Raw genomic sequence first — 57,671 nt, 5'->3', positions numbered from 1 at the left:
GAATCGAGATCAAGTAGGCTCGCCCCGCGCGCCAGTCTGTACGGATTTTCCAGATCCGTGGCGCCGGGGCCAGATCTCAACAACACCCGCCCGGAACGAGGGCCCGAACCCCAAGCGCGTATCGGCTACGGCGGCGACGACAAAACCCTCAATCGAGGCCGGCTCGGCGGCGGCGAGCGCTGGCGCTACAGCATTCCAGGCCGGCGGCCCTGGACACGGACTGATTCCGCAGCGTCGACCATGCGACCGAGGATCAACGGTTATGACAACGCCCATTGCGGCACTCGGACGGGATGGGGAACGGCGAGCCCGGACTGGATCTGGGTTCACCTGGACCCATCGCCCAGGCACCAATGAATTCGACCCCAGCACACGTGCAGAATCGAATTACAGGAAACCAGGCCGCCAGCCTGAAGCTGGACATGGCCACCAGCGCCGTATGGAGCCAGGCCTCACACGCGGCTATTCGCTGGATAAACCGATTCCCGTTCCTCCGCCAGCCCGACCTCTCCCGGCCTGATCCAGACCAAACGCAACGCGCCGAAGCGCGAGCTGAGCAGAACGAGCTGACGATATTCAAACGGCCTGTTCACTGCCGAGGATCGACTAACTAGGGTTACAGGCGCATCAAGACCCTCAACGTGCATCATCTAATGAAAACATCCACAACAGCGCGCCTGGTTCGTTCATCACCCGAGTTACAGCGCGCCTGATCAGCGACTTAACCTGGTCGCGCGTACGACCATCACGAAAGCGATTCGGAAACGAACCACTCATATCGCCTTGGGACATGAAACTGCCGAACGCGGCACCCGCCGATCGCCTCCCTGCACCGCCTTCAAGCCCCCAGCGTCAACGGTCTGTTCTGGTCCCCGCAGCTTGTACAGCTTCTTCGGCCCGACTACTCAAGCCAGCACCGAACCGTGGCAGCCGGATTAATCGAAAACCGCCTAGAATCGGCCTGCGGCAATGCCTTCGGAACGTCCCATACCGAGTAACCTGTTGCATTATACCTGATCGAAGAACTGATCGAGTGGGAGCAACGACCAGACCTCGCCCAACACCTTTCACCTCCAGTCCGGACAATGTTACTTGACGCAAATATCCGCGGCCTTGAACTGATCGCTTCCACGAACTGGGCAGGATGGCATCTCGACGCCGGCTTCACTTACCTCGATGCAACCAATGAACAGTACCTATGAAGCGTTGGATCGCTCCGCCGAACCTTCGCTGGAGGATCACGCGCAGCGCGAGTTAGGCCGGCACGGCATCGGCGTCGAGGCGCTTGCCCCTATCCGCGCGCAACGAACAGAGTGCAACACCCGGCTCGCCGGGCTATTGCCTGGGAACCTTAACCTACCGTACCATCCCACCCTACCGCCCTCGGCCGCACAGTGGCGCTTGAGGCCCCGTGAGACCCTGCGGGGACAAGGACTAATGTCCTGGCCTACAGTGTTGCCGGGGACTGGAACAACCACTGGACCGGACCCCTGTTCGGCGCTGTGAAGCTTTACCGGACTGTTGTTGATCCTTTCAAGCTTCCAGCTGGTCCCCGTCAAACGATGCTGGTCCTCTGGAATCACTGGTGCATGCAGCGAGGCATGCCGGTGACGGCACGAGCCGTTCCGAGCTCCCCGGACTGGCCAGCCGTAGCGGACCCTGTCTGTGCAGCTCACCGCCGGGCAGGCTGCCGCCGAACAACCCGAGGTGACCCAAACGGCCGCTGCAGCAACCGCAGGCAGGCCGCACGCAGCCGCCGGGCCGGCCGCAACCGACCAGCACTATGAAGCTGGGCCCCCAGGACAATCCTCATCCTCCGCGGCGTCATTCCCGCAGCCATCCTGCCGATGCGGCGGTCGCGCAGTAGGTCCACGAACAGAAGGACCGACGCTGAAGGCGTAACGGAATCCGTGGAACTGTGGCCGACATACCGCACCGCGCCCCGAGGGAAAACATCCCGCCAGAGGGCTGGCCGAATCGATCCCGGCCCGCACGGAAAACCGCGGCATGAATGTGATCAACGAGATCGCGAGCCCTGCGCAGGACTTCTTCTTCTCCGCGCGTGGCGCTGGTGCTCCACTGGGACGGCGATGTCCTGCTCGGTTTCCAGGTCTCAAGCGACGGCCGGATACATGAAGCGAGGTGCTGGAGGAGTTCAGGGCCGTGCTGTGCTCGACAGGACGCACTGACGCACTTGCGTTCGGTTCAGCAGGTGGCATACAATTCCCGACCGATGGAATTGCAGTTGCCGGTCGCCTACCGGCTGCACTGAAAGGAGGATCACACCATGGGTCACCGTCTATCGAAGATCTACACCCGCACCGGCGACAAGGCGGCACCGGCGCTGGGCGAAGGTTTTTTAGGGTGGGACAGGACACCTGTCCGGGTCGAGGTCCTCGGCACGGTCGACGAACTCAACTCTGCTGGGCGTGCTGGCCGCGCAGGACCTGCCGGACGAGGTCCGGGAGGGCGTCAACGCCATCCAGCACGACCTGTTCGACCTGGGCTGGCGAACTCTGTGTCCGGGACTGGAGGGCGATCGGAAGGCACCATCAGCGGCCTGGAGACCTGGCTCGACGGGCTGAATGCCGAGGCTGTGGATACCTGGAGGAATTCATTTGCCGGGCGGGCACCCCGCCGCGGGGCCCTGCCCTCTGGCCCGCCCCGTCGGCCGCCGCCGCCTGCGCGCCGGGCTGGTCACCCTGGCCCGCGACTCGGCGACATTCACCCCTTCCCGCCTGGCGCTACTCTGAACCGATGTCGACCTGTGTTCGTGCTCGCCGCCATCTCCAAAACCGGGCCCGCGCGAACGGAGTGCTGTGGCAAGCGGGCCCGGAATCAGGTAGCAATCACCCGTCGGCAGGTTTGGGCTGAACCGGTGACGCCAACATACCTCATCCCCGACCGTAAAATCTCATTCGGCCTCTGCGGCACCCCGCCTGACGTATTGAATCTAAAACTGCACTTATCAGCCAACCCAAACCAGGAACCGGGTCTCCATGCAGCGCAGCCGCCAAGGCATATATTATTATCAGCCTGCCGCACTGTTCAGCTGCCTGCACAGCGCTGTCGGCGCCATCGGAGAATGGGGCGCGGGCTGTGGCGCTGGATCAGATCGGGGTGGATGCGGATAAAGGTGATCCATTTGAGAACAGCTGCAGCCGCGGCAGCCTGCCAGTGACCACAGCCCACCCGGGCGCTCGCCTCCTCCACGTCGCTGGCGATGATTGCCTTCGGATCGGCGGGCCAGTATCGCTTCCAGTTCCGACTTAGCGGCCAGCGACCGGCAGCCGGAAAAACATGCGCCCGCCACACAGGCGGAGCACCGCACTGATCACATGCTCGCCGTTGACGGTCATCAGCGGCCGGTGCCAGATCTGGTAGAAGACGCTGACCGGCTCGCGCCCGCTGTAGCGCGCACGCAGAACCGGACAGCCGGCCGCGGAAGCCGTTCGCCTCCCGGGGCGCCGTGTCTGTTCGCCGTGCCTGCCAGTTCACGACCTGTCCCAGGCATGTCGGGCGATATCCTCGAGCGCGTTGCGGTTCGGCACGACACGGGAACATACCGAATTCGCGCAGCCGCACCAGTGCGCACGCGGATTTGCCGCGTCACAGGCCACGCACCAGGTCGGGTTCCAGCAGCCAGCAGCCGCGCCTCCCATGTTCGAGCGTTTGAAATCGCCCAACCCGCTGGCAAAACGGCTCGCCGCTTCCGGGAAAATCACTGAAGGCCACCGCGCCCACCAGCCGGTCGCCGGCACCCGCGGCATAGGCAAGTTCGGTCAGAAAGGGGGCCAGGGTTACAATGCGCTGCGCCGGCGCGGGCAGTTCGAGCCGATATCCGGTGTCATCCTCCAGCACGACTCTGGGCTCCGAACGGCAATGCAGCAGAACAAAGGCAGTAGAAACAGGACAGGCGGCACTTAATTGAGACGCCACTGCCCGTCATCCCGGCGCAGGCGGGACTTTCCAGTAACCGCCGCGGTCTCTGGATCCCGGCCCTGCGCCGGGATGACTGAATTTGCTGTTTGTTGATTCCACCATTTATGCATGATCAGTTGGCCCCCGTTACCCTATCACGCACCGTCACGATCACCGAACGGGTATGGCCGTGGGTGCGATGCTCCACCAGATACACGCCCTGCCAGGTGCCGAGCCGGCAACTGCCGGCGTCCACCGGCAGGGTCAGATCGGCGCCAGTGAGCACGGTGCGCCTGCGCCGGCATGTCGTCCGGGCCCTCATCGTCGTGCTGGAACAGGGGGTCGCCGTCCGGCGCTAGCCGGGCCATGAAGCGTTCCAGATCGCCCCGAACCGCGGGATCGGCGTTTTCGCACAGCATCAGCGAGGCACTGGTGTGCTGAACAAACACATGGCACAGGCCGGTGCGGATACCGCTGTCGCGCACGACATCCTGGACCGCGCGGGTCAGATCATGGGTGCCGCGGCCGCGGGTGGACAGGCTGAGGGTGTGCTGAAATACCATGGATTCTGATCGTCATCGCCGCCATGCACCAAATCGGTGCGTCCGTATTGACCCCCCATTATACCAATGTATACAGGCCCGCCGGCCCGCATTCATGTATAATCCGCCCTCCCTTATTCAGAGTACCGGCACCGTGATCCAGAACCTGCGCAACATCGCTATCATCGCCCACGTCGACCATGGCAAGACCACCCTTGTCGATCAACTACTTAGTCAGTCCGGGACCTTCGGTGACCGGGGTGTGGCCCCGGAGCGGGTGATGGATTCGAACGACCTGGAAAAGGAACGCGGGATCACCATCCTGTCCAAGAATACCGCCATCCAGTGGCACGACTACCGCATCAACATCGTCGACACCCCCGGCCATGCCGACTTCGGCGGCGAAGTGGAGCGGGTGCTGTCGATGGTCGATTCGGTGCTGTTGCTGGTTGACGCGGTCGAGGGCCCGATGCCGCAGACCCGCTTCGTCACCCAGAAGGCGCTGGAGCGGGGCCTCAAGCCCATCGTGGTCATCAACAAGATCGACCGCCCCGGGGCACGCCCCGACTGGGTGCTGGACCAGACCTTCGATCTGTTCGACCGCCTGGGCGCGACCGACGAGCAGCTCGACTTCCCGGTGGTCTACGCCTCCGGCCTGAACGGCTATGCCAGCCTCGACCAGGAGGCGCGCGCGGGCGACATGACGCCCCTGTTCGAGACCATCGTGGAGAAGGTCTCCTGCCCCGAGGTCGATGCCGACGGCCCGTTCCAGATGCAGGTCAGCTCGCTGGATTACAACAGCTACGTGGGTGTCATCGGCATCGGCCGCATCAGCCGCGGCAGGGTCAGGACCAACACCGGTGTCGCGATACTCGACCGTGAGGGGAAAAAAGGCGCAACGGCCGCATCCTGCAGATCTTCGGCTTCATGGGCCTGGAACGGGTGGAAGTCAACGAGGCCTCCGCCGGCGACATCATCGCCTTCACCGGTATCGAGAACCTGAACATCTCCGACACCCTGTGCGACCCGGCCCAGCCCGAGGTGCTACCGCCACTGACCGTGGATCAGCCGACGGTGAGCATGACCTTTCAGGTCAACAACTCGCCGTTTGCCGGCAAGGACGGCAAGTACATCACCTCGCGTCAGATCCGCGAGCGGCTGGACAAGGAGCTGGTGCACAATGTCGCCCTGCGGGTGGAGGATACCGAGGACCCGGACCGGTTCCGCGTCTCCGGCCGCGGCGAGCTGCACCTGTCGATCCTGATCGAGAACATGCGCCGCGAGGGCTACGAGCTGGGCGTGTCCCGCCCCGAGGTCATCATTCGCGAAGTCGACGGCGTGCGGCAGGAAGCCTACGAGCAGCTCACCGTCGATGTCGAGGAACAGCACCAGGGCGGCGTGATGGAAAAGCTGGGCACCCGCGGCGGCGATCTGCGGGACATGGCCCCCGACGGCAAGGGCCGCGTGCGGCTGGACTACATCATCCCCTCACGCGGCCTGATCGGCTTTCGCACCGAGTTCCTGACCATCACCCAGGGCACCGGTCTGCTGTATTCGGTGTTCGACCACTATGGCCCGCTCAAGACCGGCAACTTCGGCCAGCGCATCAACGGTGTGCTGATCGCCAACGGCGCCGGCAAGGCCCTGGGCTATGCCCTGTTCAACCTGCAGGAACGCGGCCGGCTGTTCATCGGTCCGGGTGAGGAGGTCTACGAGGGGCGGATCATCGGCATCCATTCCCGCGACAACGACCTGGTGGTCAACCCGCTCAAGGCCAAGCAGCTGACCAATGTCCGCGCCGCCGGCACGGACGAGAACATCCTGCTCACGCCGCCGGTGAAACTGTCGCTGGAGCAGGCCCTGAGTTCATCGACGACGACGAGCTGGTGGAGGTCACACCGAAGGCCATACGCCTGCGCAAGAAGCTGCTGCTGGAACACGAGCGCAAGAAGGCGGCGCGGTCGGCGTAAATAAAGGTTCCAGGCTCCAGGTGCCAGGTTCCAGGAAGTTTACTTCCCCACCTCGTCCCTGGCACCTGGAGCCTGGAACCTAGGAATCATACACCGCCATGATGGCCCGCAGCTCGACCAGCAGCAGGCGGCGCTGATACTCGTCCAAGTGGGCATAGGCCGGATGCTCGGTACCCAGCTCCAGGGCCAGTATGTTATTCCTGCACCACCGTGCAGCCCTCCGCGCACAGACGATCGATCAGCACATTGACCTCGGGGCTGTCCGTGAGCGCCATCCCGCCTCACTCCCACCCGGCCAGCCACAGGCGCAGCCGCAGGCCGACACCGGTGGTATAACCAACGCTGGTGAAACGGATATCGCCCTGCGGGCCGATGACAAAGGAAGCCGGCACCCCCTGCACCCCATAACGGGCGGCAATGGCCCCGTCGCGGTCGTTGATCACGGTAAACTCCAGCCCCTGTTCCGTCATATACTGCTTCAGCTCCCCATCGCTGCCCGAATCCAGTGCCACCGTCAGGACCGGGCGGTCGCGGGCCAGGGCATCGATGCTGTCCTCCTCCAGCCGGCACACCGGGCACCAATGGCCCAGAAGTGCACCAGCATCGGCTGGCCCGCGTAATCGGACAGGGCGACCGGCCGGCCATGGAGATCCCGTGCCTGGAATGCCGGGGCCTGACCACTGGCGGTATCCCAGGTCCGGTACAGGTGTACAGCGCCGAGTACCAGCAGCACCAGCGCCACCTGCCAGGCCGCCCGCCCCAGACGTGTGAGATGCCTATGCCGGGTCATGGCGCCCGGAAAACAGTCGACCGTGGCTCATTGCAGCCGCCAACTCCATCACATTTTCGCGCGCCGAGGGTCAATAAACGTCAAAGCTGTGACGCTGATTCAGTCAGGGTTCAGGCTTGTCCGGCTAGAGTGGGCCTAAGTACTCTTCAAGGTGATATTCATGATTTCAGTTGGTCTGTCAGCGTTGAATATCGACTGAAAGAGTACCAGTGAACAGGAATCCCGCCATGACCGCAACCTGCGCCACAGTCCGTTTCCAGTCCGCCGCCGCGCTTGGCGCGGTGCTGCTGCTCGCCGGCTGCGCCGGTGGCGGTGCGGACCAGCTCGCCCGGCAGGCCGCGGAGGCGACCGTCGGTCAGGGTCACAATCAGGTCATTGCCTGGCTGCCGCGCGAAGCCGCGCAGAACCCGACCGTGGCCCGCGCCCGGACCCTGATCGCCCTGGGTGAGGCCAAGCGCAAAACCGAGGCCGCGCTGTGTCAGGGCAACTGGGTGTTCAGCGGCGACATCGACGAGGCCGGCATGCCCGCCACGGCAACGGCGCCGGACTCGCTCGGCCGTTATGCCGCCTGGCATTACCGCATCGCCTGGAATCCCGGCCTGCCCGACTGCGGCAATGTCCGTCAGCAGGAATACTATCAGACCCTGAGCGCCTACCTGCCGGAATGGATGCTGGTGCAGAGCGGCACTCCGGTAGCGGTATATCATCAGGGCGAGGCGATCTTCCGGCAGGGTGACGCCCCGATGATGGTGGCGTTGCAGGATTGAAGCAGTGCCCCCGCGCCCTGGACGCCGGCGCAATCATCGCCGTGCCCCCGCGGCCGGAGTCCCGTGAGGGCTTAGCGTGCACACCTCGCACATGCGCCCTCACGGGACTCCGACCGCGGACACTGGTTCGGTGGGTTGAAGCTGCCAGAACCGAAAGAAACCCCGCGATCCCATACAACAACCTGCTTCCCGCCGCACGCAAAGTCAGCGCCGGGCGGGCGGGGGTTTAGGGCGCATGTGCGCAGTCTGCACGCTAAGCCCGGAAGCCTCGCCCGCCCGGCGCTGATCCGCCCACCCCCGACGGCCGCACCGGTCAACCGGCAGGCTGCCTCTGCACCACCAGATCACGCAGGGTCATGCCGTCCAGATGCGCGGCCGTCGCGCCCTGCAGTTCCTCCATCAGGCCGTCCACCGTCTGCAACGCGGGCACCTGTCCCGGGCGCACGAAGTGGCTTTCACCCGCCTCCCGCACCCGGTTGAGCAGCTCATCCAGGCGGATGGTTTCGATATCCCGGGCCGGCACATAGCCCACCGCTTCCGTTGCCGTGGGGATGAGAAAGGCCCTGATCGACCAGTATCTCCAGGAGCTGATTCACCGGCTCGGCCGGCAGATTGAGGTGATCGCACAGCTGCGTCAGGGTCCAGGGCGGGCGGTTGTGAAAGTGATTCTCGCCCGCCAGGTACATCACTGTCAGGGCCAGCCGCTCCTTCAGCCGGTTGCTCAGTATCAACCGCACCCGGTAGCGGGTCAGATACTGGGGATTCTGGATATAGAACGCCAGCTGCGCACCCAGCAGCAGCACCAGCCAGTTGATGTAGAGCCAGATCAGCAGCATCACCAGGATGGCGAAGCTGGAATAGATGGCGGCGTACTTGGTCGATGAGGCGATGAAGGAGGCAAAGACCCAGCCGGTGGTCTGCCACAGGAAGCCTGCCAGCAGGGCTGCGATCGCCGCCGCGCTGAAACGCACCCGCACATTGGGGATGAATATATAAATGAAGGTGAAGGCGACCCAGATAAGCAGATAGGGCACCAGCCTGGTGGCCAGAACGATCAGGGTACCGAAGGGCTCGATCACCATCAGCTGCTGCATCAGGCCGGTGGTCATGACCGAGGCGGTCATGCCCAGGGCACTGATGATCAGCAGCGGGCCGATCAGAACCACACTGAGGTAGCTGCTGAAGCGCTGGGCGAACGGCCGCAGCTGCTCCACCCGCCATACGAAATTGAAGGCCCCCTCGATTTTTTTCAGCAAAGACAACACAGTATAGACCAGCAACAACAGGCCCACACCGCCCAGCACCCCGCCCTTGACGTTGTCCACGAAGGTCATGATCTGGGCCGCGACCTCGCTGCCCTTGGGGCCCAGCGGCTCCAGGAAACCGTACAGGAAGGGCTCGACCTGCTTGTGCACACCGAAGCCCTTGAGTACCGAAAAGCTCACCGCCAGCAACGGCACCAGTGACAACAGAGTGGTGTAGACCAGGCTCATGGCGCGCAGCGTCAGCTCGCCGGAGAGGAAATCGCGCACCATGACATACAGCAGACGCAGAACGCGGATCAGCATGCGCCTGGGTTGCGGCAACGCACGCAGATCGTCATCCCAGACGAGTCCGCTGAACCGCGTTATCACCTCGTTCAATTGATACATGACAACCTCATTCTCAGGTCAGTCGACGCCCGATGTATACTCTAGCGCATCCGCATGCGACGGGTCGCATTTCTGCCGCTCATTCCATGAGCCCCCCAAAATTCCGGCAATTTTTGCCGCCGCTCAACGGCCTGCGGAAAGCGTGCGCGCAAGCCCGGAACAGGCTGTTCGCAAGACACTGACAGGGTCTGTGCCGACACCGGCACGTGCTGAATGATAGTGCGCGCCCACCTCGGGCGGTTTTTCCCCTGAATCGATTTCACACTGTATATATAGTGTTTCGTGCATTCAGACAAAAACCTGAAGCGCCTGCGACAGATGTATTCACCAGACTGAACCGGCCATTTCCGCCCTGCTGATTTCTTGCAACAGGCCGGTTAGAAGTTATCACACACTAGTGCAGTCCAATATCATTTTACGCCGCTAATCTTTTATTTTTCGTTAAAGTTTTTATAATCAATAGCCGTTATGTTGCGCGAACCATCAAACAGGAGGGTTTCCTCATGGCAGTGAGAAAGAAAACCACGAAACGTAAGACGACCGCCAGGAAGAAGGCAGCCGTCAAGCGCAAGACAACGGCACGCAAGACCACGGCACGCAGGAAGACGACAGCCCGCAAGACCACGGCTCGCAAGAAGGTCGCCAAGAAGAAGGCGAAGAAGAAGGTAGCGAAGAAACGGCCGACCAAGAAGAAGGTCGCCAAGAAGAAGGCGAAGAAGAAAGTCGCCAAGAAACGGCCGACCAAGAAGAAGGTCGCCAAGAAGAAGGCGAAGAAGAAAGTCGCCAAGAAGCGACCGACCAAGAAGAAAGTCGCCAAGAAGAAGGCGAAGAAGAAAGTCGCCAAGAAACGGCCGACCAAGAAGAAGGTCGCCAAACGCCGCACCACCAAGCGGCGGCGGTAATATACCCGTCGTCTCAACGCGAAAAAAGGCTCCCATAGCTTGCTTTCCTTTTATAAAAATCAGCATTATTGCTCGCATCGAGAGTGATCACAGCCCAGTAGCTTTTCAGTTCACCGAGACTGAGATAGATCATCGGCGCGTGCCATACTGCCAAGATCTCCGCATTCCCAGCTGCCTGCACGTGCGGACTGACTCGAAACGATCAGGAGTGGATTTGATCACACCCCCCTCCCACAAGCCGATGCGGCTTCGCGTTGGCACATCCGCACATCAGCTCGGATACCAACCACCCCGCCGTGACCGGCGGCAGAATTTTCCCGGGATTCGCTCCACCACGAGCAGTTATGTTCCGGGACACTTGTTATCGCGCGCACCGCCCGCTTCCGCCTGCGTAATTAGAAGCCGACCTGACGTCGGCAGCAGTGCATGTCCTCCTGTCCACACGCAGACCGTTGCGCCGGGCGCGACCGCGGTGGCGCAGGCGTGGAGCAGCCAGCCCCGCAGCCGGCGATCAGGATACGCAGGCAGTTGCGTGAATCGCTGCATCATATTTTCCTCCTTCAGCAGGGCGGCAATAGAAAACCTTTACATTGCGCTGCAGGCGCCGCCGCACCGTGCGCCAGGGATCCTGCCAGGGCAGCCGGCTGCGCATCAGGGCCTGGCACAGGCGGCGCATGCCTTCCACGTCCTGGAGATTGACGAACTCCGCGCCGGCCACGGGCATGCGGACAGTCCACCGCCATCGAATCCCGCGGGTGAAGAGTTACCCAACGGAGTCTGTGAGCCCCACCTTGGCATGCCGAAGGCCGTTTGCCCGCCGTCCGCTCGCATTATACCGTCCATGATTGCGGCGACTGCTAATTCCTGCTGCGCGAGCGCGCCGCCAGCTCACTCCAGCAAACTTGCATGGCGTTGCTCGAACACCGTGCGCCGGTCACCCAGACGTACCACCGGCCCGCGGCCGATGCGCGCGCCGGGCAGGGTGCGCGAGGCCTCCAGGCTGACACAGACCAGCGGCCGGTGGCGCGCTTCCAGCCACCCGAGTTCCAGATGCGCCACCGCGCCGACAAAACCGACCTCCTCGGCCCGCGTCAACAGGCCGAGGAAGGGCCTGTCGCCACGGCTGCGCTGCAAACGCACCGCCGTTTCCAGGATGCAGTGCACACCGACCAGGTCGTCCGCCGCCTTGGTATAGACCCGTTCACCGCTGCGCCACACCGGTCTGCGGAAGGCAAAGCCGCCAAACAAGCCGCGTGCGGGCCCGCGGCGGGCGAGCTCGCCTTCCAGGCGCAGCCGGGCACGCGTGATGCAATACCCCTTCTCGTGCAGCTCCACGTTGTGCAGCCGGCCGGTGCCGACATAACCCTGCGCATCGGCCAGCCACATCCGCGCATTGCGCAGATGCCGGACCGGCGAGCCGCCGTGCCAGTCGATCTCCAGCGTGTGTGCATCCCGCCAGCGCCGGCCGTGAAAACCGGGATGATCCATGTGGGCGACGAACAGCCGCACCGGCTCCTGTGAACGCTGCCGCACCAAGCGGCGATAATCGGCGGCAGATTCCACCCCGATCACCAGATTGCCGTGCGGGTCGCTGAAGTGCGCCACGCCGGCACGCTGCAGGCGCGCCACCGCATGGGCATGTATGGCCTGCTCACGAAACGGTGCCGTCGGAATGCTTAACAAATCGAACAGACGTTGGCGTTCCTGCTGCTGCATGAGTCTCCCCGGTGGTTGACGCAAGGCGGGTCGGGTCCGGTTCCGGTATCATTGCCGGCTGAACCTGCACCCGCGTGCTTTCTGACCGCATTATGCCCTGTATCAGCATCCTTCTGCCCGTTCGCAACGGCGCGGCCACCCTGGCCGAGGCGCTGGACTCGATCGCCCGGCAGAGCTTCACCGATTACGAGCTGATCGCGGTCAATGACGCCTCGGATGATGCCACAGTCGCGTTACTGCAACAGTACCGGGCACAGGATCAGCGACTGCGCATTCTGGACAATCCGCGCCCGGGCCTGGTCAACGCCCTGAACCTGGGGCTGGGTGAGGCGGGCGGCGAGCTGGTTGCACGCATGGATGCCGACGACCGCATGCATCCGCAGCGGCTACAGCGCCAACGGGACTGGCTGCAGGCGCACCCGGGCTACGACGTGGTCGGCTGCCGGGTGGCGCTGTTTCCGGTCGAGGCGGTACGCAGCGGCATGCGCCATTATGTCGATTGGCTCAACCGCTGCCTCAGCCCGGAACAGATCCACCAGGACATCTACCTGGAATCGCCCCTGGCCCATCCCTCGGTGATGTTCCGCCGCCGTACCGTGCTGGCACACGGCGGTTACCGTGACGGCGACTTCCCGGAGGACTATGAACTCTGGCTGCGCCTGCATCAACAGGGACTGCGCTTCGGCAAGGTGGACGAGATACTGCTGGACTGGCGCGAACACCCCGAGCGGGTCTCTCGCCGTGATCCGCGCTGCACGCGCGCGGCCTTCGACCGGATTCGTGCGCAGTATCTGAGCCGCGACCCCCTGCTCCGGCAGCAACGTCCACTCGCCATCTGGGGGGCCGGGCGCAAGACCCGCCGCCGGGTCCGGCCGCTGCTGGAGCTGGGTCACCGGCCGGATGCCTGGATCGACATCGATCCGCGCAAGCTGGGCCAGCGCCTGGATGGCGTGCCGGTGCAGCCGCCGGCCTGGATCCTGGAGCAGCCGGTACGTCCGCTGGTATTCATCTATGTCGCCAGCCACGGCGCGCGCGAGGACATTGCCGCCTGGCTGCAGACCCATGGTCTGCAGCCAGGACAGGACTACTATCAGGTGGGTTGACCCACCACCCTGCCGGCAGGTCGCTAAAGCTTGGCGCGACTGCGGCCGATTCCTGCTTTGAAACCCGGTTATAACCAGGGAAGACCTATGTCCGAGGAAAACAACGCGGCCGGAACCCAGGTGCTGGTCGTGGATGACTCGCGCGTCATCCGCGTCGCCGCCAGGAAGATCCTGAAGGAGGAATTCGAGGTCCTGGAGGCCGGCGACGGCGAGGCCGCCTGGGATGCACTGCAGCAGAATCCGGGCATCGCCCTGATCATCTCCGACCTGTCCATGCCCTATCTCAACGGCATGGGTCTGCTCAAGCGCATCCGCGAGGCCGAGGACAAGCGCCTGGCCAATATCCCGGTGATCATCGTCACCGGCGCCGAGGACGACGAGGATGCCAAGTCATCGGCCTTTGCCGCCGGTGCCAGTGATTTCCTCAGCAAGCCCTTCGATTCGGTCCAGTTGCTGGCGCATACCCGCTCCCACATCAAGCTGGCCACCACCGAGACCCGGCTGGAGCAGACCGCCACGGCCATCGAAACCGAACCGACCGTGGACCTGCTCACCGGACTGCTCAACCAGCGCAGCTTCACCGACCGCGGCCACCAGGAACTGGCCTACGCCATCCGCCACCGGAGCGAACTGGGACTGGTGTTCATCGATGTGGACGCCTTCGACGAGGCCTTCATCAAGTACGGCAAGCCGGCCGGTGAGGCCATCCTCAAGATCTTCACCAGGATCATCAGGGACAGCATCCGCACCGAGGACACTGCCGGGCGGGTCGGCCTGGCCCGTTTCGGACTGGTGCTGCCCTCGGCCAACGCCATCGGCGCACGCAAACTGGCCGTGCGCATCTGCACCCAGATCGCCTCGCGCACCTTCAAGATCGGCAACGACACCCTCAAGCTCACCGCCAGCGCCGGTGTGATCACACCGCTGATCCGGCGCGACACCCGGTTCGAGGAACTGCTGGAACAGGCCCAGCGCCTGCTCGGGCGCGCCCAGCACAGCGGCGGCAACCGGGTACTGTTCGACCAGGGCACGGGCACGGCGGAAGAACGCACCGAACCTGTGACGGAAGCGCCGCCCGAGACCGACGCCACCGGGGCCGCCCCGGAAACGGAAAACACGCCGGCGACAACCGCCGGCACCGAACCGGCTGCCACCACGGCCGAATCGCAGGAATCCGAGCCGATGCCGAGCCTGGCGCAGGCCCTGCAGCGGCTGCATGACAACGACGGCGATTCGCTCAGCCCTCACCTGCCCGCTCTGGTGCGGGAAGTTCTGCCGCTGCTGGAGGCCTGGCAACGCCAGCAGTCCGGCAGCCTCGATGCGGCCGTCGGGCAGATCCGCGCCAGCCTCGATATCCCTGAACAGTAGCCGCAGTCGCAGGCCGGAATAAAGGCCTGATGGCCCGGTGACTGTCCTGATCCCGGCAACGTGAGTCCGCCCGCCGGCTGGGGTACAATACTGCGCTTTGTGGATAACCCTCACGAGCGCTCCGATGAGTACAAGCGAAACTCCCCGCCAGGACGGCTTCGATTACGATGATCTGATCCGCTGCGGCCACGGCGAACTGTTCGGTCCCGGCAACGCCCAGCTGCCCCTGCCGCCCATGCTGATGTTCGACCGCATCACCCGGATCAGCGACTCCGGCGGGGCCCACGACCGCGGCGAGATCCGCGCCGAACTCGACATCCGGCCGGACCTGTGGTTCTTCGCCTGCCACTTCGAGGGCGATCCGGTGATGCCCGGCTGCCTGGGCCTGGATGCCATGTGGCAGCTGATCGGATTCTTCCTCGGCTGGAGCGGCGGCCCCGGCCGCGGCCGGGCGCTGGGCAGCGGCGAGGTCAAGTTCAGCGGTCAGGTCACCCCGGCCAATTCGCTGGTCCGCTACCAGATCGACATCAAGCGCGTCATCAAGCGGCGCTTGTTCATGGGCATCGCCGATGCGACCATGTATGTCGACGACCGCGCGATCTACCAGGCCAATGATCTGCGGGTCGGCTTGTTCACATCAACGGAAGGGTTTTAAGGTCGGATATGGCTATGCGCAGGGTCGTCGTCACCGGAATCGGCATCGTTTCCTCCATCGGCAATAACACGCGGGAAGTGCTCGACAGCCTGCGTGCGGGCCGCTCGGGCATCGAGTTCTCGGAGGAATACAAGGAGCTCGGCTTTCGCAGCCAGGTACACGGCCCGATGCACGTGGACACCGAGGCCCTGATCGACCGCAAGCTGCGCCGCTTCATGGGCGACAGCGCGGCCTTCAACTACATCGCCATGCAGGAGGCCATCGACGACGCCGAGCTGGCCGGCGACCTGGTCTCCGACCCGCGCACCGGCCTGATCGTTGGCTCCGGCGGCGCCTCCACCGAAAACGTGGTGCTCGCCGCGGACACCCTGCGCGAGAAGGGCGTGAAGCGCATCGGCCCCTACGGCGTGACCCGCACCATGTCCAGCACCAACTCGGCCTGCCTGGGCACAGCGTACAAGATCAAGGGCGTGGGCTATTCCATCAGCTCGGCCTGCTCGACCAGCGCCCACTGCATCGGCCACGGCGCCGAGCTGATCCAGCTGGGCAAGCAGGACATCGTCTTCGCCGGTGGCGGCGAGGAGGTGCACTGGTCCATGACCATGCTGTTCGACGCCATGGGCGCGCTGTCCTCCAAATACAATGACCGTCCCGCACAGGCCTCGCGTCCCTACGACGCGGCCCGCGACGGCTTCGTCATCTCCGGCGGCGGCGGCCTGGTGGTACTGGAGGAACTCGAACACGCCCGCGCCCGCGGGGCGAAGATCTATGCCGAGCTGATCGGCTATGGCGCGACCTCCGACGGTTACGACATGGTTGCCCCCTCCGGCGAGGGCGCGGCGCGTTGCATGCGCCAGGCGCTGGAAGACGTGGACGGCCCGATCGACTACATCAACGCCCACGGCACCAGCACCCCGGTGGGCGACACCAAGGAGCTGGAGGCCGTACGCGAGGTCTTCGGCGATCAGGTGCCGAAGATCAGTTCCACCAAGTCGCTGACCGGCCACGCCCTGGGTGCGGCCGGGGTGCACGAGACCATCTACAGCCTGCTGATGCAGCAGGCGGGCTTCATCTCCGCCACCGCCAACGTCGAGCAACTGGACGAGAAGGCCGAGGGCCTGCCCATCGTGCGTGAGCTCGAGGAAGGCGCGGAACTGAACACCGTCATGTCCAACAGCTTCGGCTTCGGCGGCGCCAACGCCACCCTGGTCTTCCGCAAATGGACCGACTGATTTCCAGGTTCGCGGTATTCAGCCACGGATCAACACGGATTTTCATGATCCCGCCCCACCCCTGACGCCATTATCTGGATACAGGCGGGCATACCCCGCAATGCGTTTTTCCAAACCGGGATACACTTCACATTATCCGTGTCAATCCGTGTTCATCCGTGGCCAATATTCCCTGAATACAAACACATAACCACCGCCCCCATTCAGCCCGCATTCAGTTTACCCGCCCTACACTGATCCCGCAGTCTCAGAACAGACCCGTCTGTTCGACAACTTCTACAGAAGGAGCGAGATCATGAACCGAATCAAGCAGGGCTTCATTGCACTGACGCTGGGTGCCGCCGCCCTGGCTGCCGCACCCCTGGCGCATGCCGACCGTTATGTCGAGCACAACCACTATTACGACCGGGACTACGGCCGGGACTACGCACGCCATGACCGCGGGCGCGGCCATGCCTACGGGCACTACAAGTCCCGCAAGGAGGTCCATAACCACTATCATCAGCGTTCACGGTATGAACACCGCAAGCCGAAGCGGGTGATTCATAAGCACTACCATTATGACCGCCCCTCACGCGTGGTCGTAGCCCCGCCGCGCCATCACCGCTCCTCGGGCTATGGCCATGCCGGTGACTACCGTTCGGCCACGCCCATGATCGTCGGCGGCATCATCGGCGGCGTGATCGGCAACGAGATGGGCAAGGGCCGCGGGCGCGATGCGGCCACCGTGGCTGGCGTGCTGCTGGGCGGTTCGATCGGGCGGGATATCGGTTATCGCTACTGATACCCGCACGGGCCTGATGAGACCTCCCGGCGGCGGAGCCGGCAAAGCAAAAGGGGTGGCAGTTGCCACCCCTTTTTCGTCCCCATCAGGGATAAGGGGAACAGGGACTCAGTTGAAGTCGTGCGTCGTCATCTCGCCGGCCGTGATCGTCACGTTCGCTTCACCGTAGAACGACATGTCGTCAGCGTCGCCGGTCTCGCCGTAATTGTCATCGTCGGTGGCGGGGTCACCGTCCTCGGCGGTATCCTGATCCGAGTTACAGGCGAGGGCTACCGTATAGGTCCCCGGATCCAGGGGCGACACCGTGTAGTCATTGACGCCATCCATGGCCAGGTTCACCGTGGCAATCGGATCGCCGTCATCACCGTCCATGTCGTCCACGCTGTCGCCTTCCTCGAACACATAGACCGCCATGGGCGTGGAACAGGAGGGATCGCTGCTGGTTACAGTGGCAACATCCACCGACCCCTTCAGGGTGCCGGCCTCATCATCCTTCACCATGCGCAGCGTCGGCCGCATGATGTAATCGCCGGCACCGGTCAGGTGCACCGACTGGCGCAGGTTGAAATCGATGGTGTAGGCCAGCATCTCGTCGGCGGCCAGGGCGAAGCTGTTGTTCAGCTTCAGCCCGGTCTGCGCGCTGCTCGGAATGGTCAGGTCATGTTGCCCAGTTCCGTCAACGATGTAGGTATTGTCCTGATCCAGTTCCAGCCGGATCCACGCATAGTCGCCGGCAGTGACAGTCTCGTCCTCGACCAGGGTCAGGCTGGCGCCGTTCTGGTAATCCAGCAGGTTGATGCTCTGCGGCGTATCCAGCGTGATGGTGATGGCGTCGCCGTCGGCCGGCTTGAGGGTCACAGCGGTGAAGGTGACCACCACCTCAGTGACGTTGTCGACCGGGGCGTCGGTGATCGACAGGCTGAAGCTGCCGGTACCGCCGGAGTCGGAACCGCCTCCGCCGCAGGCACTCAGGCCGGCGGCAACCAGGCCTGCCAACAGGGTCCGCTGAAAATGCGTCGTGGTGGGATTCATGGTGCGTCCTCCGTTATTCGAATTGGTGACTCGCAGCCTAGAGGATGACACGCCCTGTCGCTGCGAAACGACGCACACTTCCTGTGTATCTGGAGCCTGGGGAGCACCGGCGAAACTGTCAAGCCACACGCCAGACCATTGATTCAATGATTTACTATAGGGTTCTATGACAGCACCTGTCGCGCTTTCTGCAACCGCTTGTCGGAAACCTTCTCCCGGGTACCCAGTTCCTGGGCGAACAGCGAGACCCTGAACTCCTCGACCAGCCAGCGTAACTGCTGCAGGGCCTCGCTGTTCCCGTTCGTTCCCTGCAGGCCCTGCTTGCAGGCCTCCCAGTGCGGCGCAACCTGCGCGGCCAGCTGGCGGTCACGCCCGGGATTGCTCTCCAAGCGGTCCAGCCGCCGCTCGATGGCGTGCAGGTAGCGCGGCAGCTCGCCCAGGCGCGCGCGCGGCGTGGCGACGACGAAGCCCGGATAGATGAGGTGATCCAACTGATCGCGGATGTCGTTGAGCGCGGCCAGCCACTGCGGCGGGATCCTCCCCTTCAGCCGGCGGGCGATGGCGTGATAGTGCGCCAGGGCCGCGCCGACCTGCCCGGCCAGGGCATTGGCGGTTTCCACCAGCCGCGCTTCGGCCGCCTGCCGCGTCTGCTCATAGGCCTGTGCCGTGCGCAGTTCGTCCTGCTCGGCGAACAGACAGGCGGCGGCCGCGGTGCGGATAATATCCCGCTTGAGCGCGTCGCAGCTGCCGACCGGCGCATAGTGCAGGCACAGCTGCTTCGCCTCCGGCAGATTCTTTTCCAGGTAGCGCAGGGTCTTGTCCGCCTGGCGGCAGAACAGGGTCAGGGTACCGGCACGATGGGCATCACGCGCCTTGTCCGGGCTGTCCAGCAGGCGCAGGGCGATGCCTTGCTCCTCATCCACCAGGGCCGGATAGCCGCGCAGCCGCAGGCCGTCGCGTTCCAGTTCGATGTATTCAGGCAGATCGCCGACGTCCCATTCCGTGATCCCTTCACGTTCATATTCCGCCGTGGGCAGACCGGCAAAGCTGCGCTCGGCGTGGGCACCGACCTCGGCCTTCAGCGTCTCCAGATCACGGCCCCGGGCCAGCATTCCGCCCTGGGTGTCCAGCACCCGGAAGTGCATGAACAGATGCGCCGGCAGCTGCTCCGGCCGCCAGTCATCCGGGCCCACCTCGATGCCGGTCATGCGCCTGAGGCGCGCGGCCAACTGTCCGGTGAGCGAACCTTCTCCAGGGGACAGCGCCTGCAGGCAGGCACGGGCGAAATCCGGTGCCGGGACGAAGTGCCTGCGCAGCGCCTTGGGCAGGGAACGGATCAGGGCGGTCATCTTTTCTTCCAGCAGACCGGGCACCAGCCATTCAAACGGCTCAGGGGTGAGTTGATTCAGGGCCGCCAGCGGTATCTCCACCGTCACACCGTCCTCGGGATGGCCGGGCTCGAAGTGATACTGCAGCGCCAGGTTCAGGCCGCCGAGTTCCAGGCCGGCCGGAAAGGCCTCGCCGGTGATATGGCCGGCGGCGTGCTGCATCAGGGCCTCGCGGGTGAGGTAAAAGGCCTGCTGCTGCTCTGCGGAGGCGCGCTTGTACCAGGCTTCGAACCGAGGCGCATTGCTGACATCCGCCGGCACCAGACGGTCGAAATAGTCGTACAGCACGGCCTCGTCGATCAGGATATCCTGGCGCCGCGACTTGGCCTCCAGCTCCTCCACCTCCTCGATCAGGGTCCGGTTGTGCTGATGAAACGCCAATCGGGTACGGTACGGTACTCGCCGCGCACCAGCGCGCCGCGGATGAACAGCTCGCGCGCGGCAACCGGGTCGACCTGGCTGTAATCCACCCGCCGCGCCGGCACCAGCACCAAGCCGTAGAGACTGACCTGCTCGTCGGCCACGGCGCGGCCGCGGCGCTGTTCCCAGTGGGCGTCGCGCCAGCTGCGTTTGACCAGGTGCGGGGCCAGGTGCTCGGCCCACTGCGGCTCGACGCGTGCCACGGTGCGGGCATACTGGCGCCCGGTCTCGACCAGCTCGGCGGCCATGATCCACTTGGGCGGTTTCCTGAACAGGCCGGAGCCGGGGAAGATGTGCAGTTTGATCCCGCGGGCACCCGTATACTCCTGCCCTTCCCCCTTGAAGGCCAGGTTGCCCAGCAACCCGGTCAGCAGCGCCCGGTGAATGGCGGCATGGTCGGCAGGCTCGGAATTGAGCTGCAGATCCAGCTCCCGGACCAGCCCCAGCAGCTGGCCGTGAATGTCCTTCCATTCCCGCAGTCGCACCCAGGACAGGTAGTGGCGTTCGCACAGGCGCTGCAGCTTGCGCCGGGTCAGATGCCGTTCCTGTTCGCGGTAGAAGCGCCACAGCCTGAGAAAACCGACGAAGTCCGACTGCTCGTCGCGAAACGGGGCCTGCGCCTCGTCGGCGGCCTGCTGCGCCTCCAGCGGCCGCAGCCGCGGATCGGGCACGGTCAGGGCGCTGACGATCACCAGCACCTCGTCCAGACTGCCTTCCGCGTGTGCGGCCACCAGCATGCGGCCCAGGCGCACGTCCAGCGGCAGGCGCGCCAATTGCCGCCCCGTGTCGGTCAGGCGACTGTCGTCATCGATGGCCTGCAGCTCGTGCAGCAGCCGGAAGCCGTCGCGTACATAGCGCGGGTCGGGTGGATCAATGAAGGGAAAGTCCTCGATATCCCCCAGCCCCAGTTGCAGCATCTGCAGGATGACGCTGGCCAGGCTGGTGCGGCGGATCTCGGGATCGGTGAAGGCCGGTCGCTGGTCGTAATCCTCCTCGCTGTAGAGGCGGATGCAGATGCCGGGCGCGACCCGGCCGCAGCGCCCGGCGCGCTGGTTGGCCGAGGCCTGTGAGACCGGCTCGACCGGCAGGCGCTGCACCTTGGTGCGATAACTGTAACGGCTGATGCGCGCCAGCCCGGTGTCGACCACATAGCGGATGCCGGGCACGGTGAGCGAGGTCTCGGCCACATTGGTGGCCAGCACGATGCGCCGGCCGCTGTGGGGGCGGAACACCTGTTGCTGCTGCTGCACCGACAGCCGGCCATACAGCGGCAGGATCTCGGTGTGCGGCGGATGATGCTTGCGCAGCCGCTCGCTCGTCTCGCGGATGTCGCGCTCACCCGGCAGGAATACCAGAATGTCGCCCGGCCCCGCCCGCTCCAGCTCGTCGACCGCATCCAGGATGGCCTGGCCCCGGTCGCGCTCGCGGGCATCCTCGTCCTCGCCGGCGAGCGGGCGGTAACGCACCTCCACCGGATAGGTGCGGCCGGAGACCTCGATGATGGGGGCGTCGTCGAAGTGCCGGCTGAAGCGTTCCGGATCGATGGTGGCCGAGGTTACGATCACCTTCAGCTCGGGCCGCTGTGCCAGCAGCCGCTTGATGTAGCCGAGCAGGAAATCGACATTGAGCGAGCGCTCATGGGCCTCGTCGATGATCAGGGTATCGTAGGCCAGCAGCTGCGGGTCGCTGCGGGTCTCGGCCAGCAGGATGCCGTCGGTCATCACCTTGATCAGGGAATCCGCGCCGACCCGGTCACTGAAACGCACCTTGAAGCCGACCTGTGATCCGACCTCGGTGTGCAGTTCCTCGGCGATGCGCGCAGCCAGGCTGCGGGCGGCGATGCGCCGCGGCTGGGTATGACCGATCAGGCCGTCCACGCCGCGGCCCAGTTCCAGACAGATCTTGGGCAGCTGGGTGGTCTTACCCGAGCCGGTCTCGCCGCAGACGATCACCACCTGATGCCCGGTCAGGGCCGCGGCGATGGCCTCGCGATGTTCCACCACGGGCAGGTCGAGCGGATACTCCGGCATCGGCAGGGCCTGTTGACGCTGCGCGCGGCGCGCCTCCGAGGCGGCGACTTCGGCCGCGACCGCTGTCAGCCCCCTGTCGATGGGCCGGTTGCCGCGCAGCCGCCGGCGCAGCCCGGCCAGCCGCCGCTGCAGGGGCGCGCGGTCGCACAGCAGGCAATGGGCCAGGCGCTGTTCGAGCTGTTCGAGTTCGGTGGTGGACATGGGTACCAGTGACGCCGCTCGGCGGCGGACATGATATCCTGCCTGCCATGGAACCAACAGGTCGGCGGGGAATCCTACCCAGGGAAACGGGCCGGCCCGCATCCTGCATCAATCAGACGAGCCCCGGCAAATCGGGCGATCGATACAGCCCTGCGTCCTGATGGAGATTCATAATGAAACAGATGTTCCGTTCCCTTGTATTGCAGCTCTGCGCCCTGTGCCTGCTCGGCGCGGCACCCCTGGTCCAGGCCCAGGAGGGCGAGACCCGGACCGACTCCCTGTTCGGCGAGCCCAGCCACAAGCTGGTCTACCAGCTCAACCAGGCCGATCCCGACTATATGGATCACATCCTGTTCTCGGCCGGCGCCATGCTGCGCAAGTTCGGTGACGACATCCGGATCGTCATCACCCTGATCGGTCCCGGCGTGCACCTGGCGGCGAAGAACCCCGGCCGGCCGGTGCCGGAGGAACTGCGCCAGCGGGCCGAGAGCCTGGCTATGTACGACGTTGAATTTCATGTCTGCGGCAATACTCTCAAATCGCTGGAATGGACCATGGACGACATGGAAAGCTATGCCACCTATGTCGAGGTCGGCGCCGCGGACCTGATGCTGCTGCAGGAGCAGGGCTACAGCTATATCAGTTGGTAGGCAGGGATGCAGGGCCGCAGTGGGCCGAGCACCTGTCGGGTTACGCTGCGCTAACCCGACCTATGTTACTGCACCACTTTGACCGGCCGTCGGCGGCGGGTATGATCGGCTGCACACCCTCTCGAACCGGCAGCCGATGGCATCCCATTCCAATCAGCGCGGCATCTACGGCTGGGCCCTGTACGACTGGGCCAACTCCGCCTTCGCCACCACCGTCATGGCCGGTTTCTTCCCGGTCTTCTTCAAGCAGGTGTGGAATGCCGGCGAGCCGGCCGCGCTCAGCACCTTCCGCCTGGGCCTGACCAACTCGCTGGCAAGCCTGATCGTGATGCTGGCCGCGCCCCTGATCGGCGCGGTGGCCGACCAGCTCGGGCGGCGCAAGGGCGCGCTGCTGATCTTCACTGCCCTGGGCGTGCTCATGACCGGCTCGCTGGCCTGGATCCAGGCCGGGCACTGGGAGCTGGCCGCGCTGGCCTACGGCCTGGCCGTCATCGGCTTCTCCGGCAGCAACCTGTTCTACGACGCCCTGCTGATCTACATCGCCCCGCTGCGCGACGTCGACCGCATCTCCTCGCTGGGCTTCGCCCTGGGCTATCTGGGCGGCGGACTGCTGTTCAGCCTCAACCTGCTGATGACCTGGCAGCCGGAATGGTTCGGCCTGGCCGATCGCGGCGAGGCGGTGCGGGTCGCTTTCATCTCGGTTGCCGTGTGGTGGGCGGTGTTCTCCCTGCCGCTGCTGCTGTGGGTGCATGAACCCGGCACCGATACCCGTCCGTCTCTGCGCACGAGTCTGGTAACTGGCTGGCGCCAGCTCCTGACCACCCTGCGCGAGGTCCGCGCACTGCCCGAGGCCTTCATCTTCCTGCTCGCCTACTGGTTCTACATCGACGGCGTGGGCACCATCATCCGCATGGCGGTGGACTATGGCCTGTCACTGGGCTTCCCCGACACCAGTCTGGTCACGGCACTGCTGATCACCCAGTTCGTGGGCTTTCCCGCCACCCTGGTGTTCGGCCGCCTGGGCGGCCTGATGGGTACGCGCAACGCCATCTACCTGGCTCTGGGCCTGTACATGCTGATCACCCTGTGGGGCGCCTTCATGAGCGCGGTGTGGGAGTTCTACCTGCTGGCAGCGGGCGTGGGCCTGGTCCAGGGCGGCGTGCAGGCACTGAGCCGGTCATTGTTCGCGCGCCTGATCCCCCTGCACCAGTCGGCCGAGCTGTTCGGCTTCTACAACATGCTGGGCAAGTTCGCCGCCGTGCTGGGACCGCTGCTGATGGGCACGGTGGTGCTGGCCACCGGTTCGCCACGGGTGGGTATCGTCTCTGTCCTGCTGCTGTTTGTCACCGGCTTCTGGCTGCTCTCGAGGGTGGACATCGAACGCGGCGAGGCGCGTGTTGCCCGGATTGATGTCAGCTAGACGCTGGGTGCCAGCCTGACCTGCAGCCCCGCCGTCATCCCGGCGCATGCCGGGATCCAGAAACCGTTGCGGCCACTGGATTCCGGCATACGCCGGAATGACAGAGACAAAAGCCGGGAACGGGCCATCAGGCCCTTGTTCCGGCCTGCACCCCCCTTAACGGTCCGCCAGCCTGATGACATGGACGTTCTCGTCCACGGCATTGACCAGCACATAGGACTTGCTGGACGCCACGTAGCGGAAGCGGCCGAAGGTACCGGCCGATGGCGCCCTGCCCGGGCCACTGTTGCCGGCCGCGACACCGGCCTCGATGCGTTGCCAGACGAGGCTGTCCAGGTCCAGCACATACAGGTCCGTGCCGCCCATCCAGGCCACCAGGCGATCCAGGTCGGGATCATAGATCACGCCGGGACTCTTGGCGGCGGTGATGGCGATCTCGCCCCGGGTCTGCACCCGGCGCGCGGCGCTCTCACCCTCCTTCAGATCCCACAGCATGATCTCGCCGGGCTCACCTCCGGCATCCTTGCCCACGGCCACGAACAGGCGCCGTTTGGGATCGATGACGCCGGTCATGCGGCTGACCCAGGGATCGCTGCTGCGGTCGCCGTGGCCGTCCCACTGTCGCGTGGCGGTATCGAAGGACAGCAGGTGACCGCGGCCGCCGGCACTGTGCATCCACACCTTTTCGCTGACCGGATCCCAGGCCGTCATCACGCCATAGCTGACCCGTGCCGGCACGTCCGCCAGGCGGAACCACTCGCCGGTCTCCAGCCGCAGGCAGTCCAGATTCTGCAGCGTGGTGCGGGTGGCCTGGTACAGGGCCTTGCCGCCGAAGGCGCACAGAGCGTCCTCGCCCGGGACATACTCCAGCGAGTCATAGGTCGAACGCGCCCAGGGCAGCCCGTCACGGTAATAGCCTGTCTCCGGGTCGCCCTCCAGCCACTCGCTGCGCGCAGACACCTGCTGCCATTCCAGACGACTGGTGTCGAAGGCATAGACGGCGTTGCCACCGAAACGGTTGCCGCCGCCGCCCCAGACCAGCAGCCGTCCGCGCCGGCTGTCGAAGGCGCCGCCGCTGCTGGCCTCGGTCAGGGCCCGCAGATAGGCCTCGGACTCGTTGCCGGCCACCGCGTCGGCCAGGCGGCTGTCGGGGATTTCGGTCCAGACCGCGGCCGGCAGACCGGGCAGATCGAAGCCCTTGTCATTGACGCTGTAGCTGCGTTCCCACTGGTTGTCCCCGGGGGTGAGCTCCATGTCCGCGCTGCTGACCGCTATGCGGGCGACGCCTTCCGGCGTCGTATCACTCATTATCATTACGCGCACCGGCAGGTGCTCACCCGGCGCGAGGTCCGGCACGGGACATTCCAGTTCATCGCCCTGACGGGAGCAGGCCAGGTTGTCAGCCGTCATGCCGAGCTTGAGCGGCGCCTCGGTCACGGCCGTCAGCCGCACGCCGCGCGCGGTATCCCTGCCCCTGTTGGCCAGTTCCAGCGTCCAGCTGACCGGTTCCCCGGGTTGCAGGGCGGCCGGCGCATCCACGGCGGCGAGTTGCAGATCCACCCGGGAGGCTTCGATGGCCAGACGGTCCTGGTACAGATTGTTGGAGAGCATGCCGTCCGGCTCGGTGGCCAGCAGCTCCGCCCGCACCCCGATCTCGCCGGCGCCGCCGGCGGTCAGCTCGAGGGTGATGGTGCGCCGCTCGCCCGCGGCCAGACCGCCGAGGGCACAACGCACCCCGTCGGGCCGGCGTTCGCAGCCGGCGACCGTCCCGGTCAGGGCGAAACCGGCCAGCTCGCCATCGAGACGCAGGTAGGCATCGACGCCGCTGGCGGAAGTCTGCGACAGGTTCATCAGGGTCCATTGCAGCTGCGTTGACTCGCCCGCGGCGAGCACCGGGCTGGCGGTCTCGACCACGGTGGCCACATCCACGTCCGGCTCCGGCACCGGTTCCGCACCGGGCGGGTCGGCGGGTTCATCGACCGGCTCATCGACCACGGGTTCATCGGGCGTGGTGTCCACCGTGCCCGAATCGCTGTCACTCGTACTGCCGTCCGTGTTCGGATCGTCAACGGGTGCGGGCGCAGGCTCGGGCTCAGCATTGGCGTCATCGATCGAGTCCATTACATCGGGCAGGTCGGTGGCGCTCACGTCCACGCCGGCCAGGCGCAGCAGACCACGACCGGTGTAGGTCTTGCGGGTGCGGTTGGCCGCCGGCACGCCCGGCTGGACCAGGCTGAGGCTGCGATCGGGCCGATCCCAGATCTCGAAGCTGATCCGTACCTCATCGGCGTTGGCCTCGCTCACGGCCACCGGCAGGTTGACCGGGATCACGGTCGGCTCGCCGTCGATAGCCGGCGTGATGTCCACGCCATCGGCCAGCACCCGGAAGCGACCATAATCCAGAGGTGAATCGTCCCACAGCCCCACCAGTACCTGGCTGACGTAACCGCCGGACTGCACCGGGGTAACGGTCAGCACCGGCCGGACCAGGTCATCGTGCACATTGGTCAGGGGCGCGCCCATGTCCACCCAGCGCGCCAGCAGCCGCTTCTCACGCTCGGGCATGGCGGCCACATGGTCGGCGTGCTCGGCCACCTTCGGCCAGATCTCGGGGAACTCGCGCCCCTGCGGATCGACCGGCACACCGCTGTTGACGGGCGGCTGTCCGGTGGCCGGATCGCGGCCGTCCAGACGCTCGCCGTACAGGGCCCAGATCAGCATGCTGGAGCGGGCACTGTTCATGGCCAGCCAGCGCGATACGGTGCAGCAGCTGTAGTGACGGGTGATGCGATCGGTGCCGGGCTGGTCCAGATCGGTCAGACCGTCACCGGGTTTGCTGGCATGGTTGATCTTCACGCCGTCCTCGCGCACATAGGCGTTGCGGGTGAGCAGATCGTAGGTGCGCGTGTCGCCGTCCAGCCGCAGCCCGGTCAGCTGCTGCGCCGGTTTGCCTTCGGCGTGACAGGAGGCGCAGCGCTTCTGGATGATCTCGCCGATGCCGTTCTCCCAGTCCACACCCAGGCTGCGCCGGGCGCTGATGCCGGGCAGATCGGGATAGACGGTTTCCGCGGCCGCCACCTGTACCCGGCCCTGCCCGTCCACACCGGCGAACAGCGGTGCGCTGTGGCGGGTGAAATCCCCGAACGGTCCGCCGGCATCCAGCTTGGCGAAGGACTGTTCCGGGTCCATGCCGTCGCGGGTATGCACATGGCAGCCCACACACAGCTGCTGCTCGCCGCGGCCGACGGTGCGCGAGGTGGTTTCGATATCCAGTGCCATGCCGTGTTTGTCGATGGTCTGGAACAGGAAGGGCGTGTCGGCCGGGATACGCACCATGAAGCTGGTATCCGGATTGCCCTGGCCGTCCACCACGCCCGGCTTGCGCACCGGGAACTCACCCAGGATACGCAGATAATGATACTGGGCCTTGCCGGCCCACTGTTCGCGATTGCCGGAGAAGCCGTTGGGCGTGGGCGGAATCGGCAGGCTCACCCGGATACCGGCGATCTCCTCGTTGTCGAAGATCGCCAGCTCCCCGCCCTGCACCAGCAGGTTCTGGTAGGTACGGCCGGAATGGAAGCCGCCACCGTCCTTGGCGTTCCAGGGGGTGCCGTTCAGCGCCCGGGTCTCGCGGTCATACAGGCTGGAGGCGCCGCTCAGGCCCCAGGGCACGCCGGCCGGCAGGCGCGGATCCGTCAGGCCCAGGTTGTCATTGCGGGCAATGTTGTCCGGTTCCGGTGTGCCATGAATGCGGCTGTATGGCACCACGGCGCGCGGCATGATCTCGTGGTAATCCGGATGGTCCACCACGATCATCCCGTCCTCGGCCACATGCCCGATGGGATCGGTGCCGTTGGGCGCGAGCGGGAACAGCCAGATGCCGGCATCCTTGCCGATCTGGGCCAGGGTGTCCTGCAGCGAAGCGTAGTACTTGCCCATGGTCGACGAACTGCCGATGGTGTAGGTCGTGAGCAGGCCGTTGTCCGGTGCCCCGGAAGGATGGGTGAACTTGCCGTTCATCATCACGGTGCGGCCGTCGACCGGATGGCGCCAGTAATCGCCGCTGTCCACGTAGGGGTCGGCGGCCTGGTCGCCGGCCGGCGCCTCGGGGGTGAGCCGGTATTCACCGCGACGGGCGAAGGGATGCAGCTGGTTGCCGCTCTTCCACACGCCGGGGTCATAATTGTGGTGTTCAAAGTCCGGCCCCTCGGGATCGGCCGGGAAGCGCTGCAGCGAGCCCATGCCGCCGTTGTTGTTGTCATAGTACAGGGTCACCACCGCGTCGCCGTCACTCAGCTGGGTGACATAGTGATAGGAGAAATGGGTGGCATCGGTCTTGCCGGCGAAGATGAAGGGGTCCGAGCCGTCGGGATTGATGGTGAACAGCGAATAGTCGTTGTTGTTGGAGCGCTGCAGCATGGTGTCCTGGCTGGTGTAGACCACCTTGCCATTGCTGAGCATGGCCGGATGCAGCTGCTGGCCCATGGCGCGATGGCCCAGCCATTCCAGGTTGTCACCGTTGACGTCCATGGCGAAGAGCTGGAACTGGTAGAAGCCGCTGGCACGGTTGCTGGTGAAACCGATACGCCCGTCGGGCAGGAAGAAGGGGCCGGTGTCCATGACCGGGATGGGGCTCTCCCACTCCGGATCCAGACCGGGATGGGCACGGCCGGCGAACTTGCCGCCGGCCGGGGAGACACGCCGCTCCGTGCCCGTTTTCAGATCATAGATGTACACATGAGCCGGGGCATCGAAGGCTTCCAGCAGGATACCGCGGCGGTGGGCATACTTGCCCTTGGGCCCGTCGCCGTCGGGGTAGAGCTCCATCACGCTCTGCAGGTGATCGGTCTCGCCCCAGCCGCCGTTGCCGTTGAGGCCGCGGTCGGTGATGAAGCTGCGGGTGTCCTCGAATTTGGTGTAGACGATGCGGGTGCCGTCGAAGGACACATTCGGGTCGGCCACGCTGCACACGCGTCCGCTGGCGGCGTTCTCGTCGCAGTTCACCAGCACCTGCTCGGCGGCCGGATCGCCGGCCGGCTTGTCGTGACGGTGCAGTACCAGATCGCAGCCGGGCTGCTGGTAGAGATTGTTGGAGGCCGACAGCCAGATGTCGTTGACACCGTTCCAGTTGCCGTATTCGTTGCCGTCCGGCATATGCACCGGCTCCCGGCCACGCGGACAACGCACATACACGACGTCGTAATCGATCTGCGCGAACCGCGCCTGACGGGGTTCCTGGGTATGGCCTGGGAGGGTGAAAAAGGCGGTCAGCAGACCGGCCGAAAGCGCGGCCGCGAACGGGCCGGGAACAGTCCATTTGATCATATTTCCCCGCAACTCAAAAAATAAAAAGAAAAAAGAAGTGCCAAGTACAACAATGAGCGGCAGGGTAACGGGAAGACTCAGTCGATAAACGGCATGTGATCACAAATTCAGGATTCGCAATCATGATGATGCGCGGACAGAAGCAGCGCGTCACAAACAGCAAAGACAAGGCGGGGAACAGCCTAAAGATTACGCCGGTGCTGCCGAGACAGCGCCGGCACCGGGACAGCCCGGGTCAGAGGGACAGGCGCTCGCGCTCGGCGTCGATCTCGCCGGCAGCGAGGGCGCACAGCAGTTTGCGCATGATCCCGCGCAGCCGCTCACGCGCCGCCCCGGCGCCGTCCAGTCGGTGTGCCTCGACCAGCTGTCGCCAGGAACGATGCTGCAGACATTTCCCGAACAGGAAGTCCCGGTCGGCGGCATCAAGCAGGCCGGACTGCATCCATGCATCCTCGAACCGGTGCAACAGCCTGGTGATCGCCACCAGACTGACCTCGTAACCACGCCGACCGAAGGCGAAGGCGGCCAGCTCAGCCCAGTCCTGCGCGGTCAGAGAGGCTGCCGGCGGCGGTGAGTCCTGGCGTTGCAGCAGCGCCTGCGCCAGTTCCGGCTCCAGTCGTTCCAGGCCGTCGGCGAGCTGCAGCGGCAGCAGCGCCTGGAAGCGCGTGCTCATGCCGTCCACCAGCGCTTGAGCTTCCGGCCCGAGCGCCTTGAGCAGGAGCGCGGCATGCAGTCCGCTGCTGGCCTCGCGTTTCAGGCCCAGGCGCAGCGGGACATAGCCGTTGGCCCGCCAGAAACTCAGCAGCAGCGAATCCAGACCGAAGCTGGCGCCGAGCCAGTCGACACCGCCCCGGTGCCGGGCATCGGCCTCGAGTTCGCGCAGCAGACGGCTGCCCAGCCCCCGGCACTGGCGTCGCGGATGCACGGCGATGCGCATGATGCGCCGCCCCCGCAGCCGGCCGGCGGCCTCGCAGCCGACGTGCGCGACCAGCGACTGGGCGACCAGGTGGCCGCGCAGCCGGCGCCGGCCGCTGAAGATGGCGGGGATGAGATCGGCCGGCAACGGCCCTTCCGGGACCGTCAGGGCGGCGGCCAGCAGGCTGTCGCCCTGGCGCAGGACATGGATCTCCAGTCCCGGCGCATCCAGCAGCTGACGCAGGTCCGAGGGGCGGGTGCGGTAATGCGCCGAGACCAGCAGACCGAACAACTGACGCAGTTCCGGTTCGTTGGCCAGCAGGGCATCGCGGTCGAGGCGGGCATACACTGCCGCCTCCGCCTCCCGGGCCGGCAGCCGCGCCGGCGGCAGGAGATCGGCATCCAGCAGCAGGGCCCGGCCCAGCCAGCGCTCCAGCGGATCGTCCGCGGCCCAGCGCACGGGATCGTGCAGACGCAGCAGCCGCCAGCCCGGGGTGATCCGGTCCAGACGCGGAAAGAATTTCAGCTCGAAGCCGCGGCCCGTGCCTTCATAACCCTGCACGGTGGTGGCCAGCGCCACCCGCGGCCAGCCCTGCACCAGCCGTTCCAGCAGGGGCAGCGGGATGGCGGCGGCCTCGTCGATCAGCAGCAGGTCGGCCGGCGGCTGTCGTCGCAGCAGCTCATCGGGCGGCACGAAACGCGGCGCCGCCGCCCCCTGCGCCCGCGCATGCCGCAGCAGGGCCTCGCAATTGTCGCACCGCGGCGCTGTGACCAGAATCCTGATATCCGGCAGACCGGCTGCCGCCATACCCAGCGCCGCCGACTTGCCCCGCCCGCGCGGGGCGGACAGCACCAGCGGCGGCTGGTGTGCCTGACCCCGGGCCAGCGCCAGGATGGCCGCGACGGCCTCGTCCTGCGTGGACATCCCGCTAACGGGCAAGGCGGCAACGCAGCTGTCCCCGGCCCGCACCGGGGGAGCGCACGCCAGCCCCGGTCCTGTTCCAGCAGGGCCACCGCCGGGTCGGCGAAGCAACCGATCAGGCGCCGGAGAAAACGTCCGGACGGGGGCTGCGCCGTACCGGCAAAACGTGTGAATTCGGCATCCTCCCGCGCCGGCCAGTCCGTCAGCGCCGGGGTGAGCAGGCCCAGCAGGCCGCCGCCGCGCAGGGTACCGGCCATCGCGGCCAGGGCATCCACATCCAGTCCGGCGTGGGCATCGAGCAGTACCAGATCGTATTCGCGCCCCAGATAATGACGGTAATCACGCTGGGGTACCGACCCCGGCGAAGTCGAAGCCATCCCGCCCAGACATAACATTGATTCGGGCTGCCAGGCCTCGATCAGGTCCTGCGCACAGCGCCGTGTCCATGCCGGCTCTCCCGCACAGACCCACAGCCGCCGCTGGCGCGTCCGCCGCAGGTCGGGGCGCAGCCGCAGCAGCGAGGCGATGGGCTGTTTTGCCGCTGCGGTCTTCACTGACACCTCATGCGGCATGGATTTTTGTATCGCGAGGGAATCGGGCATACTGCAGGGAGGTTGAATGCCCGGCAGACAGTATCCAGCCTGCCGGCAAGACATGCACTGCGCGGCTGTTCATAAAACACACAATAGAAATCACCGTCCGATCATTATGAAAACCCGCCACATCCAGCTGCGTGAACACCAGCATCAACTCGCCCGCTGCCACCGTTGCCCGGACATGCAGGGCCCGCCCATCATCGGGACCGCGGTGCTGTCGCCGATCATGCTGATCGGGCAGGCCCCGGGGAGCAAGGAGATCCACCTGCACCGGCCCTTTGCCTGGACCGCCGGCAAGACCCTGTTCAGCTGGTTCGCCGGCATCGGCCTGGAGGAGGAACGCTTCCGCAGCCGCGTCTACATGGCGGCGGTCTGCCGCTGCTATCCCGGCAAGCAGCCCAGGGGCGGCGACCGGGTGCCCGCGCCAGAGGAAATCGCCAACTGCAGCAACTGGCTGGAAACCGAGCTCACCCTGCTGCGCCCGCAGCTGATCATACCCGTCGGCCGGCTCGCCATCAGCCGCTTTCTCGCCTTCCGCAAACTGACCGAGGTGATCGGGGACCTGCACCAGCACCAGGTGCAGGGCCGGTCCACCGACCTGCTGCCGTTACCCCATCCCTCCGGGGCCTCCACCTGGCACCGCACCGAACCGGGACGCAGCCTGCTGGCACAGGCCCTGCAACGGCTGGCAACGCATCCCGCCTGGCGCAAGGTCTGCGCGGAGAAGTTCGAGCCGAAAGCGACAGGCTAGCCCCTGCCATTGCGGGCTCAGGGCGCCGGGCCCGAGTCTCCGCCCATGTCAACGCGGAGTTCGGCCGGTGCCAGGCACTGACCGTCGTCGCTGCAGGCCTGGGCGTGCAGGCTGAGTTCGAGCGCCTCGGGCGCCGGACGCGCCAGCCGCACCGGGATGCGCACGCCGTCGTCATAGACCCGGATGGGCCGTTCGAAACCGGCCGCCAGCGGCCGGCCGGCGGGATAGTCGGCGACCAGTTCCAGCGCCCGGTCTCCGCTCCGGGCCCGGACCCGTGTCGGGATCAGAAAATCCAGCGAGGCCGGTGTGGCGTTGACATGCCAGCCGGGCTTGAGCTGCAGGGTAACGACCAGGCGGCGCGGATCGGTGTCATCCACCCGGGCACGTGCCCGCACCACATCCGCGGTATCCGGGGGCGTGTATTCGACCGGCATCGGCGCGGCCTGCTCATCCAGTCCCGCCGCCCGGTACTCGGCCAGCGCCCACAGCATATGAGGCATGGCCGCCGGGTCGTCTTCGAGTACCGGCGCGTAGGCGCGCAGGGTGGCGGCGGCATGGCCGGCAAAACGGGCATCGATCTGGCGCGCCAGGCCCACGAGGGCGCGCACGGCCAGGCTGTTGGGCGCGGGCATGGCGCCGTCCCGGCTGGCTCTGGGCCGCACGATCAGGTGGTCGACCGAGGCCTCGGCGTAGTGAAAGCCGCCGGCCGGATCCCACAGGGTGTCGATCATGGCATCGCCCAGAGATTCGGCCGCCGCGCGCCAGCGCGGCGCATCGGTCGTCCGGTCCAGCGCCAGCAGTCCCAGAATGACGGCTGCATAGTCGTCCAGGTAGGCGGCGATACGGCCCCGGCCGGCGCGGGCGACATGCAGCAGACGGCCGTCTTCATCCCGCAGGACCTCGAGCAGGGCGGCAGCGGCGCGTTCGGCCCGCTGAATATAGTCCTCGCGTTCGAGCACCTCGCCGGCATGAGCCAGGGCTTCGATCATCATGCCGTTCCAGGCGGTGACGGCCTTGTCGTCAAGCTGCGGCTGCGGCCGGCGCTCGCGCGCCGTGAGCAGTTTCACGCGAATGCGCTCCAGCCGCTCATGCAGTTCGGCAACCGTCAGATCCATGGCCGTCGCGGTCTCGGCAGGGTCGCGAGGCCAGTGCAGGATATAGGCCTCATCGAAATTCGGCGGGCCCGTCAGCCCCCAGACCCGTGTCGCCAGATCATATTCGGTCTCCGTCAACAGCTCGCGCAGCTGCGCCCGGGTCCAGACATAGGAAGCACCCTCTTTACCCGCGACCTCGGCGTCCCGGGCGGAGTAGAACAGGCCGTCGGGCCCGGTCATCTCCCGCTGAACCCAGGCCGCGATGGACTCGGCCACACGCCGGTAGTCGGGGTCGTCGGTATGCTCCCAGGCGCGCGCATAGACATGCAGCAGCTGGGCATTGTCATAGAGCATCTTTTCGAAATGCGGCACCAGCCACTGGGGGTCGGTGGCGTAACGATGAAAGCCGCCGCCGACCTGGTCGAAGATGCCGCCCCGCGCCATGCCGTCCAGGGTGGTGGTAAGCATCTCCCGGCTCCCGGCATCCCCGCTGATCCGGTCATGACTCAACAGCAGCTGCAGGTTCGAGGGCAGGGGAAAGCGTGGCGGCGGACCGAAGCCACCGTCAAAGGGATCGAAGGTCCCGGCCAGTGCGGCCACCGCCCGCGCCCGCACCTCCGTCCCGGGCAAACGCTCGGCGGCCGCATCCGGCAGACCCGTGGCCCGGTGCATCTGCGCCATTACCCGGGCGGCGCGGCGTTCGATCACGCCGCGCTCCTCCTCCCACATTGTCTGCGCCCTGAGGATCAGTTCCCGCAACTGCCCGGGCGGCAGATACACCGCCGCGAAGAAGGGTTCCAGCTCGGGGGTGAGCAGCAGGGTCATCGGCCAGCCGCCGCGGCCGGTCATGAGCTGCTGGGCGGTCATGTAGATGGCATCCACGTCAGGCCGCTCCTCGCGATCGACCTTGACGCTGACCGCGTGCTCATTGAGCAGCGCCGCGATGTCGGGGTCGGAGAAGGACTCACGCTTCATCACGTGACACCAGTGGCAGGTCGAATAGCCCACTGACAGGAAGATGAATTTATCCTCCTCCCGGGCCCGGACAAAGGCGGCCTCGCCCCAGGGATACCAGTCCACCGGATTGTCGGCATGCTGCAGCAGATAGGGGCTGGACTCCGTGGCCAGCCGGTTCTGTCCCTGTGGCTGCGCGGCGCTCACCAGGCCGACGACCAGGGTCAGAGCGACCAGGCCCGGGAGGATACGGCGCAGCAATGGAATCAGCCGGAACATGTCCCGTTGGACCAGATATGGGAAACGGGGTTCGCCGCGGGCGGGCGTTTAATCCCCACAGCCCTGGCGTCAAAATTCTTTACACTACCAAGATTGCCCCATATGTTGGGGATTCCACGTAAAAAACAGGGGGTAGTATCGAACATACAGGGGCGTGCCCCCAATCCCACCCAGAACAGACGGCCCAGGCCCTGCCCCCTCTCCACCATCCCTGCCCTTCCGGCAATCCAATTGATTTATATGTTATTTTTATAAGATCCGGCGTCGGACACCGCGGTAGCAGCCGGCAATCCTTATGGAGATCCTTACACTCCTGCCTGTCGCCCCTGGGAGACACCCTGGCAGACCCCGGCATCACCGACCCAACACATTGTTAATAAAAAATAAAATCACAGCTGGCAGAGGACTTGCATTGACCGGGGAAGCGGATTCGCCGCACCGGCGCCTTCGGGGTGGCGGTATTGTCGCAGAGCGTCCGCCGCCAGCCCGGTTCAGGGGCGGCCACAACGATTATAAACAGGGGAGGCCCAATGAGGATTGCACACCGAAACTGGATGAGTTTCACCGCCGCGCTACTGGCCATGGCCGGGTCATGGTTCCTTGCCGCCCCGGCCGTGTCGGCGCCGCTGAACCTGACGCAGCAGTTCCCGGATATCCAGGTGTCGGACCTGGACATCGCCTATGACGCCGGCACGGGGAGCTTCACCGCGAACCAGGCCGCCTTTGCCTGGTTCGAGTACTCCGCCGATGGCATCAGTTCCACCGGTGCCGGCGACTGGACCTACTCGCTCACCGCCAGCCTGGACAGCGGCACCGGCGCCCTGACCTCCGGCTCCCTGGAGATCCGGGACGGGTCCAGCGCCACCCAGCTCAGCGGCGACCTCACGGCTTTCGGCTTTACCGATGACCCCACAGGCGACAGCGACGTATTTGAAGTCCTGTTCAACGTCACCGGCGGCGCCCTGGCAGGTGACTTCGGCGCCCTGGGCGGCATCATCATCGTGACTGACACCAGCGACTTCGCCGGGGACTTCGGGACCGGCTTCACCGCCGCCAGCACTTCCAACGACACATTTGCCGCCGTCGTGCCGGTACCGGCCGCCGTCTGGCTGTTCGGCAGCGGACTGCTGGGCCTGGCCGCCGCCGCCCGGCGCCGGCACTGAAAATGGACTTTCAGTCAGAGCACATGACAAGGAGCACAACCGTGACGGGACTCAGAAACTGCATCGGACGCATCGCCACAGCCCTGCTGCTGTCGCTGTCATTGGCGCCGGCTCAGGCCACCCTGCTGGACATCGATCCTGACGCCCCGCTGCTGCGCTTCGGCAGTCTGCTCAACCAGGGCGCCGACTATGACGCCGCCAGCGGCCGGATCAGCATCAGCGGCGATCCGCAGGCGGTACAGTTCGTGCTGCCGGGCCCCTTCACCGGCATCACCGGAACCCGCTCCCTGAGCATGGACTTCTTCGTCGACAGCAGCGGCATCGTGACCGGCGGCATCGCCGGCAACGACTTCGAGCTGTTCGGCGAGATCGACAGCGACGGCGACTCCATCCCCGACCACACCGGCCTGTTGCTGGCCGGCGAGATCCGCGAGTTCGGTTTCCAGGACCTGACCGCTACGGTGGATGTCATGGACTTCCTGTTCGAGGTCAGCGGCGGCAGCCTCGCCGGCCAGTTCGCCGGCTTCGGCATCGGCGTGGCCATGACCCTGGAAAACTCCAGCTTCACCGGCAGCTTCGCCCAGGACTTCACCAGTACCCGGGTCAAGGGCCGCATCGGCACCGCCCCGATCCCGCCCAGCCAGATTCCCGAACCGGGCACCACCTGGCTGCTGGGAGTGGCGGCCCTGGCAGGACTGCTGCCGGCATTGCGCCGACGCTGTCGCACCTGATTCCCAGTCCGCGTATCCGGCTTACCCGGTCCCTACCCGGTCCCTACCCGCTCCCCAGTCATCACCCCGTGGCCTGCGCGGCGCGCCGGGGACTGTCACCGAACAGCACCTGGCCGGCGAGCCACAGCGCCAGGCCCAGCGCCAGCAGCAGCAGGCCGCGCCCGAGCAGCTGCTGCTGATCGACCAGGTAGTTGGTGCACACCCGCACCGGGGCCGCACTGTACAGCCAGCCGAGCACCACCAGCATGCTGAGCAGGTTGCTCCACAGAAATCCGCGTCCGACTGCCGGCAGCCGCCGCCAGCTCAGCGCCAGCGGGGCGCCGACGAGCAGGGGCAGACTGACGAACTTGGCCAGCTCCATGGCCGGCTGATTGAGGGCGGCGTCGAGCGAGCGCGGCAGCATCCAGAAGGCGATCGCGAACAGGGCCAGCAGGGTCAATGGCACACCGGCGGCGTTGCAGCGATCCAGACGGTTGCGCAGACGGGCCGGTAGCCGGCGGACAGCGAGCACCCCGAGTCCGGCCAGCAGCGGCAGCTGCACCAGCATGTGCATGACCATGCCCGCCTCCAGCCAGTCGCGCAGCGGCGGCGTGGCCAGCAAGAGGTACACCGCCAGCAACTGCCAGCGCCCCGGTCCCGGCAGCAGATTCACAACCATTCCCGCACCCGTTCGACGAAGGCCAGCGGCCGGTCGAAGTCCTCGATGCGCGCCAGCCGGCCCCGGCGGTCGACCAGGTGCAGGGCGGCGTTGTGTTCGAAACCGCCGAAGCCGTTGGGGATCACCACGATACCGAAGCTGCGCAGCAGCGCCTGCAGCTCGGCCGGGTCCTCGACCCGGGCCACCCGCCAGGACCCGGTATCGGCGCCGTAACGTGCCGCATAGTCGGCCAGCCGCTCCGGACGGTCGCGCTGCGGATCGAAGCTGATGCTGAGCAGCACGACATCCTGCCCCAGGGACTCCGCCGGCAGCGCATCACGCACCCGGGCAAAGGCCTGGCCCAGGGCCCGGCACACGCTCGGGCAGTTCACATAGATGAACTCCACCGCCACCAGCCGGCCGCGCAGGTCATCGAGCCCGAAGCGCCTGCCGGTCTGGTCCTGCAGCGTCACTGCGGGCAACGGCCGGGGATTGGTGTGCACGGCATGGCGCCGCGCGCCCTCGTCGGTGAAGGCGCGGAAGCCGTCCGTGCCCCAGGCCAGAGTGGCGAGGCCGAGCACCGTCACTGCCAGTACTGTCAGCAGGCCGCACCTCATGCCACCCGGCCGCGGGCACTGCCCAGGCGCAGCAGGAACCGGGCAACGAACACCAGGGTGGCCGCCAGCACCAGGGCCGCGAACAGCGCCCCGGCCCGGTCATAGGGCAGCCACTGCGCCAGATGCTCGGCATAGCGGCGCGGTGCCCCGGCCCGGCCGCCGGCGAGAAAGGCCAGCACGAACCCCAGGCCCGCCACGGCGAACACCCAGAAGCCGATGCGGTCGATCCCGCGCTCGGCGCCGGCGGCGTCCGTGGGCCGGCCGCCCCGGGCCAGGAAGTACATGAAGCCCAGCACCATCGGCAGCATCCCCAGCAGCAGATAGGTGTGGAAATGCCCGGGTACCCACAGAGTGTTATGCATCACCTGGTTGATCACCACCGTGGCGTCGATAATGGCCGGGATCACGCCCGCGCCCCAGCCGAACACCGACAGCAGCAGCAGGCCCGAGGCCAGATCCCAGCGCATGCCGGAACGATGGACATTGGTAAGCGCGCCGATCACGGTCACCACCAGCACCGGCAGCCCGCTGGCATAGGAGATCACCTGGCCGGCGACCAGGGCCCACTCCGGCATGGCGAAGTCCATCAGCAGGTGGTGCGGATAGTTGGTCATCACCATGATCACCGAGGCGTTCCAGGCGGCGAGCACCACCTTGCTGGATTTCCACGGCCGCCCGGTATAGCGCGGCAGGATCTCGTAGACGGCGATCACCGCCATGTAGATGGTGGCGTTGATGAACACATGGCCGAAGAAATAGGTCATGTTCTTGGCCAGCAACGGATCGATGCCGAAGGCCGGCACATACAGGTTGACCAGCGTCATGACCAGGATGGCCGCTCCGGTGGTGATGCCGATGGTGTTGATGATCAGTACCATGGTGCTGGCGACCACGGCCACCGGCGGCGCCCGACCGTCGTCATGGCCGAACAGCTGCGGCCAGCCCAGCGCGCGTCCCAGGCTGCCGTACCGGCCCAGGATGGCACGGGCCACGTCCAGGTAGAGCAGCAGGAAGCCGGTGCCGATCACCAGCAGCCCGCCCACGAACAGGGCCGCGGCATGGGCACTCCACACCCCCATCGGCTGGGCCGGCAGCGGGTACAGGAAGGTCCAGGCCCCGGCGAAGCCGCCGAACAGCACGCTGGCCAGGATCATCACCACCCCGACCAGGAACAGCACCAGGTTGGCGACGAAGACGGCGCCCGACAGACGCACATACTGACCGAGGAAGTACCACATCACGGCCACGCTGCCCAGCGCGGCGATACCCACCATGCCGGCCCCGTGCAGGGTCAGCAGTTCGTAGAAGGTGTCCGGCGCGAGATCCAGCATCCCGCCCTGCGCCAGCCGCAGGAGCAGGCCGAAGACCATCATCAGCAGCACCACGGCGCCTGCCGTCGCCAGACAGGCCAGCACCGGGATCGGTGTACGGTCATGGGCGGTCATGTTCGTCGTCACATAGGTGTCAGTCACGGGCGGTCTCCTCTTCACTGGCGGCGCCGACCTTCAGCTCGGCGATCATGTCGTGGTGGATCATGCCGCAGTACTCCAGGCACAGCAGTTTGTAGGTGCCGGGTTCGCTGAAGGTATGGCGCAGGGTGTTGGTGTATTCCGGCATGGCCATGACCTGGGCGACCAGGCGCATGTCCTCGTCATAGATGCCCAGGCCGTGGTTGACCGCCGCACTGGTGACGCGGAACTCCACCGGGGTGCCGACACTGGCCTGATCCGTGCTGAGATCCCAGGCCCACTGTTTGCCGACCACCTCGATGACCTGGGCCTCACGGCGGTCGATCCCCGCGCTGGCATAGGGCAGGTCGATCAGCGTGTAGAGCATCACCGGGGTGAGCACCACCAGGATGGCCCAGAACAGGATCCCGCGGATCCGGTAGGCGCGGCTGATCAGCGGCGCGGCGTCCTCCACCCGGTCGCGCGCGCGCAGCGCCACGAACAGGAAGGCGGCGAGCAGCACCCCCATCAGAATGAGGCTGAGCTGCCAGGCGAGTGTCTGATACATAACTATCCCCGCTGTTTCTATTGAACATGGAAGCAGGGCCCGCCTGCCGGCGGCGCCCGTACGAACGCGGCCGGGATCGACCCGGCCGCGCCTGCCCCATAGCCAGAACCGTGCCAGAAACCAAGTCACTGACTTTACGTGACAATTTAATACATGTATTATTAATACATGTTTACTTGTGTTCACTTCCCACATCCGGTTGACGTTCACTCTGAACGCTCTGACAGCCAGCCATGTTCACGCTGAGCACCCTGAGCCGATTCCTGGACAGCCTGGAGGAAGGCGTCCTGTTCCTGGATCGCGGGCGACGCGTGGTGGCCATCAACGAGGCCGCCGGCGAACTGCTCGGCCGCGACCGGGACGAGGTGCTTAGCCGGCTCTGTCCGAGCATCTTTGCCGACACCGCCTGCGCCCGGGCCTGCGAGGCGCGCGGCCACTGCACCCTGAGCGAGTCGCGCACCAGCACCCGTCAGCTCCAGGACATCAGCCTGGCCCGCCCGGACGGTCTGTCGGTGCATCTGCGCATGTGGTCGCTGCTGCTGCCGCCCAACCAGGCGGACCTGTACTGCGCCATCATCCTGCGCGACCGCTCGCGTGAGGTGGAACTGGAGGGAGAGGTGCGCGAACGGCTGCGGCTGGGCGGCATCGTCGGCCACAGCCCGGCGATGCAGGCCTTGTACGAAAAGATCCTGCGCGCCGCCGTCAGTGAGGCCACCGTGCTGGTGCTGGGCGAAAGCGGCACCGGCAAGGAACTGGTCGCCCGCGCCCTGCACGACAACTCCAGCCGCAGCAGCGGCCCCTACATCGCCGTGCACTGCGCCGCCCTGCCGGAGAACCTGCTGGAGGCGGAACTGTTCGGTCATGCCCGCGGCGCCTTCACCGGCGCAGCCACCGCCCGCGCCGGCCGCTTCGAGGCGGCTCACGGCGGCACCCTGCTGCTGGACGAGATCGGCGAGATCCCGCCCAGCATCCAGGTCAAGCTGCTGCGGGTGCTGCAGGAACGCGAAATCGTGCGGCTGGGGGAGAACCATGCCCGACCGGTGGACGTGCGCGTGCTCGCCGCCACCCACCGCGACCTGGCCGGGATGGTGCGCCGTGGCGAGTTCCGCGAGGATCTCTATTACCGGCTGTGCGTGCTGCCACTGGAGGTGCCGGCGCTGCGTGAACGGCGCGAGGACATCGCCATGCTCGCCACCCGGCTGCTGGAGGAGGCGGCGCGCAATTACAAGCGCAAGCCGCCGCAGCTGGCGCACGAGACCGTGCTGCAGCTGGAACGCAGCGACTGGCCGGGCAATGTGCGTCAGCTGGCCAACGCCATCGAATATGCCCTGGTCCACTGCGACGGCGGCCGCATCCTGCCCCATCACCTGCCGCCGGACATCGCCCACCTGGCGCCGGAAATCCCCGCCCCGCCCCACCCGCCCGGGACCGCGCCGCTGACTGGCTATTACCGCACCCCGGCGAACGACGAGGACGAATGGGCGCTGATCCAGCAGACCCTGCACGAGACCGGCGGCAACAAGGCCGAGGCCGCCCGCCGCCTGGGCATGTCGCGCACCACCCTGTGGAAGCGGCTGCGACAGAATGCGCCGGACAAGCGACTGGCAGACAACTGAGAACAGGGACGCGCGTATGGCCCGGGGATAGGCAGGCTGCCGGCGGCCATGCCGGACGGCTGGATTTGGTTCCCTGCAGCGCTATGCTTTGCCTGTTCCCATGTTGAATTCCACGGGTGAGCGCTGCCGTCATGAATGCCTCACTGCACCACGGCCTGCTGTTCGATCTCGACGGCGTGCTCTATCAGGGCGAGACGCCCGTCACGGGCGCCGTCGAAACCCTCGCCTGGGTACGCGAGCAGGGCATCCCGCACCTGTTTCTCACCAACACCACCTCGCGCCCGCGTTCGGCGCTGGTGGACAAGCTGGGGCGCATGGGCATCGACATCGGCTCCGACAGGCTGCTCACCCCGCCGGTGGCGGCCGTACGCTGGCTGGACACGTATGTTCAGGGACCGGTCGCACTGTTCGTGCCCGAGGCGACCCGGGCGGAATTCGAGTCACTGGACCTCGCCGCGGAGGATGCGGAGAAGGTGGCGGCGGTGGTGGTCGGCGATCTCGGCGAGGGCTGGGACTACGCCACTCTGAATCGCGCCTTCCGGCTGCTGATGCACAAGCCGCAGCCGCGCCTGGTCGCTCTGGGCATGACCCGTTACTGGCAGGCGGCCGACGGCCTGCGGCTGGATGCCGGCGCCTTCGTCGCCGCCCTCAGCCATGCCTCGGGCGTCGCGCCGATCGTGCTGGGCAAACCGGCCACGCCCTTCTTCCACACCGCCTGTGAAATACTCGGTATCGAACCGGCGGCGGGCGTGATGATCGGCGACGACATCCGCGGCGACGTCGAGGGAGCGCAGCAGGCCGGCCTGGCTGCCATCCAGGTGCGCACCGGCAAGTTCCGGCCCGCGGATCTGGAGCAGGGGGTCACGCCGGATACGGTACTGGATTCCGTCGCCGATCTGCCCGCATGGTGGGCACAACGGTGAGCCCGGCCTGGGACCCTTTACTCGGAGGACGGCTGCCGGGCGATGCCCAGATCATCCAGGATGACATACAGCGCCGGCAGCGCTATCAGGATCAGCACGGTGGAGACCAGCAACCCGAACACCACGGCGATCACCAGCGGGATGATGGCGGTGGCCTGGGTGCTGGTCTCGGTCAGCAGCGGCAGCAGACCGGCGATGGTGGTCGAGGAGGTGATGAAGATGGCGCGGGTGCGCTCGCGGCTGGCCTGGCCGGCGGCGGCCCGGACCTCCATGCCCTCGGCGCGGTACTGCTTGATGAACAGCACCAGCAGGATGGCGTTGTTGACCACGATCCCGGCCAGCGAGGCCGCGCCGACCAGCGAGGGCATGGACAGGTTGTAGCCCATCAGCACATGGCCCCAGATCGCGCCCATGAAGGCCAGCGGGATGGATAACATGACAATGAGCGGCTCGATGTAGCTGCGGAACTGAAACGACAGGATCAGAAAGATCCCGAGCAGGCCGAGCAACAGGCCGCGGGCGATGGACTGGCCGGTTTCGCTCGAGCGCGCGGTCTGGCCCTCGATGCCGACTTCCACGCCGGGATGCCGGGCGAGCAGGTCCGGCAGCCAGTGCTCGCTCAGGTCGGTGACGATGGCATCGGCATTGGCCCGGCGGCCGTCCACGTCGGCGCTGACCGTCACCGCGCGCCGGCCGTCGATGCGGGTGATCTGGGCCCAGTCGCGGGCCGTACGGATCTCGACCACCTCCTCCAGCGGCACGGCGTTGCCCTCCCCGTCCAGGATCACCTCGTCACGCAGGAAATCCAGCGTGGTGCGCTCCGCGCCGCTCTGGCGCACCAGGATCTCGATGTGCTGATCGCCGATCTGGACCGTGTCGACGATCTCGCCCAGGATGCCGGTGCGCAGCTGCCCGGCCACGTCGGCCGCGGTCAGCCCCAGCGGCAGCGCCCCTTCGGCCAGCACCAGCCGGCGCTGCGGCTTGCCGGGACGCAGGTCATCGAGCACATTGGACACACCGCTGTAACCGGCCAGCTTCACGGCCAGTTCGTCGGCGGCCTGCTTGAGCCGGTCGAGGTCCTCGCCATAGAGCCGCAGCTCGATGGGAATGCCGGCCGGCCCGAAGCCCGGCTCCTGGATCACCAGGCTGATCAGGCCGGGGATGTCACCGATGGCCTCGCGCCAGCGCCGGTTCAGGGTATCCAGATCGGTGCCGCGCGCCTCGGCGCTCAGCAGATCCAGCATCACGGTGGCGACATGCGGCCCGGTCTCGCCGGCACTGGGGTTGTGACTGAAACGGGTCTGCACGGCCCGGATCAGCGCGGCGCCGTCCGGCTGCTGCGGCGACAGCTCCGCGTTCAGGGCCGCGGTCGCGGCCGTCACCCGCTCGACCACCGCCTCGGTGCGCGCCAGCGGCGTGCCCTGAGGCATGAGGATGCGGGCCTCGAGCACATCGCCGTCGATCTCCGGCATGGCCTCCATCTTCACATACCCCCCGGCGATGAAGCCGGCCGAGCCCAGCAGCACGGCCAGCATGGCGGCCAGCACGGCATAACGATACTTTACACTGCCATCAGCCAGCCGGCCGACCCGCTCGCGAAAGCGCTCGAAGACGGCGGTGAAGCGTGCCCGCAGGCGCGAATCATGCCCCGCGGCCAGGGCGGCCACTCCGGCCTTGAGGTGATGCGGCAGGATCCAGAAGGCCTCGACCAGGCTGGCCACCAGGGCGGCGATCAGCACCACCGGCAGCACCTCCAGCACCGAGCCGAGCTCGCCGGCGAGAAAGGACAGCGGCACAAACACCGCGGCGGTGGTGAGAAAGGAGGACAGCACCCCCGGCAGCACCTCCCGCGCGCCCGCGACCACGGCCTCCAGCGGACTGCTGCCTGCGCCGGCGTGGCGGGCGATGTTGTCGGTAATGACCACGGCGTCATCCATGACGATGCCGATGGCCATCAGCAGCCCGACCAGGGTGATCATGTTCAGCGACAGGCCGGAGAGCGCCATCACCGCGAAGGCGCCGGCGAAGGCCGCCGGCAGTCCGAACAGCGCCCACAGCGCCAGCCGCGGGCGGAAGAACAGGCTCAGCACCAGCCCCACCAGCACCAGGCCGAGGAGGCCGTTCTCCACCAGCATCTGCAGCCGGTCGCGCACGATGGAGGTCATGTCCTGGGTCAGGGTCAGGTGCACGCCTTCCCCCTGCCGGACACGCTCGTCGGCGACGAATGCACGCAGCCGGTCCATGACATCCAGCGCATCGGCATGCCGGGCCTTGTGCACTTCCAGCACCAGGGCGCGCTCGCCATTGAAACGGACCTGTTCCTCGGCCCGCTCGTAGGTCTCGGTGATGGTGGCGATCTCGCCCAGGCGCAGCTCGCCGCCGGCGGGCCCGGCGATCACCACCAGCTCGGCCAGCTCGCGCGGCCGCCGGCGCTGGTCGACGAAGCGCAGCTGGATATCGCGCGCTTCGGTTTCCAGAGTACCCAGTGGCAGATCCACATTCTGCCGGCGCACGACGCGGGCGATGTCCTCCACGCCCAGCCCGTACTGGCGCAGCCGGTCGCGCCCGACCTCGATCTGCCACTGGCGCTGGGACAGGCCGCGGGTAACCACATCCACCACGTCCGGCAGCGCCAGCAGCCGGTCCTCCAGCTGGCCGGCGTAGGTCTCCAGGTCCGGCAGGCGCATGTCGCCGGCCACGGCCAGGGCGGCGACCAGGTCGGTGCGGTAGAGCTCGCGGATGATCGGCGTCTCGACCTCCGCGGGCAGGTCGGTCAGGGCCTCGATCTCGGTGCGGATGTCATCGAGGAAGCGGCCCATATTTCCGCGCGGGTCCATTGTGCCAGGGCCTCGGCCAGGTTGTCGCGGGCGGTGCAGCGGAATTCGTCCATGAACTCCACCCGCGCCAGCGCCTCGCCCAGGCGCTGGCAGATGGCCTCCTCCACATCGGCGGCGGCCGCGCCGCGGTACTCCATCTGGATGCTGACCTCGGGCGGCAGGTAATCGGGGAAGGTCTCGCGGGTCAGGGTGGGGGCGGCCAGTACCCCGACGGCCAGGATCAGGATCAGCAGCAGGTTGGCCGCCGTGGGGTGGCCGGCGAACCAGCGGATCACGGCGCCGCCCCGGCGGCACGTTCGGCCAGCGCCCGCTGCGCCTCGGGATCGGGCACGACCCGCAGCCGCATGCCCTCGATGGCCGGCGCCAGATCATCGAGGATGACACGTTCGCCCGGCTCCAGGCCGGCGGCGATGACCGCCAGGTCACGCTGGCTGAGCAGCAGTTCGACCGGGCGGCGGCGCAACCGGTCATCGGCATCGGCGACATGGACCTCGCCCTGGTGCACCGCCGCCAGCGGCACCAGGATGCGCGGTTCGGCGGCCGGCACGGCCATGACCGCTTCCACGTACATGCCGCGCACCAGCGGCGGCTGTTGCGGCGGCCGGGCGCTGCGCCAGGGATCGGCCACGCTCAGCACCAGCTGCACGGTGCGGGTGCGGGGATCGATGCCGCTGGCGATGCGGCTGACCCGGGCCGGCCAGCGCACCTGCGGGTTGGCGCTCAGGTGCAGGACTGCCTCTATGGACTCCAGATTGAGCCGGCCGGCCAGTTCCAGTCCGACCGGGTCCGCCGGCAGCTCCGCGGCACCCAGCAGCTGGCGCAGCTGCGGAATGGGCACCTGCACCACCACTTCGGCGGTCTCGATGCCGTCGGCGACGAACAGCAGCTCGCCGCTGCGCACCTGCTGATGCAGCTCGACCTCAGTCTGGTGCACGCGGATGTCATAGGGGGCGGTGAAGCGGGTGTCGGCCAGGTCCTCCCGCGCCTGCTCAAGCGCGGTCCGGGCCCCGTCCCGACGGGCGCGCAGGTGGTCGAGCTGACTCGGGATCAGCCGCAGCCGGTTGTCCAGCGACTGTACGGCCTGGCGCTGCTGCAGCGTGGCCCGGACCTGTTCGTCACGCCGGGTCTGCGACAGGGCGCCGGTCCGGGCCAGCCGCTCGACCCGGTCCAGCTCCTGCTCGGCCAGTGTCAGACGCTGGCGTTCCAGCGCCAGCAGGTCCGCGGTGTTTTCCTTTTCCTGCTCCAGCTGGCGGATCTCGGTTTCAATCCCGGCCAGCTCCGCCTCGGCCGCGGCGACGGCCAGTTCAAAGCGGGTGGGATCGATCTCCAGCACCCGGGTGCCGGCCTCGATCAGATTGCCGCTCTCCAGCGCCGGATGGCGGTAGACGATCCGTCCGCCGACACTGGCCACGGCGCGCCAGCTGCGTTCCGGTGTGACGCTGCCGAAGCCGCGCGCCCGGACCCGGTAGGGCAGCGCCTCGGCCTCGATCACCCGCACCGTGCGCAGCGCATCGTCGCGCGGCTGCTGCGCCGGCGGCGGTTTCAGACTCACCATCAGGACGATGAAGGCCAGACCGACGACCAGCGCACCGGTCACCAGCAGTATTCTTTTGAACCGGGCCGGGCGGCTCATGCCTCCCGCTCCACGATGCCGTTGCGGAAGATGCGGAACACGCCCGGGGCGGCATGCACCGCCGCCTGCATGTCGCCCGCGACCAGCGACTGCACCACCAGGCCCTGAACCGCCCCCAGGTACAGCACCGCGGCCGCGGCCGGGTCCAGGTCGGCACGCACCCGGCCCTGTTCCATCCCTGCCCGCAGCAGGCGCTGGACCCGCTCCCGGTACTCGCCCATGGCCCACTCGATGAGCTTGCGGGCACGGGAGCCGGCGGGCTTCTGCAGCTCACCCAGCATCAGGCGTGGCACCCCGGGATGGTGGGCAATGAAGTCGATGTGGGCCAGAAACATGGCCTCCAGGCCGGCCAGGGGGTCGGGCGCCTCATCGGCAACCGCAGCCACCCGCTGCGTCAGCTGCCCGGCCACCCAGCCCGCCACGGCCTCCCACAGGGCATCCTTGTTGGGGAAATGGCGAAACAGCGCACCCTCGCTCAGCCGCATGCGCCGGGCGATGCGGGCAGTGGTCAGGCCGGCGGGATTCTCCGTGGCGGACAACTCCACCACCGCTGCCACCGCCCGGTCGCGGCGCTGCTCCGCCGTTTGATATTGCCGTGTCTCGCTCATGGGGCCATTTGAAAGTGAATACTCACTTTTAGTTTAGACACCAATCCCCCGGGGCGCAAACACCGGGTGTAAACTCCGGCCGGGACGACCCGGGCCCACCTGTCTATCCGTTATCCCGGCGGAGACAAACAGCCAGAAACCCGCCCCAGGGCAGCCCCCCCGGAAGCAATGCCTCGGCCAGCCGCGCCGGCAATCCCCCGCCGGGCAGGAAGATCGCCGTGCGGTGACGCTGATACACTGGTAGCGGCTCAAGCATGGCCAGCCACTGCCGCACCTCCCGCCAGTCGTCCCAGCGGGCGCCGCGGTAACTCCCGCGGCCATGCTTGCCACGGTACAACAGACTGCGGCGGTTGAGCAGACCCAGCACCAGGCCGCGCCGGCTCACCCGCCACAGTTCCTGCAATGCCCGCGCCGGTTCCGGCACGAAGCACAGGCTGGTCACCGCGGCGATGTAGTCGAAGCTGGCATCGGGGAAGGGTAAGGCGCGGGCATCGGCCCGGACATAATCCAGATCAAGGCCGGCGGAATGCGTGCGTGCATAGGCCAGCATGGCCGGATCCGGATCCACGCCGGTCACACTCAGCCCGGCCTGCGCGAAACGGCGGCTGAAATGGCCGGTGCCGCAGCCCGCATCCAGCAGGCTGGCGCCGGGTTGCGGACGCAGCAGCCGCAGCAGCAGCGCGGCCTCGCGTCCGGCAATCCAGCGCCCGCGCGGGGTGTGGTACCAGGCTTCGTACTCAGCCGGGTCGAGTTTCATTCCCGCTCGGACAGGAAACCCTCGACGGCATCGGCGACGTCGTACCAGTAGAGATCGCGGAACATGTGGTCGGCGCCTTCGATCACCGCCAGGCTGACAGCATCCGCCTCGGCCAGCGGCGCCATGGCCTCTTCCACACCCGGCACCACATCATCCTCTGTCCCGGCAATGACCAGCACCGGCGCTTCGATCTTCGGCACCAGGTATGCCGTATCACGACGCGGATCGGGATCGTAGTAGCTGATGAAAGCGCCGGCACTGACCGTGGTGTTCTCGCAGTAGATGAAGTCCACACCTTCCATCAGGGCGTCGCTCTTGTCGGCCTCGACCAGGCCCCGGGCCCGGTCGAGCAGCGGCTGCAGATCGACGCCATAGCGTTCCTTGTATTCCTTGCGGGCATAATCCTCGCTCCACAGCGCCGGCGCGATCAGCACCACGGCATCCACACCGCTCATGTCGCGCTCGGCCGCATACCAGGCCGTCTGGTTGCCGCCGCGCGAATGCCCCAGCAGGGTGACCTCGCCCGCGCCCTGCTCGCGCAGCCAGTCCAGCCAGACCCCGATCTCGTCCAGGGCATCGGTGTGCCTGTGGGTATGTGGCTGCTGGCAGTCGTACATGCCGTGACGGTCGTCCACACCCAGGCCCAGATTGATGGCCAGGGTGTTGTAGCCGTATTCCCTGAACACGTTCTGCAGCCCGCGCATGATGCCCATGCGCGCATGGGCCAGGGTGCCGTGGGTCATCAGGATCACGCCGTCGGCCAGTTCACTGCCGGGTGCGAGTTCCAGCTCGGCATTGAGCGTCAGGCCGTCGTGTTCCAGTTTGACTTCCTCGGCCTGCGCCGGGCTCAATGCCAGCGCGATCAGGCCCAGGATGGCGGTACGCCAGAGGGTGCGGATTCTCATCATCGACTCCTTGTTCGGTCTATCCAGGTGTATAAATTCGTGTCAGGAGCAGGATGGGTGAAGGCCCTTGCACCGTAACCCATCACATACCGGCCGCGATGGGGTGCGCTTCGTCCCACCCATCCTGCGACGCCCCCTTTGTGTGAAAGAGCATCAGAAACGGGCCGTGCGGTACTCATTACAGGGTAGACGCAGCAGCCCGGGAAATCAGTCCCGCGCGGAAAGCCCCGCATGCGCATTCAGCAATACTTCCGCCGCCCGGTCGATATCCCCGTCAGCCGTGAACCGCCCCACGGACAGCCGCACCGCGCCCCGGGCCTGTTCGGCTGTGCATCCCATCGCCGCCAGGACGCCGCTGACCGCGTCGCTGTCCGCGTGGCAGGCCGAGCCGACCGAGGCCGCAATACTGTCCGCCACCGCATCCAGCAGGGCACGACCGGTGACCTCCGGGAAGGACAGGTTGAGGGTGTTGGACAGGCGCTGGTCGGGATGGCCGTTGAGCCGCAGCCCCGGAATGACTGCCTGCAGCCGGGCGTGCAGACGGTCGCGCAGGCCCCGCAGGCGCTGGGCCTCCGCAGTCAGACCCGCCGCGGCCAGGCGCGCCGCCGCGCCCAGGGCGACGATGTGGGGGACATTCTCGGTGCCCGGGCGCAGGCCCTGCTCCTGGCCGCCGCCGACCAGCAGCGGCTCGATGGGCGTGCCGGGCCGCACGTACAGCGCGCCCACACCCTTGGGTGCATAGAACTTGTGCCCGGCGAGGGTCAGCAGGTCCACGCCGAGCTCGTCGACCTTCACCGGGATCTTGCCCACCGCCTGGGCGGCATCCGTATGCAGCAGGATGCCGCGCGGCCGGGTCATTTCTGCCAGTTCGGCGACAGGCTGCAGGGTACCGACCTCGTTGTTGGCCAGCATCACCGACACCAGCACCGTGTCGGGACGCAGGGCCGCCTCCAGCGCCTGCGGATCGACCTGACCGTACTCATCCACCGGCAGGACCGTGACCGCCCAGCCGTCGGCGCGCAGCCGCTCGGCCGGTCCGATCACCGAAGGGTGCTCCACAGCGGAGATGATCAGGTGCCGGCCCCGCCCGCGCAGGGCCCGGGCCACGCCACGCAGGGCCAGGTTGTTGGCCTCGGTGGCGCAGCCGGTGAAATACAGGCTCCCGGGCGGAGCGCCGATCAGGCCAGCGATCTCTTCCCCTGGCCCCGGCCACCGCCTGTGCCGCCCGCCGGCCGTAGGCATGATCGGAGGACGGGTTGCCGAAATGCTCGCGCAGATACGCCAGCATGGCCTCGACCACGGCCGGGTCGATCGGCGTGGTGGCGTTGTAATCCAGATAGATAGGTTCACTCACAGGGCCTGCTCCAGATCGGCGATCAGATCCTGTGTATCCTCCAGCCCCACCGAAAGCCGGATCATGCTGCCGCTGATACCGCGGCGGGTGCGCTCGGCCTCGCTCAGGCCGTGATGGGTGGTGGTGACCGGCTGGGTGACCAGGTTTCCACCCCGCCCAGGCTGGGGGCGATGGCGAACAACCCGAGGCGGTCCACCACCGCCGTGGTGGCGGCGGTATCGGCATCGAGTTCGAGGGTGAGCATGCCGCCGAAGCCGGACATCTGGCGGGCGGCGAGTGCATGCCCGGGAAAGTCGGGCAGCCCGGGATACAGCACGCGGCGGACCCGCGGGTGGCCTGCCATGGCCTCGGCGATGCGCTGGGCGCTTGCGTTCTGCTGACGCACCCGCACCACCAGGGTGCGCAAGCTGCGGGCGAGCAGATTGCAGGTCTCCGGTGCCGGCATGGTGCCGAGGTTCTTGCGCCAGCCCCAGACCGGCTCCAGCAGCGCCTGCGGCCCCATCAGGGCGCCGGCGGTCAGGTCGCTGTGCCCGCCCAGGTACTTGGTCGCGCTGTGCACCACGAAATCCGCCCCCAGGGCCAGCGGCTGCTGATTGACCGGCGAGGCGAAGGTGTTGTCTACCGCCAGCCGGGCACCGTGGGCATGCGCCTTCTCCGCCAGGGCGGCGATGTCGAAGACCTCCAGCACCGGGTTGGTGGGGGTCTCCAGAAACACCATCCCGAAGCCCACGGCGAGAAGATGGTCGAGGCGGTCCAGTTCACCACCCAGCACGAACGCAGTGCGGATGCCGAGCTGGGGCAGCTGTTCGGCCAGCAGCTCCAGGGTGCCGCCATAGGCATCGCCGAGGCAGATCACCCCCTCGCGGCCGTGGGCAAGAAACAGCGCGGCCTCCGCCCCCATGCCGGAACTGAAGGCCAGGGCCGCCTCCGCCCCCTCCAGGCTGGCCAGTTTCGCTTCCAGGCTGCGGATGGTGGGATTGAGCCCGTAACGGGTATACAGGCTGCCTTCCCTGCGCCCTTCCACCACGTCGAGCAGGGCGGCGGTGTCGGGGAATTTGAAGGTGGTCGTGGTATAGACAGGTGTGTGCGGGCTGCCGTTGGGGTCGTCCAGCTCACCGGCATGAACGCAGCGGGTCGACAAGCCGGCATCGTCTTTCTTCATCAACTCCACTCCTGCATGCAGGTTTCCAACGTTGACTCCAGGACCGCTTCCAACCGCGCCGCCTCGGGATGCGTGTCTGCAAGCGTCCTGCCGATGTCCTGTGGCGAGAGCAGCACCCCGTCCTCCGGTATCACCACCTCGCCGTCGATGAGCATGGCCGGCGCCTGCAGCTCCGGCTGCTGCGGCAGACCATCGAACCTTTCGTGGCATTGCGCCTGGGCGTGTTCCGTCAGGGCCTCGGCATAGGCCCGGTACAGCCGGCAGCGGCCGCCGGGCGGGTCCTTCAGTAACAGGGTGATCTCCATCGCCAACCTCCGGTCTGGTGCAGTGCAAGGATAGCACCGGGCGGGTTCCGCCGATGCCGTATCAGAATATCTGGTTGGCCAGGATGTAGCTGGCCACCAGTATCAGGAAGACAGCAAAGCCGCGCTTGAGCGCAGCGCCCGAGAGACGGCTGGCGAAGCGGGTCCCCACCACGCTGCCGGCGATGGCCACCGCGGTAAACACCGCCATCAGCGGGTAATCGATGGGCACGTCCCCCACATAGCCGGCAAAGCCGCCATAGGACTTGATCGCCACGATCGCCAGCGAGGTGCCGATGGCCTGCTTCATGGGCAGACCTGAGAGCAGCACCAGGGCGGGGACGATGAGAAAACCGCCGCCCACGCCGACCATGCCGGTCAGCAGGCCGACCACGATTCCGTGGCCGGCGATATGCACCATGCAGCGCCCCGAACTGCACACCTCGTCCTGCACCGCGACAGCGGCTGCACCGACCGAGCGATGCGGCCGCGCGGGCCTGAGCATGCGCCAGGCCGCGGCGTACATCACCAGGGCGAACAGGGTGAGCTGAATCACGACCGGTGTGATCACGCCCAGCCGGGCACCGGCATAGGTGCCGAAGATCCCGAACAGGCCGAACACGGCAGTCACCTTGAGATTAACATTGCCCTTGTGCCAGTGCTGAAGCGCGGTCAGGGTGGCGGTGATGGCCACGATGCCCAGACTCATGGCGATGGCCGATTTGGGTTCGACATGCAACAGATACAGCAGGGCGGGTGTGGTGACGATGGAGCCGCCGCTGCCGAAGATACCGAGCACGATGCCGGTGGCGAGGCCGGCGAGTATGGCTGCAAGACTCATTGGCGTTTCCTCTTCGATTTAAAAGACCAGCTGCCCGGAGGACGGCCGCCAACCTCGCTACACAATTATTCAATTGATTTATTGAATACTAGATCATGCCTGGCCAGTGATTTCAAGCGGCATCTCCAACCACCCACGATTATTTTAATAACATAATGAAATTATTCGATTAATCATGGCCGCCGCAGGCCAGTGACAGGGCCGCCGCAACCGCCGGCCTTTGGCCAGGAACGGAAAGAGAGCAGGGGAAATCCGAAAGGACAGTTCGGCCACGCAGCCGCGCGAAGCCGGGTGGCTGGTGACATTCAATCGTTCAGCGGGCTGCGAGGCCGGGCTCGGAAAGGGAAGGTGGCAATCAGCCGGCCCGGACAGCCCTGCCCGGCGACGGGCAGGAAACCGTCGCCCAGCGCCGCGCCAGGACCATTGGCCTGAATGTTTCAGAGAAGGGAAATGGTGGCTACGCCCTGATTCGAACAGGGGACCCCATCATTATGAGTGATGTGCTCTAACCAGCTGAGCTACGTAGCCGTATTCGGGAAGAGGCGGAATTCTAGGGGTTCGGGGGGCGGATGTCCACTCCCGGACCGCCCCCGGCAGGTTCAGACATTGAAGCGGAAGTGCATCACGTCACCGTCGTGGACCACGTATTCCTTGCCCTCCAGGCGCAGCTTGCCGGCCTCCTTGGCGCCCTGCTCGCCATTGCAGGCGATGAAGTCGTCGTAGGCAGTGACCTCGGCGCGGATGAAACCCTTCTCGAAGTCAGTGTGAATGGCGGCGGCGGCCCGGGGGGCGGTGTCGCCCACGCGGATGGTCCAGGCACGCACCTCCTTGGGCCCGACGGTGAAATAGGTCTGCAGCCCCAGCAGCCGGTAGGCGGCGCGGATGACCCGGTTCAGGCCCGGCTCGTCCTGGCCCAGTTCCTCCAGGAAGACGGCCCGCTCGTCCTCGTCCAGGGCGACCAGTTCGGCCTCGATGGCGGCGCACACCGGCACCACCTCGGCGCCTTCGTTTGCGGCCAGCTCGCGCACGGCCTCCAGATGCGGGTTATTGTCGAAGCCGTCCTCGGCCACGTTGGCGATGTAGAGGGTGGGCTTGATGGTGAGCAGATGCAGGTCGTGCAGCTGCTTGCGTTCGTCCGCGGACAGCTCCAGCGAGCGCACCGGGTGGCCGGCATCCAGATGGGTCTTGACCTTCTCCAGCACGGCCAGTCTGGCCCGCGCGTCCTTGTCGCCGCTCTTGGCCACCTTGGCGGTGCGCGTGAGCGCCTTGTCCACGCTTTCCATGTCGGCCAGCGCCAGCTCGGTGTTGATGATGTCGATATCATCCAGCGGATGGATGCGCCCGGCCACGTGGATGACGTTCTCGTCCTCAAAGCAGCGCACCACATGGGCGATGGCGTCGGTCTCGCGGATGTTGGCCAGGAACTTGTTGCCCAGCCCCTCGCCCTTCGAGGCGCCGGCCACCAGACCCGCGATGTCGACGAATTCCACCGTGGCCGGCAGCACCTGCTGCGGCTTGACGATCGCGGCCAGCCGGTCGAGCCGGGGGTCGGGCACCGGCACCACGCCCACATTGGGATCGATGGTGCAGAAGGGATAGTTCTCGGCCTGGATCCCGGCCTGGGTAAGGGCATTGAACAGGGTGGACTTGCCGACATTGGGCAGGCCCACGATACCGCATTGGATTCCCATAATTTGCCCTGTTGACTGATCAGCTGTTGATGGCAGTGTCGCCGTTGCGTTCCGGTCGGCGATGCAGTGCGTTCATGGCCGCCTCATGATCGCCGCGCACGATGGCCGGCACCTGCAGCAGGGCGGACTCGATGGCGGCGTCGATGGCGATGCGGTCCTCGGCGCTGGGTCTGTTCAGCACATAGTTGACCACGTCGTCGCGGTGACCGGGGTGGCCGATGCCCACCCGCAGCCGCAGGAACTCCTTGCTGCCCAGCGCACTGGTAATGTCGCGCAGGCCGTTGTGTCCGCCGTGGCCACCGCCGCGCTTGAGCCGTACCGTGCCCGGCTCCAGGTCCAGTTCGTCGTGCACCACCAGGATGGCCTCGGGGGGGATCTTGAAGAACCCGGCCAGGGCGGCCACCGACTGACCGCTGCGGTTCATGTAGGTGGTCGGCCTGAGCAGCCGGCAATCGACGTCATCGATATCGCAGCGCCCGGCCTCGCCGTGGAAGCGATTCTCCGGATTCAGCGTGCAATGGAAGCGCCGGGCCAGCCCGTCCAGAAACCAGAACCCGGCGTTATGCCGGGTCTGGTCGTACTTGGCACCGGGGTTTCCCAGCCCGACGATGAGGGCTACGGCGGACAAGCGCGTCTCTCCGTGGGCTCGGCTTCAGGCCTCGCCCTCACCCTCGCCCTCGGCGGCCTCGCCTTCGGCCGCTTCCTCCTCACCGCCGCCCTTGCGCGGATGGATGCTCACCACCGGCAGGTCGTGCTCCTCGCCCTTGAGCAGCTCGCTGGCCTGGGCACCGGCCGGCAGTTTCAGATCGGAGAGGTGGATGGTCTCGTTCAGGTCCAGGCCGGAGATATCGACCTCGATGTACTCGGGCAGGTCCTTCGCCTTGCAGGTGATGTCCACCTCGGTCAGCTCATGCGACAGCAGGCCGCTGGCCTTCAGCCCCGGCGAGGCCTCCTGGCCGATGATGTGCAGCGGGATCAGCATGTGGATGGTGTCCTCGCCGCTCACGCGCTGCAGGTCCACATGCACCAGGGTGGGCTTGTAGGGATGGCGCTGCAGGTCACGCAGCACGGCCGTGTGGGTCTGGCCGTCGACCTTGACCTTGAGGATGTGCGAATAGAAGGCCTCGTAGTCCAGGCTGTGCAGGACCTTGTCATGGTCCAGGGTCAGCGGCATGGGCGGCTCGCTGCCGCCGTAGAGAATCGCCGGCAGTCTGCCGGCCCGACGCAGGCGGCGGCTCGCACCTTTCCCCTTGTCGGAACGCAGCTCGGCGTCCAGATCGAATGAAATACTCATGTTGTTGCACTCCCGTTGCCGCCACCGGCGGCGTTGCGTTTGCTCCCCCGCGACCAGGGGAGGCCGTAACGGACAGGCCGGGCCTGTCCGGCGTCAGTCCATGAACAGCGAACTGACGGATTCTTCCTGACTGATGCGGCGCAGCGTCTCGCCCAGCATCTCGGCGATGCTGAGCTGACGGATACGCGAACACTTCTGCGCGTCGGGCCGCAGCGGGATGGTGTCGGTCACCACCAGCTCGTCGAGCAGCGAGCTTTCGATGTTCTTGATCGCCGCCCCGGACAGCACCGGATGGGTACAGTAGGCGGTCACCCGCGAGGCCCCGTGCTCCTTGAGCGCCCCGGCCGCCTTGCACAGGGTGCCGGCGGTATCGACCAGGTCGTCGATCAGCACGCAGTCGCGGCCCTCGACGTCACCGATGATATGCATCACCTGCGAGACGTTGGCCCGCGGGCGACGCTTGTCGATGATGGCCAGGTCCGCGTCGTCCAGGCGCTTGGCCAGGGCCCGGGCGCGCACCACGCCGCCGACGTCCGGTGAGACCACCATCAGGTCGGGATGCTTGTTGCGCCAGATGTCGCCGAGCAGGATCGGCGAGGCATATACATTGTCCACCGGGATGTCGAAGAATCCCTGGATCTGATCGGCGTGCAGATCGACCGTCACCACCCGGTCGGCGCCGACCTTGCAGATCATGTCGGCCACCACCTTGGCGGTGATCGGCACCCGCGCCGAGCGCGGCCGCCGGTCCTGGCGGGCGTAGCCGAAATAAGGCATCACCGTCGTGATCCGGCTGGCCGAGGAGCGGCGCAGCGCATCGACCATGACCAGCAGTTCCATCAGGTTGTCATTGGTCGGCTCGCAGGTCGGCTGCACAATGAAGACGTCCTTGCCGCGGACGTTCTCCATGATCTCGACCATCACCTCACCGTCGCTGAACCGGCCCACCACCGCCTTGCCCAGCGGCAGGCGCAGGTGGTTGACGATGTTCTGCGCCAGCTGTGGATTGGCATTGCCGGCGAAGACCATCATGCGACCGTCGACGTCGGGTACCATCCTGCCTCGTCTGTTGTCTGCAGCTACCATCCGGTTCATTGACTGGGCCGGTTAAAAAACGGCCAGCGGGTCGTGCCGCTGACCGGTGATGTGTTTGGCTGGGGCGGCAGGATTCGAACCTGCGCATGCTGATACCAAAAACCAGTGCC

At 66.4% G+C, this 57,671-nt stretch carries 43 protein-coding genes, 2 tRNA genes and 5 pseudogenes (1 of these 50 only partly in view); 16 read left to right on the top strand and 34 right to left on the bottom strand.

Going from position 1 to position 57,671, the window contains the following annotated elements; genetic code table 11:
* Positions 1–2,429: 2,429 nt before the first annotated feature.
* Positions 2,430–2,585, top strand: a complete 156-nt coding sequence (locus D6C00_RS15485) for a hypothetical protein (protein ID WP_158675396.1) — start codon at positions 2,430–2,432, stop codon at positions 2,583–2,585.
* Between the two features lie 1,024 nt (positions 2,586–3,609).
* Here D6C00_RS15485 and D6C00_RS10985 read toward each other — a convergent pair.
* Positions 3,610–3,861 (bottom strand): TroA family protein, encoded by a 252-nt coding sequence (locus tag D6C00_RS10985; protein WP_125181758.1) that lies wholly within the window; start codon positions 3,859–3,861, stop codon positions 3,610–3,612.
* A 193-nt stretch (positions 3,862–4,054) separates the two neighbouring features.
* Positions 4,055–4,484 (bottom strand): annotated as a pseudogene (locus D6C00_RS10980) (secondary thiamine-phosphate synthase enzyme YjbQ).
* Positions 4,485–4,578: 94 nt separating this feature from the next.
* Between D6C00_RS10980 and typA the strand changes: the two are divergent.
* Positions 4,579–6,433 (top strand): annotated as a pseudogene (gene typA / locus D6C00_RS10975) (translational GTPase TypA).
* A 281-nt stretch (positions 6,434–6,714) separates the two neighbouring features.
* Here typA and D6C00_RS16595 read toward each other — a convergent pair.
* Together D6C00_RS16595 and D6C00_RS16590 are read right to left on the bottom strand one after the other, a co-directional pair.
* Entirely contained in the window at positions 6,715–7,005 is a 291-nt protein-coding gene (locus tag D6C00_RS16595) for a redoxin domain-containing protein (RefSeq protein WP_317623011.1), read from the bottom strand.
* A complete protein-coding gene (locus D6C00_RS16590) occupies positions 6,948–7,223 on the bottom strand; it encodes a peroxiredoxin family protein (RefSeq protein ID WP_317623010.1) in 276 nt (91 codons plus the stop codon). The genes D6C00_RS16595 and D6C00_RS16590 overlap by 58 nt, the downstream gene beginning before the upstream one ends.
* Before the next feature lie 227 nt (positions 7,224–7,450).
* Here D6C00_RS16590 and D6C00_RS10965 point away from each other — a divergent pair, with 227 nt between their 5' ends.
* Positions 7,451–7,990, top strand: a complete 540-nt coding sequence (locus D6C00_RS10965; RefSeq protein WP_125181757.1) for a hypothetical protein — start codon at positions 7,451–7,453, stop codon at positions 7,988–7,990.
* Between the two features lie 313 nt (positions 7,991–8,303).
* Here D6C00_RS10965 and D6C00_RS10960 read toward each other — a convergent pair.
* Positions 8,304–9,642: pseudogene (locus tag D6C00_RS10960) on the bottom strand (YhjD/YihY/BrkB family envelope integrity protein).
* A gap of 503 nt (positions 9,643–10,145) precedes the next feature.
* Here D6C00_RS10960 and D6C00_RS10955 point away from each other — a divergent pair.
* Positions 10,146–10,544 carry a histidine biosynthesis protein HisIE gene (locus D6C00_RS10955; protein WP_125181756.1) on the top strand — a complete coding sequence of 133 codons (399 nt, stop codon included), beginning with the start codon at positions 10,146–10,148 and terminating at the stop codon, positions 10,542–10,544.
* A gap of 511 nt (positions 10,545–11,055) precedes the next feature.
* On the opposite strand, the gene D6C00_RS10950 is transcribed toward D6C00_RS10955, so the two are convergent.
* Both D6C00_RS10950 and D6C00_RS10945 read right to left on the bottom strand, forming a co-directional pair.
* Complete coding sequence (locus tag D6C00_RS10950) at positions 11,056–11,268, bottom strand: hypothetical protein (protein WP_125181755.1); 213 nt, start codon at positions 11,266–11,268, stop codon at positions 11,056–11,058.
* 164 nt (positions 11,269–11,432) lie between these two features.
* On the bottom strand, positions 11,433–12,260 hold the full coding sequence (locus tag D6C00_RS10945) for a hypothetical protein (RefSeq protein WP_125181754.1): 828 nt from the start codon (positions 12,258–12,260) through the stop codon (positions 11,433–11,435).
* Positions 12,261–12,352: 92 nt separating this feature from the next.
* Between D6C00_RS10945 and D6C00_RS10940 the strand changes: the two genes are divergently transcribed.
* From D6C00_RS10940 to D6C00_RS15795, 5 genes are all read left to right on the top strand, one after another.
* Positions 12,353–13,363 (top strand): glycosyltransferase, encoded by a 1,011-nt coding sequence (locus D6C00_RS10940; protein WP_125181753.1) that lies wholly within the window; start codon positions 12,353–12,355, stop codon positions 13,361–13,363.
* Between the two features lie 87 nt (positions 13,364–13,450).
* Positions 13,451–14,731, top strand: coding sequence for a diguanylate cyclase (locus tag D6C00_RS10935; protein ID WP_125181752.1), 1,281 nt, complete (start codon positions 13,451–13,453; stop codon positions 14,729–14,731).
* Between the two features lie 124 nt (positions 14,732–14,855).
* A complete protein-coding gene (gene fabA, locus D6C00_RS10930) occupies positions 14,856–15,386 on the top strand; it encodes a 3-hydroxyacyl-[acyl-carrier-protein] dehydratase FabA (RefSeq protein WP_125181751.1) in 531 nt (176 codons plus the stop codon).
* Between the two features lie 14 nt (positions 15,387–15,400).
* Positions 15,401–16,618: a beta-ketoacyl-ACP synthase I gene (fabB, locus tag D6C00_RS10925; protein WP_125181750.1), complete on the top strand. Its 1,218-nt coding sequence runs from the start codon at positions 15,401–15,403 to the stop codon at positions 16,616–16,618.
* A 295-nt stretch (positions 16,619–16,913) separates the two neighbouring features.
* Positions 16,914–17,402 (top strand): glycine zipper 2TM domain-containing protein, encoded by a 489-nt coding sequence (locus tag D6C00_RS15795; RefSeq protein ID WP_206609556.1) that lies wholly within the window; start codon positions 16,914–16,916, stop codon positions 17,400–17,402.
* Positions 17,403–17,510: 108 nt separating this feature from the next.
* Here D6C00_RS15795 and D6C00_RS10915 read toward each other — a convergent pair whose 3' ends face one another.
* The 3 genes from D6C00_RS10915 to hrpA form a co-directional block, all read right to left on the bottom strand.
* Positions 17,511–18,434 (bottom strand): DUF4382 domain-containing protein, encoded by a 924-nt coding sequence (locus tag D6C00_RS10915; protein WP_125181749.1) that lies wholly within the window; start codon positions 18,432–18,434, stop codon positions 17,511–17,513.
* A gap of 164 nt (positions 18,435–18,598) precedes the next feature.
* Positions 18,599–20,203, bottom strand: a complete 1,605-nt coding sequence (locus tag D6C00_RS16380; protein ID WP_255416768.1) for a DUF3418 domain-containing protein — start codon at positions 20,201–20,203, stop codon at positions 18,599–18,601.
* Positions 20,173–22,473: an ATP-dependent RNA helicase HrpA gene (gene hrpA, locus D6C00_RS16375; protein WP_255416767.1), complete on the bottom strand. Its 2,301-nt coding sequence runs from the start codon at positions 22,471–22,473 to the stop codon at positions 20,173–20,175. Before hrpA ends, D6C00_RS16380 begins: the two co-directional genes overlap by 31 nt.
* Positions 22,474–22,646: 173 nt before the next feature.
* Between hrpA and D6C00_RS10905 the strand changes: the two genes are divergently transcribed.
* Both D6C00_RS10905 and D6C00_RS10900 read left to right on the top strand, forming a co-directional pair.
* Positions 22,647–23,123 carry a DsrE family protein gene (locus D6C00_RS10905; RefSeq protein WP_125181748.1) on the top strand — a complete coding sequence of 159 codons (477 nt, stop codon included), beginning with the start codon at positions 22,647–22,649 and terminating at the stop codon, positions 23,121–23,123.
* 136 nt (positions 23,124–23,259) lie between these two features.
* The gene (locus D6C00_RS10900; protein ID WP_125181747.1) at positions 23,260–24,543 is read left to right on the top strand and encodes an MFS transporter; all 1,284 of its coding nucleotides are present in this window, start codon (positions 23,260–23,262) and stop codon (positions 24,541–24,543) included.
* A gap of 156 nt (positions 24,544–24,699) precedes the next feature.
* Here the strand turns inward: D6C00_RS10900 and D6C00_RS10895 are convergent, their stop codons facing one another.
* The 3 genes and pseudogenes from D6C00_RS10895 to D6C00_RS16760 form a co-directional block, all read right to left on the bottom strand.
* Entirely contained in the window at positions 24,700–29,868 is a 5,169-nt protein-coding gene (locus D6C00_RS10895; RefSeq protein WP_125181746.1) for an HzsA-related protein, read from the bottom strand.
* 235 nt (positions 29,869–30,103) lie between these two features.
* Entirely contained in the window at positions 30,104–31,708 is a 1,605-nt protein-coding gene (locus D6C00_RS10890; protein ID WP_125181745.1) for a GNAT family N-acetyltransferase, read from the bottom strand.
* Positions 31,709–31,830: 122 nt separating this feature from the next.
* Positions 31,831–32,082: pseudogene (locus D6C00_RS16760) on the bottom strand (tRNA(Met) cytidine acetyltransferase TmcA domain-containing protein); the annotation flags it as partial.
* Between the two features lie 331 nt (positions 32,083–32,413).
* Between D6C00_RS16760 and D6C00_RS10880 the strand changes: the two are divergent.
* Positions 32,414–33,052: a uracil-DNA glycosylase family protein gene (locus tag D6C00_RS10880; protein ID WP_206609555.1), complete on the top strand. Its 639-nt coding sequence runs from the start codon at positions 32,414–32,416 to the stop codon at positions 33,050–33,052.
* 17 nt (positions 33,053–33,069) lie between these two features.
* On the opposite strand, the gene D6C00_RS10875 is transcribed toward D6C00_RS10880, so the two are convergent.
* Positions 33,070–35,379, bottom strand: a complete 2,310-nt coding sequence (locus D6C00_RS10875) for a DUF255 domain-containing protein (RefSeq protein ID WP_125181743.1) — start codon at positions 35,377–35,379, stop codon at positions 33,070–33,072.
* Positions 35,380–35,933: 554 nt separating this feature from the next.
* Here D6C00_RS10875 and D6C00_RS15790 point away from each other — a divergent pair.
* Positions 35,934–36,542, top strand: a complete 609-nt coding sequence (locus tag D6C00_RS15790) for a VPLPA-CTERM sorting domain-containing protein (protein WP_206609554.1) — start codon at positions 35,934–35,936, stop codon at positions 36,540–36,542.
* 41 nt (positions 36,543–36,583) lie between these two features.
* Positions 36,584–37,273: a hypothetical protein gene (locus tag D6C00_RS10865; protein WP_125181742.1), complete on the top strand. Its 690-nt coding sequence runs from the start codon at positions 36,584–36,586 to the stop codon at positions 37,271–37,273.
* Positions 37,274–37,334: 61 nt separating this feature from the next.
* On the opposite strand, the gene D6C00_RS10860 is transcribed toward D6C00_RS10865, so the two are convergent.
* From D6C00_RS10860 to D6C00_RS10845, 4 genes are read right to left on the bottom strand one after another with little or no spacing between them, the layout of a single operon-like run.
* A complete protein-coding gene (locus D6C00_RS10860; protein WP_206609553.1) occupies positions 37,335–37,925 on the bottom strand; it encodes a hypothetical protein in 591 nt (196 codons plus the stop codon).
* Complete coding sequence (locus tag D6C00_RS10855; protein WP_125181740.1) at positions 37,922–38,527, bottom strand: SCO family protein; 606 nt, start codon at positions 38,525–38,527, stop codon at positions 37,922–37,924. The genes D6C00_RS10860 and D6C00_RS10855 overlap by 4 nt, the downstream gene beginning before the upstream one ends.
* A complete protein-coding gene (locus D6C00_RS10850; RefSeq protein ID WP_125182442.1) occupies positions 38,524–39,972 on the bottom strand; it encodes a cbb3-type cytochrome c oxidase subunit I in 1,449 nt (482 codons plus the stop codon). Before D6C00_RS10850 ends, D6C00_RS10855 begins: the two co-directional genes overlap by 4 nt.
* A gap of 19 nt (positions 39,973–39,991) precedes the next feature.
* Positions 39,992–40,543, bottom strand: coding sequence for a cupredoxin domain-containing protein (locus tag D6C00_RS10845; RefSeq protein ID WP_125181739.1), 552 nt, complete (start codon positions 40,541–40,543; stop codon positions 39,992–39,994).
* A gap of 233 nt (positions 40,544–40,776) precedes the next feature.
* On the opposite strand from D6C00_RS10845, the gene D6C00_RS10840 reads away from it, so the two are divergent.
* Both D6C00_RS10840 and D6C00_RS10835 read left to right on the top strand, forming a co-directional pair.
* Positions 40,777–42,159: a sigma-54 interaction domain-containing protein gene (locus tag D6C00_RS10840; protein WP_125181738.1), complete on the top strand. Its 1,383-nt coding sequence runs from the start codon at positions 40,777–40,779 to the stop codon at positions 42,157–42,159.
* Between the two features lie 131 nt (positions 42,160–42,290).
* Complete coding sequence (locus D6C00_RS10835; RefSeq protein ID WP_125181737.1) at positions 42,291–43,082, top strand: TIGR01458 family HAD-type hydrolase; 792 nt, start codon at positions 42,291–42,293, stop codon at positions 43,080–43,082.
* Positions 43,083–43,099: 17 nt separating this feature from the next.
* Here D6C00_RS10835 and D6C00_RS10830 read toward each other — a convergent pair whose 3' ends face one another.
* The 16 genes and pseudogenes from D6C00_RS10830 to D6C00_RS10760 all read right to left on the bottom strand — a co-directional run.
* Positions 43,100–45,901 carry an efflux RND transporter permease subunit gene (locus D6C00_RS10830; protein WP_206609552.1) on the bottom strand — a complete coding sequence of 934 codons (2,802 nt, stop codon included), beginning with the start codon at positions 45,899–45,901 and terminating at the stop codon, positions 43,100–43,102.
* Positions 45,856–46,194 (bottom strand): efflux RND transporter permease subunit, encoded by a 339-nt coding sequence (locus D6C00_RS16370; protein WP_206609551.1) that lies wholly within the window; start codon positions 46,192–46,194, stop codon positions 45,856–45,858. The genes D6C00_RS10830 and D6C00_RS16370 overlap by 46 nt, the downstream gene beginning before the upstream one ends.
* Positions 46,191–47,552 carry an efflux RND transporter periplasmic adaptor subunit gene (locus tag D6C00_RS10825; RefSeq protein WP_125181736.1) on the bottom strand — a complete coding sequence of 454 codons (1,362 nt, stop codon included), beginning with the start codon at positions 47,550–47,552 and terminating at the stop codon, positions 46,191–46,193. Before D6C00_RS10825 ends, D6C00_RS16370 begins: the two co-directional genes overlap by 4 nt.
* On the bottom strand, positions 47,549–48,160 hold the full coding sequence (locus tag D6C00_RS10820) for a TetR/AcrR family transcriptional regulator (RefSeq protein ID WP_125181735.1): 612 nt from the start codon (positions 48,158–48,160) through the stop codon (positions 47,549–47,551). The genes D6C00_RS10825 and D6C00_RS10820 overlap by 4 nt, the downstream gene beginning before the upstream one ends.
* 103 nt (positions 48,161–48,263) lie before the next feature.
* Positions 48,264–48,917 carry a class I SAM-dependent methyltransferase gene (locus D6C00_RS10815; RefSeq protein WP_125181734.1) on the bottom strand — a complete coding sequence of 218 codons (654 nt, stop codon included), beginning with the start codon at positions 48,915–48,917 and terminating at the stop codon, positions 48,264–48,266.
* Positions 48,914–49,822 (bottom strand): alpha/beta hydrolase, encoded by a 909-nt coding sequence (locus tag D6C00_RS10810; protein ID WP_158675394.1) that lies wholly within the window; start codon positions 49,820–49,822, stop codon positions 48,914–48,916. The genes D6C00_RS10815 and D6C00_RS10810 overlap by 4 nt, the downstream gene beginning before the upstream one ends.
* 207 nt (positions 49,823–50,029) lie before the next feature.
* Positions 50,030–51,064: a cysteine desulfurase family protein gene (locus tag D6C00_RS10805; RefSeq protein WP_206609550.1), complete on the bottom strand. Its 1,035-nt coding sequence runs from the start codon at positions 51,062–51,064 to the stop codon at positions 50,030–50,032.
* Positions 51,065–51,172: 108 nt separating this feature from the next.
* A pseudogene (locus tag D6C00_RS10800) lies at positions 51,173–52,338 on the bottom strand (trans-sulfuration enzyme family protein).
* Positions 52,338–52,643, bottom strand: a complete 306-nt coding sequence (locus tag D6C00_RS10795; protein ID WP_125181732.1) for a hypothetical protein — start codon at positions 52,641–52,643, stop codon at positions 52,338–52,340. Before D6C00_RS10795 ends, D6C00_RS10800 begins: the two are co-directional and overlap by 1 nt.
* A 61-nt stretch (positions 52,644–52,704) precedes the next feature.
* The gene (locus D6C00_RS10790) at positions 52,705–53,481 is read right to left on the bottom strand and encodes a sulfite exporter TauE/SafE family protein (RefSeq protein WP_125181731.1); all 777 of its coding nucleotides are present in this window, start codon (positions 53,479–53,481) and stop codon (positions 52,705–52,707) included.
* A 451-nt stretch (positions 53,482–53,932) separates the two neighbouring features.
* Positions 53,933–54,009, bottom strand: a tRNA-Met gene (locus tag D6C00_RS10785).
* A gap of 71 nt (positions 54,010–54,080) precedes the next feature.
* Positions 54,081–55,172, bottom strand: a complete 1,092-nt coding sequence (gene ychF / locus D6C00_RS10780; RefSeq protein ID WP_125181730.1) for a redox-regulated ATPase YchF — start codon at positions 55,170–55,172, stop codon at positions 54,081–54,083.
* Between the two features lie 19 nt (positions 55,173–55,191).
* Positions 55,192–55,800 carry an aminoacyl-tRNA hydrolase gene (gene pth, locus D6C00_RS10775; RefSeq protein WP_125181729.1) on the bottom strand — a complete coding sequence of 203 codons (609 nt, stop codon included), beginning with the start codon at positions 55,798–55,800 and terminating at the stop codon, positions 55,192–55,194.
* Between the two features lie 24 nt (positions 55,801–55,824).
* Positions 55,825–56,466 carry a 50S ribosomal protein L25/general stress protein Ctc gene (locus D6C00_RS10770; protein WP_125181728.1) on the bottom strand — a complete coding sequence of 214 codons (642 nt, stop codon included), beginning with the start codon at positions 56,464–56,466 and terminating at the stop codon, positions 55,825–55,827.
* Positions 56,467–56,559: 93 nt separating this feature from the next.
* On the bottom strand, positions 56,560–57,498 hold the full coding sequence (locus D6C00_RS10765) for a ribose-phosphate diphosphokinase (protein ID WP_125182441.1): 939 nt from the start codon (positions 57,496–57,498) through the stop codon (positions 56,560–56,562).
* Between the two features lie 119 nt (positions 57,499–57,617).
* Positions 57,618–57,671: transfer RNA gene (locus tag D6C00_RS10760), tRNA-Gln, on the bottom strand (it continues 21 nt past the right edge of the window).

The sequence above is a fragment of the Thiohalobacter thiocyanaticus genome, from assembly GCF_003932505.1.
GTDB classification, from domain to species: domain Bacteria; phylum Pseudomonadota; class Gammaproteobacteria; order Thiohalobacterales; family Thiohalobacteraceae; genus Thiohalobacter; species Thiohalobacter thiocyanaticus.
The sequence above is the reverse complement of the archived record's forward strand: the minus strand, read 5'-3'. Positions and strand labels throughout refer to the sequence as shown.

Bases quoted from the DNA above. Each gene is read 5' to 3' on its own strand.
- D6C00_RS10855 (WP_125181740.1), bottom strand. From the start codon at position 38,527: ATGAGGTGCGGCCTGCTGACAGTACTGGCAGTGACGGTGCTCGGCCTC.
- D6C00_RS10830 (WP_206609552.1), bottom strand. From the start codon at position 45,901: ATGGGCCGCTTCCTCGATGACATCCGCACCGAGATCGAGGCCCTGACC.
- D6C00_RS10815 (WP_125181734.1), bottom strand. From the start codon at position 48,917: ATGAAACTCGACCCGGCTGAGTACGAAGCCTGGTACCACACCCCGCGC.
- D6C00_RS15795 (WP_206609556.1), top strand. From the start codon at position 16,914: ATGAACCGAATCAAGCAGGGCTTCATTGCACTGACGCTGGGTGCCGCC.
- D6C00_RS10790 (WP_125181731.1), bottom strand. From the start codon at position 53,481: ATGAGTCTTGCAGCCATACTCGCCGGCCTCGCCACCGGCATCGTGCTC.
- D6C00_RS10915 (WP_125181749.1), bottom strand. From the start codon at position 18,434: ATGAATCCCACCACGACGCATTTTCAGCGGACCCTGTTGGCAGGCCTG.
- D6C00_RS16590 (WP_317623010.1), bottom strand. From the start codon at position 7,223: ATGACCCGGCATAGGCATCTCACACGTCTGGGGCGGGCGGCCTGGCAG.
- ychF (WP_125181730.1), bottom strand. From the start codon at position 55,172: ATGGGAATCCAATGCGGTATCGTGGGCCTGCCCAATGTCGGCAAGTCC.
- D6C00_RS10845 (WP_125181739.1), bottom strand. From the start codon at position 40,543: ATGTATCAGACACTCGCCTGGCAGCTCAGCCTCATTCTGATGGGGGTG.
- D6C00_RS10900 (WP_125181747.1), top strand. From the start codon at position 23,260: ATGGCATCCCATTCCAATCAGCGCGGCATCTACGGCTGGGCCCTGTAC.
- D6C00_RS10965 (WP_125181757.1), top strand. From the start codon at position 7,451: ATGACCGCAACCTGCGCCACAGTCCGTTTCCAGTCCGCCGCCGCGCTT.
- D6C00_RS10795 (WP_125181732.1), bottom strand. From the start codon at position 52,643: ATGGAGATCACCCTGTTACTGAAGGACCCGCCCGGCGGCCGCTGCCGG.
- D6C00_RS15790 (WP_206609554.1), top strand. From the start codon at position 35,934: ATGAGTTTCACCGCCGCGCTACTGGCCATGGCCGGGTCATGGTTCCTT.
- D6C00_RS10805 (WP_206609550.1), bottom strand. From the start codon at position 51,064: ATGCCTACGGCCGGCGGGCGGCACAGGCGGTGGCCGGGGCCAGGGGAA.
- D6C00_RS10835 (WP_125181737.1), top strand. From the start codon at position 42,291: ATGAATGCCTCACTGCACCACGGCCTGCTGTTCGATCTCGACGGCGTG.
- D6C00_RS10955 (WP_125181756.1), top strand. From the start codon at position 10,146: ATGGCAGTGAGAAAGAAAACCACGAAACGTAAGACGACCGCCAGGAAG.
- D6C00_RS10895 (WP_125181746.1), bottom strand. From the start codon at position 29,868: ATGATCAAATGGACTGTTCCCGGCCCGTTCGCGGCCGCGCTTTCGGCC.
- D6C00_RS10825 (WP_125181736.1), bottom strand. From the start codon at position 47,552: ATGAGCCGCCCGGCCCGGTTCAAAAGAATACTGCTGGTGACCGGTGCG.
- fabA (WP_125181751.1), top strand. From the start codon at position 14,856: ATGAGTACAAGCGAAACTCCCCGCCAGGACGGCTTCGATTACGATGAT.
- D6C00_RS10875 (WP_125181743.1), bottom strand. From the start codon at position 35,379: ATGTTCCGGCTGATTCCATTGCTGCGCCGTATCCTCCCGGGCCTGGTC.
- D6C00_RS10770 (WP_125181728.1), bottom strand. From the start codon at position 56,466: ATGAGTATTTCATTCGATCTGGACGCCGAGCTGCGTTCCGACAAGGGG.
- D6C00_RS10905 (WP_125181748.1), top strand. From the start codon at position 22,647: ATGAAACAGATGTTCCGTTCCCTTGTATTGCAGCTCTGCGCCCTGTGC.
- fabB (WP_125181750.1), top strand. From the start codon at position 15,401: ATGCGCAGGGTCGTCGTCACCGGAATCGGCATCGTTTCCTCCATCGGC.
- D6C00_RS10890 (WP_125181745.1), bottom strand. From the start codon at position 31,708: ATGTCCACGCAGGACGAGGCCGTCGCGGCCATCCTGGCGCTGGCCCGG.
- D6C00_RS10840 (WP_125181738.1), top strand. From the start codon at position 40,777: ATGTTCACGCTGAGCACCCTGAGCCGATTCCTGGACAGCCTGGAGGAA.
- hrpA (WP_255416767.1), bottom strand. From the start codon at position 22,473: ATGTCCACCACCGAACTCGAACAGCTCGAACAGCGCCTGGCCCATTGC.
- D6C00_RS10935 (WP_125181752.1), top strand. From the start codon at position 13,451: ATGTCCGAGGAAAACAACGCGGCCGGAACCCAGGTGCTGGTCGTGGAT.
- D6C00_RS10810 (WP_158675394.1), bottom strand. From the start codon at position 49,822: ATGAGAATCCGCACCCTCTGGCGTACCGCCATCCTGGGCCTGATCGCG.
- D6C00_RS10945 (WP_125181754.1), bottom strand. From the start codon at position 12,260: ATGCAGCAGCAGGAACGCCAACGTCTGTTCGATTTGTTAAGCATTCCG.
- D6C00_RS10850 (WP_125182442.1), bottom strand. From the start codon at position 39,972: ATGACCGCCCATGACCGTACACCGATCCCGGTGCTGGCCTGTCTGGCG.
- D6C00_RS10765 (WP_125182441.1), bottom strand. From the start codon at position 57,498: ATGATGGTCTTCGCCGGCAATGCCAATCCACAGCTGGCGCAGAACATC.
- D6C00_RS10880 (WP_206609555.1), top strand. From the start codon at position 32,414: ATGAAAACCCGCCACATCCAGCTGCGTGAACACCAGCATCAACTCGCC.
- D6C00_RS10820 (WP_125181735.1), bottom strand. From the start codon at position 48,160: ATGAGCGAGACACGGCAATATCAAACGGCGGAGCAGCGCCGCGACCGG.
- D6C00_RS10950 (WP_125181755.1), bottom strand. From the start codon at position 11,268: ATGCCCGTGGCCGGCGCGGAGTTCGTCAATCTCCAGGACGTGGAAGGC.
- D6C00_RS10940 (WP_125181753.1), top strand. From the start codon at position 12,353: ATGCCCTGTATCAGCATCCTTCTGCCCGTTCGCAACGGCGCGGCCACC.